Origin of the sequence: Polynucleobacter sp. TSB-Sco08W16, from assembly GCF_018687455.1 — a bacterium.
Classification (GTDB): Bacteria; Pseudomonadota; Gammaproteobacteria; order Burkholderiales; family Burkholderiaceae; genus Polynucleobacter.
This window is the reverse complement of record NZ_CP061291.1, coordinates 400,389-457,813: the sequence shown is the minus strand read 5'-3', so window position 1 is coordinate 457,813 and position 57,425 is coordinate 400,389. Positions and strand designations below refer to the sequence as shown.

The following is a 57,425-nucleotide window of genomic DNA, read 5'->3' as shown; positions in this document are numbered from 1 at the left end:
TCCTACAAAAAGGGAAATAAGCCGAAATGGGCTTCATATCGCTTGATATCTTATGGCATGAGCCCATTTTTGTAAAACAAGCTGAATGCATAAGCTAATTACTAATAACACTATTGATATCGCCTATATAGACACTCTTCAGAATTAGAATCAATTACGTTAAAACTTCTAACAACCCTACGCTGAATGCTTACTTCTCGCCGCAGACTTCTCAAGTCCCTCCTATCTTTAGCTGCAATTTCAGCGAGCCCGCTGATTGCGAGAGCAAGCACGCAGTGGCCCAATAAACCCATCAGATTAATTGTTCCGGCCGCTCCCGGTGGCAGCTTGGATATTCTTTCACGGACAGTTGCAAAAGAATTAACAGCCAGACTCAATCAAGCGGTGATTGTTGAAAATATGCCTGGTGGTGGTAGCAATATTGCATTTGGATATGTTGCCAAAGCTGCGCCTGACGGGTACACATTGCTGGTAGGTTGGGATAGCCTTGCTATCAATCCCGCGCTCTACCCTAACCTGCCTTATAAGTTAGATCAATTTGCTCCAATATCATTGGCGATTACCGCACCACAAGTATTGGTTGTGGGCCCAAAACTGCCAGTGAAAAATCTCAAAACGTTTATCGAGGTTGCCAGAAGAGATCCAAATGGACTGAGCATGGCTAACGCAGGCAATGGCAGCCCAGGACATCTCGCAGCCGCACTTCTTGAGACAAAAGCAGAAATCAAGTTCAATAACATTCCTTACAAGGGTGGAGCTCCCGCAGTAGCTGATTTGCTTGCGGGGCACGTTGATGCCTTAATGGTTACGCTAGCTGCAGCCCTGCCGCATATTGAGTCAGGTAGGCTTACCGCCTTAGGCGTCAGTTCTATAAAGCGCTCTACTGGCGCACCAAACATACCCACCATTGCAGAGGCAGGGCTTGCTGGTTATGAATTAAATTCATGGCAAGGATTTTTAGCGCCTGCTGGTACGCCAAATGACATCATTCGCTTGCTGAATAAAGAAATTGTTGCGAGCCTAAATGATCCTGAGATCAAAAAGAAATTAATTGCCGATGGTTTTGAAGTGGTTGCTAGTTCACCCAAAGTACTTAGTGACTATCTTGCTAGCTCTACACCGAAGTGGGCAAAATTGGTAAAAGATTCTGGTGCAAAAGTAGATTAGCCCTAATCGAGGCCGGTGATTTTGCTATCTCGGTTTTCTGAAGAAGCTGAGCAATAAGACCAGCAAGAGCACCCCAAACCAAAGTAGAGACCATTCGGGCACTTGCAAGCCCAGAATTGCCGGGAGCTTTGCCGAACACAAACCGTCTGCTTTAAAAAGCCAGGGTATTGCACTTGCAAGTTGAAATTGATTGATCCACAGCTCCAGGGGATCGATTCCGCAGGACTCACCTGGGTGAGATAGCAGCCAGACATGATGCCCAGCAACTGCAACCCCATATCCTGCCGCCACAATAGCCAAGCCATGAAATAGCTTTTTCAGAGGAGCAATGCCAGCAGCTAAAAGGCAAGAAATAGCGATTCCGAGATAGCCGACCCGTTGCAAAATACATAAGGGGCATGGCAAGAAACTCACCCCCTGGAAGCCCGTCTGCTGCAGGATCACTGCAAAAATGACTAGGCTCAAGCTAAGACAGGAGAGAAACAAGTACTGGATTCTTTTCATATAGAGATGATAGCCAAAGGACTGGTAACCCTAGATAAACCCGTGCTTTATTACTAAAAGTGCGACCTATATCACTACTGAGTCCTATTTTTCCTGGGATTAGCCCTGAATTAAAGCCTCAAGAATGGGATAATTATCGTTTTGCTATCTTCTTACAATACGCATTTATGGCCGCATACAACACCGAAACTGTTCTCACCGTTCACCATTGGAACGACACTCTTTTTAGCTTCACTACTACTCGCAATAAAGGCCTACGCTTTCGTAGTGGCCACTTCTTAATGATTGGTCTCGAGGTAGAAGGCAAACCTTTGGTTCGCGCTTATAGCGTTGCCAGCCCTAATTACGAAGAGCATTTGGAGTTCTTGAGCATTAAGGTTCAAGATGGCCCACTGACATCACGTCTTCAGAAAATTCAAGTTGGCGATCCCATCTTGGTGAGCGAAAAGTCTGTTGGTACATTAGTGCTTGACGATTTAAATCCAGGCAAACATCTCTACTTGTTCAGTACCGGCACTGGCTTGGCGCCATTTATGAGCATCATTCGCGATCCAGAGACGTACGAAAAGTTTGAGAAAGTAGTTTTGATTCATGGTGTACGTTTAGTAAGTGAACTAGCTTATGCTGACTACATCAGAGACGAACTCACGCAAGACGAATACCTTGGTGAACTGATTCGTGAAAAGTTGATTTATTACCCAACCGTTACTCGCGAAGCCTTCAAACACACTGGTCGACTCACTACCGCGATTGAATCAGGCCAACTCTTTAAAGATATTGGTTTGCCACCACTCGATCCAGCAGTAGACCGCGCCATGATTTGCGGTAGCCCTTCCATGCTCAAAGAAACTTCGGAGATGCTTGATGCTAAAGGCTTCAAAGTCTCCCCAAGTCTTGGCCAAATGGGTGATTATGTTTTCGAACGCGCATTCGTAGAAAAGTGATCAAACCAGCTTTATATATCTAAAAGTAATTTAGATATCGCTACATATTTCTTGTAGATATATAGAACCCTTGGTAAATTCTATTTAACGATCTATTTACCAAGGAATCGCAATGTCACCAGTTAGAGAACACTTCAACCCAGTTATTACTAACTTACTGCGTCAGCATGACCGCTTGCCTCACGATCAAGTTGAGGAGCGTAAAAGCTTTCAACGTCAAATTCTGTTTCTCATGAATGCAATCAAGCTCGAAGAATTCGAGCAATCATTTGCTTAAGCAAGGGAAACGATCCAGATGATCCAATTTTTTATAGACTCCTCGCAATTTATTATTTCCGGTGCACTAGTTGGCCTGCTGGTTGGCATGACTGGTGTTGGCGGTGGGTCATTAATGACCCCCTTGCTCACTATCATCTTCGGTGTAGCACCAACAACCGCAGTTGGAACAGACTTAGCTTTTGCTGCCATTACCAAGGGCTTCGGAACAGTTGCCCATAGACTGCATGGAAATGTTCGCTGGGATATCGTTCGTTTACTTTGTGCTGGTAGCCTCACCACCGCCATCCTGTCTATTCTTGCCCTCAAATTTGTAGGGCCCGTCTCAAAGAATTTCAATCACCTCATTAGCATTTCAATTGGCATCTCTGTATTACTAACAGCTGCCTCCCTTTTATTCAGAGCAAAGATATTGAAATGGGTTCAAGACAACCCTAACTTTTTACCCAGCGGTACCAACTTAAAGATTGCTACAGTTTCTGTTGGTGCTGTAATTGGTGTATTGGTAACTATCTCTTCTATTGGGGCTGGTGCAATTGGTGCCACACTCATTTTAGTTCTTTACCCATATCTGAAGCCTGCACAAGTTGCTGGGACTGACATTGCTTACGCGGTACCTTTAACGGCACTAGCTGGAATTGGTCATTGGTGGCTTGGTAATGTACATTTTGATTTGCTATTTGGGCTCTTGCTAGGTTCTGTACCTGCCATTTGGTTGGGCGCAAAACTCTCGAGCACTTTGTCTGAGCGCATTACAAGAACCACACTTGCCGTAACCTTATTTTTAGTTGGCATTAAATTAGTCTGTTCATGATTACCCCAGAATTTTGGTCGATACCACCAGGTAGCCTTACCCCAGCCCAATTAGCTGATAAAACAGCTGTTCTTCATGGCCGACTGTTGGATATCTCAAAACGTTTTGCTGACGTGCGCTTTGCCACTAGCTTAGCTGCAGAAGACATGGTGATGACTGATACTATTAGCAAGGCAAATGCCAAGATTAAGCTATTTACCTTAGCTACCGGACGTCTTCATCAGGAAACAGTGGATATGGTTAAAACTACGGAAGATCATTACGGCGTAGCCATTGAAAAAGTCTATCCAAAAGAAAGTGATGTTCAAGCCTTTATTAATCAATATGGCATGAATGGCTTTTACGATGGTGAAGAGCCAAAGAAAGCATGCTGTGGCGCTCGCAAGATCAAGCCACTGAATGCAGCATTGCTTGGTGCTGATGCCTGGATTACCGGACAACGTCGCGAGCAATCGACTACACGTACTGAACTTAATTTTGAAGAATTAGATGACTCCAGAGGCATCGCTAAATTCAATCCTTTGTTTGATTGGAGTGAAGCCGATATCTGGGCTTACATCAAACAAGAGAATGTCCCGATTCATCCGCTACACCTTAAGGGCTACCCCAGCATTGGCTGCGAGCCTTGTACCCGTCAGGTGAAGAAGGGTGAGGATATCCGTGCTGGCCGCTGGTGGTGGCTCCAAAGCGATAGCAAAGAATGTGGCTTACACGTTAATCAATAAATTCATCATTAAAACTTAGTAGAAATAATTTACAGAATGTCAGAACAAAAATTACTCGATGATCACTTAGATTGGCTAGAAGCTGAATCGATCTACATCATCCGAGAAGTGGTAGCCCAGTGCTCTAACCCAGCGATGCTCTTCTCAGGCGGCAAGGACTCCATTGTGATGTTCCACTTGGCTCGCAAGGCTTTTCAGTTTGGTGATCGTCCTGTCAAGTTACCTTTTCCAATTCTGCATATCGATACCGGTCATAACTACCCTGAAGTGATTCAATACCGTGATGACGTCGTTAAAAATACTGGTGTAAAACTTATTATTGGTCATGTAGAAGATTCCATCAAAAAAGGCACTGTACGCCTGCGCAAAGAAACTGACTCACGCAATGCGGCACAAGCTGTAACTCTGCTTGAAACTATTGCTGAATACGAATTCGATGCATTAATGGGTGGTGCGCGTCGTGATGAAGAAAAGGCTCGCGCTAAAGAGCGTATCTTCTCCTTCCGCGATGAGTTTGGCCAATGGGATCCAAAGGCCCAGCGCCCTGAACTCTGGAATCTCTATAACGCCCGTATCGCTAAAGGCGAGAATATGCGTGTGTTCCCCATCTCCAACTGGACTGAGCTCGATATCTGGCAATACATTGCCCGTGAAAAGTTAGCCTTACCCAGCATCTACTACACACACCAACGTGAGGTGGTGAAGAAGAATAATCTTTTGGTACCGGTCACCGATGTCACACCAAAAGCTGCTGGCGATGTTAGCGAAATCTTAAGCGTACGTTTTCGTACCGTTGGTGACATTAGCTGCACTTGCCCGGTATTGAGTACTGCAGCTAACCCGCTAGAGATTATTGCTGAGACAGCAATTACCGAAATCACTGAACGTGGTGCCACTCGCATGGACGATCAAACCAATGAGGCCTCGATGGAGCGCCGCAAGAAAGAAGGTTACTTCTGATGACTCAATCAGCAAATCAAAATGTAGTGCGCTTCATTACCGCTGGTAGCGTAGATGATGGTAAGAGCACACTGATTGGCCGACTCCTCTATGACACCAAGTCTATTTTGGTGGATCAATTAGAGTCTCTTTCTAAAACCAAACATGCTCGCGTCACCTCATCTGATGCTGGCGTTGATTTAGCCCTCCTGACTGATGGTCTAGAGGCAGAGCGTGAGCAAGGGATCACCATTGACGTGGCTTACCGCTACTTCTCAACTCCTAAGCGCAAGTTCATTGTGGCTGATGCCCCAGGCCATGAGCAATACACGCGTAACTTAGTGACTGGCGCATCACAATCTGATGTAGCGGTGATCCTAGTTGACGCAACTCGTGTAGATCTCAAGACGAGTCCAGCTACTTTATTGGCACAAACCAAACGCCATGCTGCGATTGTGCATTTATTGGGATTGCGTCATGTGGTATTTGCAATTAACAAAATGGACTTGTTTGGGTTTGATGAGAAGGTCTACAACACCATTAAGACCTCTATTGAAGATTTGACTCAAAAGATTGGCTTACCTCAACCAACCTTAATTCCGATTTCTGCTTTGCTTGGCGCCAATGTGGTTACTGCTAGTAAAAATACCCTTTGGTACAAAGGTCCTACTCTACTTGAGTGGTTAGAGAGTCTTGATACCAGCCCAGAGTCAGAAAAACTGGCCTTGCGCTTCCCAGTACAGTATGTAGCTCGTCAGGACGGCAGCGCTTCTGATGACTTCCGTGGCTACCTTGGTGAGATTGAATCTGGCAGCATTCGTAAAGGCCAGAAGATCAAAGTATTGCCAGGCGGATCTGAAGCAACTGTTGCAGAAATCTATCTTGGCAATCGCTCCAGCAGCAAGCAAACCAATGGCAGTAATGCAGTTGATTCTGCAGAAACTGGACAGGCAGTTGCTATTCAACTATCTGAAGATATTGATATCTCACGCGGATCTTTGTTTATTAGCGCTGAAGATAGCAAGCCACCAGTTCTTAGCAAACAGATCTCGGCTGACTTGTGCTGGCTAGATAGCGAACCACTTTCCCTTAGTCGTAAATATGCTCTACGTCACACGACTAATACGGTGGGGGCTAAAGTAAAAAATATCCAGCAAGTATTGGATGTTCAAACACTCACTAATGCAAGTGATACTCATGCACTATCGACTAATGAAATTGGCCGCGTGGATTTCATCTTACAAAAGCCGATTGTTGCGGACTTATTTGATCAATCTCAACGCACTGGTGCATTCATCTTGATCGATGAAGCTACAAACCATACGGTTGCCGCAGGAATGATTCGTGAGGCTGTGGCGCAATAAAGATTAGCTCCTTTAGATATTGAAAAGCCTCGCATTGCGGGGCTTTTTATTTGCACCAAAGAAAAAGCCACCCCGAAGGATGGCTTAAAAGAAATCTATGGAGGTACTACATAAAACAAACTACAGAATGAACACCCTCATATTAGAGTGTGGCAGCCTTGGCTTTTAGGGCCGGTGCATTGTTTTGAGCCTCATGCACCAACTTAGCGCTCGTATTGAACCTGCTTAGTGATTCTCTTTGGCGTGATTGATTGAGTATTTAGGTATTTCAATCACGATATCTTCTCTAGCCACAATCGCTTGGCAAGATAAGCGGGATTGGGGGTTTAGACCCCAAGCGCGATCCAGCATATCCTCTTCGTTTTCATCGGGAGGATTAAGGCTATTGAACCCCTCTTTCACGATGACGTGGCATGTCGTACAAGCACAGACCATATCGCAGGCATGTTCAATCGGAATGTCGTTCTCGAGCAGTGCCTCGCAAATCGAAGTTCCAGGCGCAACGTCAACCACTGCACCTTCTGGACAGTACTCACTATGGGGAAGAACGACGATTTGGGTCATGGTACTTTTCTATTTATTTAGTATTAGTTTTTTACTTTTATCTTCTGCTTTAGATTTCGGCAACATTCTTGCCAGATAAAGCTTTTTGAATGCTAGCATTCATACGCATTTGAGCAAACTCATCAGTCGCTTTGGCAGCATGATCGACTGCCTTACGCACAACCGCACTATCAGTCTCTTCATTCAAAATCTTTTGTAGTGCCGCCATCTCATGATCAATAGCCTTCTGCTCTTCGGCATTAAGAAGGTTGCGATCACTCGCTAACGCAGTTTGCACAGCATCTAGTAAGCGCTGTGCGTTAACCTGCTCTTCACGCAAAGATCTGGAAAGCAGATCTTCTTTTGCAGACGCAAATCCATCTTGCAACATACGAGTAATTTCAGCATCTGTTAAGCCATAGGACGGCTTAATATCAATCGAAGCCTGCACCCCTGAGCCTTGCTCAGTAGCACTTACAGACAACAAACCGTCTGCATCCACTTGGAAAGTTACTCGAATACGTGCAGCGCCTGCAGCCATTGCCGGAATACCGCGCAATTCAAAACGGCCTAGCGAGCGACAGTCTTGCGCCAACTCACGCTCACCCTGCACCACCTGAATCGCTAATGCTGTTTGACCATCTTTAAAGGTCGTGAAATCTTGTGCTCTTGCCACTGGAATCGGTGTATTGCGTGGAATGATCTTTTCTACCAAACCACCCATGGTTTCCAGACCAAGAGAAAGGGGAATGACATCCAATAAGAGCCACTCATCATCCTTGCTTTGGTTACCTGCTAGCAAATCCGCCTGCATTGCAGCACCAAGCGCTACAACTTGATCGGGATTTAAATTATTTAAGGGCTGTGTACCAAATAACTCACCGACAGCGCGTTGTACATTTGGCATACGAGTGGACCCGCCCACCATGACAACGCCTTTAATGTCTTCAGCCTTCAAGCCTGCATCGCGTAAAGCTTTCTTACAGGACGTCAGCGTCTTGGCTACTAGATTCTGAGTAATCTCAAAGAACTGGGCCTGGGTGACGCCTACATTAACGACTGTGCCATCTGCGAGAGTCTCATGCACACGCGCTAGAGGGTTATGACTAAGCTGCTCCTTGGCATGTTTACAGGCCTGGAGTAAGGTACGGTGATCATGAATTGATAAAGGCGGCAGTTTGGCTTGTTCGATCACCCAGCAATACAAGCGGTGATCAAAGTCATCTCCACCTAAGGCTGAATCACCGCCCGTAGAAAGCACCTCAAATACGCCTCTACTCATCCGTAGAATGGAGATATCAAAGGTGCCGCCACCCAAGTCATAAACAGCGTAGACACCTTCTGAAGCATTGTCCAGACCATAAGCAATTGCAGCAGCTGTTGGCTCATTAAGCAATCGAAGCACTTCAATGCCAGCCAACTTAGCAGCATCTTTGGTTGCTTGACGCTGTGCATCATCAAAATACGCAGGCACCGTAATCACTGCACCAACAATGTCATCATTCACTGAGTCTTCAGCCAATTGACGCAAGCGTGCGAGGATTTCTGCAGAAACTTCAATTGGGCTTTTGTCGCCAGCAACTGTTCTCAGCTTAAGCATGCCAGGCTGATCAACAAAATCATATGGGGCACTCTCAATATGCTCAACATCAGTCAAGCCGCGACCCATAAAACGCTTCACCGAAACAATCGTGTTTTTCGGATCCATCACTAGACTTTCAAGCGCCTCAAACCCTGCCTGTGTGCGCCCATTGGGCAGGTAACGTACTACTGAAGGCAGAAGCTCGCGACCTTGTTCATCAGGCAATACCTGAGGTAAAGCATCTTTAACGATGGCCACCAAGGAGTTAGTAGTACCTAAATCAATGCCGACAGCAATACGACGCTGATGAGGTGCAAGCGATTTGCCAGGTTCAGAGATTTGTAATAAGGCCATAGAAGAAAGAGTTTAGCTGGTACGAGCTAGATTAAGGCTGCAATAGTGTCATCGAGCTCAATAGCAAACTTGTCGATAAAGAGTAAACCGCGCAGCAACTCTGCGGCGCGTACATAATTTTTTGCTCCATCGATGGCTTGCGTGATTTCAGCAAGGATATCTGCCTTTGATTGCTCTACCTCAATCATCATTGCTTCAAGCGCTGGCAAATCTTCAGCTTGCTCATCTAGGTTTTCACGCCATTCCATCTGCTTCATCAAGAAAGCGGCAGGCATTGCTGTATTGGTTTCTAGTTTGGCATCCACACCATGCAGTTGGCAAAGGTATAGCCCACGTTGAATTGGATTTTTGAGGATCTGAAATGCAGTATTGGCCAGAGTAGCCATTTGCATGGCAAGGCGTTGCTCAGTCTCACTTCCGCGAGCATGGCGATCAGGGTGAACTTCTTTCTGAATTGCCAAATAAGCCTGATCTAATGCAGGCAAATCGAGTTTGAATTGCTGATTTAGACCAAAGAAGCGAAAATAATCGTCAGACGCGGAAAGATTCGCCACAACCACACTCATCTTTTACGTTAGGATTTTGAAACTTAAAGCCTTCATTCAAACCCTCGCGCACGAAATCCAGTTCCGTTCCATCCAAATACGCCAAACTCTTTGGATCAATAAATACCTTCACACCGTTCGATTCAAATACTTGATCCTCAGGTGCTGGCTCATCTACATACTCCAACTGATACGCCAATCCAGAACAACCGGTAGTGCGAACACCCAAGCGCAAGCCGCAACCTTTGCCACGCTTCTCTAGATTGCGGTTAACGTGCTTTGCAGCTTTGTCAGTTAAGGTGATTGCCATTATTTTCTCAGTTCAATTATTTCGCTGGATGCTTTTCTTTGTAGTCAGCAACGGCAGCTTTAATCGCATCTTCAGCCAAGATGGAACAGTGAATTTTCACTGGCGGCAAAGCTAATTCTTCAGCAATCAATGAGTTCTTAATCTCAAGCGCTTGATCCAAAGTCTTACCCTTAACCCACTCAGTAACCAATGAAGAAGAAGCAATGGCAGAACCACAGCCATAAGTCTTGAACTTAGCATCTTCAATTACGCCTTGATCGTTCACGCGAATCTGCAACTTCATCACATCGCCGCAGGCAGGCGCCCCAACCATGCCGGTACCTACGCTCTCGTCACCTTTTTCAAAGGAGCCAACGTTGCGGGGATTTTCATAATGGTCGATGACCTTGTCGCTATATGCCATGGCATTTCCTCTTTAACTTTTCTATATTTCTATTAGTGTGCAGCCCATTGAATCGTGCTCAAGTCGATTCCGTCTTTGTACATTTCCCATAGTGGGGAGAGCTCACGCAACTTCGCAATTTTTTCTTTCACTAACTTAATCGTGAAATCAACTTCTTCCTCGGTCGTAAAACGGCCTAAGGTAAAACGGATAGAACTATGTGCCAACTCATCGTTACGGCCTAGAGCACGCAATACATAAGAAGGCTCTAAAGATGCAGAAGTACAAGCAGATCCTGATGAGATCGCTAAATCTTTCAAGGCCATCAACATGGACTCACCTTCAACATAGTTAAAGCTGATGTTCAGGTTATGCGGCACACGGTCATCCATATCGCCGTTTACATAAACTTCTTCAATATCTTTTAAACCAGCCAACAAGCGATCACGCAAGCCACGGATACGCTTGTTTTCTTCAATCATTTCGACGCGAGCGATCCGGAATGCCTCGCCCATGCCAACGATTTGATGAACCGCCAAGGTGCCAGAGCGCATGCCGCGCTCATGACCGCCACCATGAATCTGAGCTTCAATACGAATACGGGGCTTACGACGCACAAACAAGGCGCCAATACCCTTAGGACCATAAGTCTTGTGAGCAGAAAAACTCATCAAGTCCACTTTGATCTTTTCTAAATCGATATCAACCTTACCAGTTGCTTGTGCTGCATCCACATGAAAAATCACACCGCGTGCACGGCACAACTCGCCAATCGCAGGAATATCCTGAACCACACCGATTTCATTGTTGACATACATCACTGAAGCCAAAATCGTACCTGGCTTCATTGCAAGCTCAAGTTGCGCAAAGTCAATCAAGCCATTTGGCAATACATCTAAGTAAGTTACTTCAAAACCTTCGCGCTCGAGTTCACGGCAAGTATCTAAGGTTGCTTTGTGCTCAGTCTTCACGGTGATGATGTGATTACCGCGCTCTTTGTAGAAATGCGCAGCACCCTTAAGCGCCAAGTTAATACTTTCAGTGGCACCACTCGTAAATACGATTTCTCTTGGATCAGCATGAACTAATTGAGCAACTTCTGAACGCGCCCACTCAACTGCCTCTTCAGCAGCCCAGCCATACGCATGACTACGGGAAGCGGCGTTACCAAACTGCTCGCGCAAGTAAGGCAACATCTTATCGACCACGCGAGGATCAATCGGCGTTGTTGCTGAATAGTCCATATACACTGGGAAGTGCTTAGGACTAAACATTGGAACCGGTTGCAGAGGAAGGTCTTGTGGTGCGTTCATTTTTAATTTCTAGGTTTAGTACTACTCATTAAATCAATTAACTTTGCCGCGCCAAATTAAATACAGAATTAACTAGTGGCGCTTTAGGGGCAACTTCTTTTTTCGCTGCAAGTGCTGGCGCTGGTTTATCAGCTTTAGCACTTTCAACTTTCAACTTCTTCTGGCGCATATCTTGAATCACAATGCCGCGCCCTTCTTGCTGCTGAACTAAATCTTTTAGACTCACTGAGCTAAGGTACTCAACCATTTTGGAATTGAGATTGCTCCACAGGTCATGAGTCATGCAACGGCCCTGACCTTCATCTTCAGTGTGGCAGTTCCCTTTTCCGCCGCATTGAGTAGCGTCTAGCGGCTCATCTACAGCTACGATGATGTCAGCGACGCTCACCTCAGTAGATGGGCGAGCTAAGGTGTAACCACCTCCAGGACCACGAGTACTTTCCACGATGTTGAAACGGCGCAATTTGCCGAACAACTGCTCGAGATAGGAAAGGGAAATCTTTTGTCTTTGGCTAATTCCGGCTAAAGTTACGGGGCCATGCGTTTCACGCAGGGCTAAATCAATCATTGCGGTTACTGCAAAACGACCTTTGGTTGTAAGTCTCATATGTCACCTTGGTAATGGATTGTTATGGACAGCTAACGATCAGGCGGGTAATACCCGACCATTCCACTCAACTTTACCATAAGACCCAGCAAACTGCTCGGGAATTATCCCAAAAATCCCCTCTCAAAGCCAGGAATTAGCTACCCAATCCTCAGACTGAGTCTCTAGACCTCGCTCCAAAGGCCATTTCTTTCACCTTAGTGAGTCGGTCACGGGTGCTGGCGGCCTTCTCAAACTCCAAATTCTTGGCTTCGGCATTCATTTGCTTCTCTAAACGCTTGATTTCAGATGCCAGGTCCTTCTCACCCATATCTTCATAGCGAGCACGCTCCTGCTCCACCTGCATCTCCTGACGCTTCTCTTTGACGTCATAGACGCCATCAATAATGTCCTTAATGCGCTTTTTGACCCCTTTAGGCTCAATTCCATGGAGCTTATTAAAGGTAATTTGCTTGGTACGGCGTCTTTCAGTCTCACCCATGGCTAGGCGCATCGAATTGGTGATCTTATCGGCATACAAAATCGCCTTACCCCGAACATTTCGAGCTGCACGCCCAATCGTCTGAATCAAAGAGCGTTCGGAACGTAAGAAACCTTCTTTGTCGGCGTCCAAAATAGCCACCAAAGACACCTCCGGAATATCCAAACCTTCGCGCAATAAGTTGATGCCCACGAGCACATCAAATACACCTAGGCGCAGATCACGCAAAATTTCAACGCGCTCAACAGTATCAATATCAGAGTGCACGTAACGCACCTTTACGCCATTGTCTGAGAGATAGTCGGTTAATTGCTCTGCCATCCGCTTTGTCAATACAGTTACCAGAACACGCTCATGCACTTTGACGCGTTCGTGAATTTGATCCAACAGGTCATCTACTTGCGTACTTGCTGGCAATACTTCAATTTCTGGATCGACTAAACCAGTTGGTCTAGCCACTTGCTCGACCACCTGTCCTTGATGCTCTTTTTCATAATCAGCTGGAGTCGCAGAAACAAAAATGGTTTGGCGCATTTTGGTTTCGAACTCAGTAAATTTAAGCGGGCGATTGTCCATTGCAGAAGGCAAACGGAAACCAAACTCCACCAAAGTATGTTTACGTGACTTATCCCCGTTGTACATCGCGTTAAGCTGCCCGATAAGGACATGGCTCTCATCTAAGAACATCAATGCATCATTGGGGAGATAGTCCACCAGCGTAGGCGGCGCCTCGCCTGGAGCAGCCCCCGAGAGGTGACGTGAGTAGTTCTCAATACCCTTGCAGAAGCCTAATTCATTGAGCATCTCTAAATCAAAGCGAGTACGCTGCTCTAAACGCTGGGCCTCTACTAACTTGCCATCTTTTACAAATTCATCAAGTCGTGTGCGCAACTCGGTCTTAATAGTTTCAATTGCTTTGAGAACCGTTTCGCGTGGAGTGACATAGTGTGAACTTGGATAGACAGTAAAGCGCGGAATCTTTTGCCTAATTTTTCCAGTCAGCGGATCGAAGAACTGCAAGCTCTCAATCACATCGTCGAATAGTTCTACGCGTACTGCCAATTCATTATGTTCGGCAGGGAAGATGTCAATCGTATCGCCGCGCACGCGAAACACGCCGCGCTTGAAGTCCATTTCATTGCGATCGTATTGCATAGCAATGAGTCGCATCAAAATATCGCGTTGACTCATCTTGTCACCAGGGCGTAATGTCATCACCATGCTGTGATAGTCCCCGGGATTGCCAATACCGTAAATCGCAGAGACGGTAGCAACAATGATGACGTCGCGTCTTTCCAGCAAACTCTTAGTTGCCGATAAACGCATCTGCTCAATGTGTTCGTTGATGGAAGAGTCTTTTTCGATAAAAAGGTCACGTTGAGGCACATAGGCCTCTGGCTGGTAGTAGTCGTAGTAGCTAACGAAATACTCCACCGCATTTCTGGGGAAAAACTCCCTAAATTCACTATAGAGCTGGGCTGCTAAGGTCTTATTTGGGGCAAAAATAATAGCTGGGCGCCCTGTTCTAGCGATGACATTGGCCATCGTGAAGGTCTTGCCTGAGCCGGTAACTCCCAAAAGGGTCTGAAAGGTCAGACCATCCTCAACCCCCTCAACTAGGGCATCAATTGCGCCTGGCTGGTCTCCCGCCGGGGGAAATGGCTGATAAAGCTGGTATGGGGAATCCGGGAAGGTGACAAATTTAGCTGGATCGAGATCGTGGCCAGCCTCACCCAATGGATCAACCACGGGGGTTTTCTGTACTTCTTTTACTTCGGCTTTTGAAGCGATTTTGGGTGACTTAGGGGGCATCTCGGCTATCATTTCATCTGTGAGAGTTCTTCACAGCGAATTTTGTACAAACAATGATTTTGCCGTTTTTATTAAGAAATAGTTGGCTCTGACCTCAAAACCAGACAATTAAGATCAATTTAACGTCAATCTTTAGCAAAAACACCTCTAAAACACCCTAATCACCACTTTCGACCTCAAATGACCCTGTTTGCCTCAGTTCAATTAGCCCCTAAAGATCCTATTTTTGGCCTCACAGAAGCCTACGTCGCAGATCAGCGTTCTGACAAAGTCAACCTCGGTGTTGGCGTGTATTACACAGATGAAGGCAAAGTGCCCCTCTTGAAAGCGGTGATCAAAGCTGAAGAGGCCATTGTGGCAAAACACTCACCGCGTAGCTACATTCCAATTGAGGGCCCAAACCCTTACAACAGTGCGGTGCAAAATTTATTGTTTGGTGCAGACTCATCCCTAATTAAAGATGGTCGCGTGGTTACTGCAGAATGTTTAGGTGGTACTGGTGCATTGCGCGTTGGCGCCGACTTTATTAAACGCCTTAACTTAAATGCGCCATGCGCGATCAGTAACCCAACCTGGGAAAATCACCGCGGTATTTTTGAATCTGCTGGCTTTGAAGTGGTTGAGTACACCTACTTTGACGGCAAGACCCGTGGTGTGGATTTTGATGGCATGGTGAAATCTTTGGAATCATTCCCAAAGAACACTACTGTGCTTTTGCACGCTTGCTGCCACAACCCAACTGGTGCAGACATCACTGAAGCACAATGGCGTCAGGTGATCGATATCTGCAAGAACAAAGGCTTGATCCCTTTCTTGGATATGGCCTACCAAGGCTTTGCGGCTGGGATTGAGCAAGATGGTATTGCAGTGCGCCTCTTTGCTGAATCTGGCATGTCCTTCTTTGTATCAAGCTCTTTCTCTAAGTCATTCTCACTCTATGGTGAGCGTGTAGGCGCCTTGTCTATCGTGACTCAAAGTAAAGATGAATCGACTCGTGTGCTTTCTCAATTAAAGCGCGTGATTCGCACAAACTATTCCAACCCTCCAACTCATGGCGCAGCAATTGCTGCTGCAGTTTTGAATTCTCCTGAGTTGCGTCAACTCTGGGAAGACGAGTTAGCAGAAATGCGTGATCGTATTAAAGCGATGCGTCATGGTTTAGTTGAAAAATTAGCGGCTGCTGGCGTAAAGCAAGATTTTGCTTTTATCGAAAAGCAGCGTGGCATGTTTTCTTACTCAGGCTTAACGGCTGAGCAAGTGGATCGCTTACAGAAAGAAGATGGCATTTATGCTCTCTCTACTGGACGCATTTGTGTGGCGGCGCTCAATACCAAAAATATTGATAAAGTAGCCAAAGCAATCGCCCGCGTATTGGCTTAAAAAGCGTAATAAGCGGCTATACAGAATTACAGGAGGTACCATGCTTTATCAGTTACACGAGTTCCAAAAAGCCTTACTTCAACCCATGAGCTCATGGGCGCGCGCTGCTTCTGAGGCTTTTATTAACGCTTCTAATCCAGCCTCAAAGGTTCCGGGATCAGAGCGTTTAGCTGCCAGCTATGAACTCCTGTACCGCCTGGGCAAGAACTATAAAAAGCCAGAATTTGGTATTCGTTCAGTAATGGCATACGGCAGTGAAGTTGCAATCCATGAAAGAACTGCTATTGCAAAACCTTTTTGTAACTTAGTTCGGTTCAAACGTTTTTCTGATGATGTTGAAGTTATCAAAAAGCTCAAAGAAGATCCAACAGTATTGGTGGTAGCCCCACTATCAGGGCATCACTCAACCTTGTTGCGCGATACAGTGCGCACGCTCTTGCAAGATCACAAGGTTTACATTACCGACTGGATTGATGCCCGTCTTGTTCCGCTTGAAGATGGTGAGTTTGGTTTAGATGACTACGTTCACTATATTCAAGAATTTATTCGCTCTATCGGCGCAGAAAATTTGCACGTCATCTCCGTTTGCCAGCCAACCGTTCCGACTCTGGGCGCAATCTCATTGATGGCTTCAGCCGGTGAAAAAACTCCAGCCTCAATGATCATGATGGGTGGCCCAATTGATGCCCGCAAGTCTCCTACCGCAGTTAATAACTTGGCCGAACAAAAATCGCACGAGTGGTTTGAGAGTCATGTGATTTATAGCGTACCGCCTAATTACCCTGCTGCAGGACGTCGCGTGTATCCAGGCTTCTTGCAACATACTGGCTTTATTGCCATGAACCCACAAAACCACCTGCAATCACATTGGGATTACTTCCAAAATTTAGTTAGAGGTGATGAGCAGGATGCGGAATCCCATATTCGTTTCTATGATGAGTACAACGCAGTACTAGATTTAGATGCGAAGTTCTACTTAGACACAATTAAAACTGTATTCCAAGACTACTCATTGCCAAACGGCACCTGGGAAGTTGCAGGCGAACTAGTCAAGCCACAAGACATTAAGAAAACCGCTCTTCTTACGATTGAAGGTGAGTTGGATGATATTTCTGGAAGCGGTCAAACCCGTTCAGCTCATGGCTTGTGCGCTGGTATTCCTAAAGAGCATAAAGACCACTATGAAGTTGCTGGTGCAGGTCACTACGGCATCTTTGCTGGCCGTCGTTGGCGCGAAAAGGTTTATCCAAAAATTAAATCCTTTATTCGGGATCATCAGCCCGCGCAACGAAAGACCAAAGCGCGTTTACCCAAACTAGACGCAAAGTAAACCCATAAAATGAGAGACCACAGCGTCTCTCATTTACTTAGGAACTCGTCATTTCATGAACATTAACCAGGTGAACGAACTCGCTGATCGCCTGGAGGATCTTCTTCCTCAAACGCAATGCACTAAATGCGGCTTTCCCGACTGCAGGGGGTACGCTGAGGCATTAGCCAGTGGTGAGACACTACCCAATCGCTGTCCACCAGGTGGCATCGAAGGTATTGAGCGCCTCAGCCAGATCCTAGCCCCAATCTATCCGCAAGATGCTTTTAACCTTCACCCCACTATCGATCCTGACTGTGGCGTAGAGCGTCCAAGACCTGTCGCCTTCATTGATCCGCAAAAATGTATTGGCTGTACGCTGTGTATTCAGGCCTGTCCAGTCGATGCTATCGTGGGCGCCTCTAAACAAATGCATGTGGTACTCACCGAGTGGTGCACAGGCTGTGATCTCTGCATACCCCCATGCCCAGTTGATTGCATCAGTATGATTGATGTGACTGCTGATAAGACAGGTTGGGATGCGTGGTCGCCAGTATCGGCAGACATCTCACGCAAACGCTATCACGATCGCGAGGTACGCCTCGATCGTGAACAAAAAGATAACGATGAGCGTTTGGCTAAAAAGGCAGCAGCTAAGTTAGTAGCTGTCAATGCAGAGGAGGCCACTTCCGCAGAAGAAGAAAAAGAGAAAGAGCGCAAACGCGTCATCATTGCCGCTGCAATTGCTAGGGCACAGCAAAAGATATGATGAATCCAGAAAAGCGTCGCGCATTTTTTGAGCAACTCAAAGCGAACAACCCTAAGCCCACCACCGAACTAGAGTACAACTCCCCCTTCGAATTACTAATTGCCGTTCTCTTATCCGCCCAAGCGACCGATGTCTCAGTGAACAAGGGAACCCAGAAACTTTTTAAAGTAGCCAATACGCCGCAAGCCTTGCTAGACCTTGGCGAAGAGGGTGTTAAGCCTTATATCCAGCATATCGGATTATTTAATTCCAAAGGCAGGCATATTCAAGAGACTTGTCGCCTATTGTTAGAAAAGCATGCTGGCCAAGTTCCCCAAACTAGAGAAGAGTTAGAGGCGCTCCCAGGCGTTGGAAGAAAAACAGCCAATGTCATTCTGAATACGGCTTTTGGTCAACCAACAATTGCAGTCGATACTCACATCTTTAGGGTTTCTAATCGCACGGGCCTTGCTCCCGGCAAGGATGTTGTCAAGGTCGAAGAGCAGCTGCTTAAACGTGTGCCCAAGGAATATCTACTAGATGCCCACCATTGGCTTATTCTGCATGGCAGATACACTTGCAAAGCACGCAGCCCTGATTGCGCACAATGCATCGTAGAACCTTTGTGCGGCTTTAAACAAAAAACTGGTAAAGGAAAAGTGCGTGGCGATATTTAATCCAACTCGTGAAGAAGTACGACGCTTTTTCTGTGATACCTGGAAAAAGAAAATGGAGAACCATATTCTTGATCCCATGGAGACGCTTGCTGGTGACTGGATGGAAGAACATCCGGAATACCATACCTTACTGAGCGATCCTGAAGGTGCATTAGGACAAGACTACACACCAGAACGTGGCGAAACTAATCCCTTCTTGCACCTGTCCATGCATTTATCGATTAGCGAGCAGATCTCCATTGATCAACCTCCCGGCATTAAAGATATTGCTGAAAAACTCACTAAGAAATTAGGCTCTAAACATGAAGCTCAGCACCTCATGATGGAATGCCTAGGCCAGGTGATGTGGGAGGCGCAGCGTGAAGCTAAGCCTCTAAACCCCGAGAACTATCTCGAAGCTTTAAAGAGGCTCGTATAAGCATCTCTTCGTTTAAATGGGTACAAAAAGATGGGTTTTTTGCCCATCCTGCGTTTCTTGAAACACCACCTTCACTTTTTGCCCAACCCGAATAGCATCAAAATCACAATTCGTGAGATGTGTAAGCATCGAAATGCCTTCCTGTAAGCGCACATAGGCCATCGCAAAAGGCACTTCTACGCCACGTCTCATCACCGTATAGGAATAAATTTCCCCTAAGCCGTCAGACTTCACCCAAGTCGTATCGTCACTGCCGCAATGCGGACAAATAGTACGAGGATAGTAGTGCACTTCTTTACAAGCATTGCAATACTTCATCACCAATTGGTTATTTTGCGCAGCCTCTAAGAATGTCTTGTTTTCAGGATTGCTTACGGGGCTTGGTAAGCGATGTTCTTTATTGGCTGAATTTTTTTCATTAATCTGACTCATTACAGTCTCCCTAAAATTAATACGGCTGCGCCATGACGAGTGCCAAGTGCACCACCAATACCTGAGGCAAGTGCAAACTCTAGATTGGGCACCTGCACTGCAGGATGTGCCTCGCCTCGCAACTGCCTTACCGCCTCAATGACTTTGGTCATACCACCACGATTGGCGGGATGGTTGTTACATAAGCCGCCGCCGTCAGTATTAAATGCAAGCTTGCCCTTACCTGAAATTAATTGGCCACCTTCGACAAACTTACCGCCCTCACCTTTCTTGCAGAATCCTAGATCCTCCAGCTGAATCAGGACTGTAATAGTGAAGCTGTCATAAATCGAGGCATAACGAATTTGTTCGGGCGTTAATTTCGCCTCCTTGAATGCCAGTGGCGCAGCCCAAGCTAAACCAGAATAAGTGAGATCTACTTTGCCGCCCATTTGGCCTTTAGTAGTCTCACCTGCGCCCATCATTGTCACAACGGGCTTTTTCAAAGTCTTTGCAATATCTGGATGAACCACTACCAGTGCACCGCCACTATCAGTCACCACACAGCAATCAGCGCGATGCAAAGGATCGGCAATCATTGGAGAACTGAGAACATCCTCGACGGTGAGAACATCTTTTAAAGCGGCATTTGGATTGTGCTGCGCATGATGTGAAGCCGCCACCTTAATCCATGCGAGTTGTTCGCTGGTTGTCCCAAACTCATACATATGGCGCATGGCGCACATTGCATAAGTATTAAGGGGTGCTGGTGAATACGGCTTCTCAAAAGCAAAGTCTGGAGCACTAGCCCATTGACTGCGTACTTGTGTGCCACTAGAGCCTTCAGACTTGGGGCGCCCTGCCAAAGTAATCAAGGCTACCTTACATTGCCCTGCGGCAATAGCGCGGGCCGCATGATTGACATGGGTCAAATAGGAGGAGCCACCGGTGTCGGTTGAGTCTAAATACTTGAGCTTCTTCAGACCAAGGTAATCCGCCATCGATACAGGCCCCATTCCCGGTGCATCACCCGCACAGAAATAGCCATCAACGTCGTCTAGAGTTAAACCAGCATCAAGTAATGCACCGCGTGCCACTTCAGCATGCAGCTGAGCAACGGTGTGATCTGGTGCCACCCTTAATGGGTGCTCATATATTCCAGCAATGCAGGCATTGGATGCAAATGACATGAATCTTCCTTTAGTAAATTCTGATGTTCAATAACTCGTAAATCTAATCCACCGTAATCTGTGACTGCGCGATCAGCTTGCGCCACTTTTCTGTTTCACTTTTAATTAAGACAGAAAATTGTTCCGGCGTTCCTGGCATAGGATCAGCACCTTGCGCAATGAGCTTATCCTTAAATTTGGGATCAGCCAAAATAGTTTGCAGTTCTTTGTTTAAGCGATTGCGAATATCGATCGGTAAGTTTGCTGGTGCAACTACACCGTACCAAGTAGCCATGTCATAGCCTGGCAAGCCAGACTCAGCAATGGTTGGAACACTTGGGGCGGCAGCTGAGCGCTTTGCGGTTGTGACACCCAAAGCTCTTAAATTACCAGCCTTCACTTGGGGCCAGCCACTAGGTAGGTTTGGAAAGCTCATATCTACTTGACCAGAGATCACATCCGGCATTGCACTACCAGTGCCTTTGTATGGCACATGAATCATGTCGATCTTAGCCATTTTTTCAAATAGCACTGCTGAGAGATGCACAGATGTTCCGCTACCACTCGATGCAAACGTGAGCTTACCTGGATTGGCTTTTGCAGCAGCAATAACTTCAGCGACAGATTTGTAAGGTGAATTGACGGGAACGACCATGATATTAGGCGCTGAAAATACACCACCAACTGCAGTGAAATCTTTAATTGGGTCGTATGGGAGATTTTTATAGAGCGATGCATTGACTGCATGACCAATGGATGGGAAATACAAGGTATATCCATCCGGGGCAGAGCGTGCAACAAGCTCTGCCGCAATATTACCGTTAGCGCCCGCTTTGTTCTCAACAATAACGGGCTGCCTCAACCGACTAGAAAGCCCCTCCGCCAAGGCGCGCCCTACTGAATCTGCAGAACCGCCCGGTGAAAAACCCACAATCAAATGAATTGGCTTACTTGGGTATGCGCTTTTTGTATCAGCAAAGCTAGATCCAATACCAATAGAGCACAGCAGGGCTAACAGGAAAATTCTTGAGCGCAAATTTAATTACCAAGCTTGCGCATTGGCACACCACTTAATTCTTGTAGCTCTTCAAAACTGATTCCATCCACCCAATCAACTGCAACCAAACCTTCTGGGGTTACTGCAATGGTTGCTAAGTCGGTATAGATGCAATCGACAGCTGCTAGCGCAGTTAAAGGATAGGTGCACTCATTCACCAACTTAGACTGCCCTGACTTAGTGAGATGCTCCATCATCACAAATAATTTCTTGGCGCCCAGTGCAAGATCCATTGCACCACCAACCGCCGGAATCGCTTTGGGGTCGCCAGTACGCCAGTTAGCAATATCGCCCTTAACGGAAACCTGAAAAGCACCTAAGACGCAAATATCAATATGTCCGCCACGAATCATCACAAAAGAATCCGCATGATGGCAAAGAGAAGCACCAGGCAACATGGTGACGGGCTGCTTACCAGCATTAACCAACTCTTCGTCAATCTCATGCTCTTTGGCTAATGGACCCATCCCAAGCAAGCCGTTTTCAGAGTGCATCAAAATTTCTTTATCTGCAGGCAAATGATTGCAGATCAACATCGGCTGACCAATCCCCAAGTTTACGTGCGCACCATCTGGGATGTCCTGAACAATACGCTTAGCAATATCGGCTGTAGTACGTTTTTGCACTTTAGACAGATCGATCATGATTTACCTCCAACAAGCACAACCCGTTTCACAAAAATACCAGGGGTCACAATATTTTCTGGATCCAATGCGCCAAGCTCTACAACCTGATTGACTTGCGCAATAGTGCAACGAGCAGCAGTGGCCATAATGGGCCCAAAGTTACGGCCTGTGCGGTGATAGGTCAGGTTGCCCCAACGATCGCCTTTGTCCGCTTTAATCAGGGCATAGTCCGCTTTGATGGCGGTTTCAAAAATATGATTTACGCCATCAATTACACGTGTATCTTTACCATTCGCCAGCTCAGTACCAAAACCCGTCGGCGTATAGAAACCACCAATGCCGGCACCACCAGCGCGAATGCGCTCAGCAAGAGTACCCTGGGGAACTAGCTCTAGTTCGATCTTACCTTCACGATAGAGATCATCAAATGCACCAGACTCCGGTTGGCGTGGAAATGAACACACTACTTTTCTAACTTGGCCTCTGCCAATCAATTTAGCAATTCCAACCCCAGAATTTCCAGCATTGTTACTGATGATCGTCAGATTCTTAGCGCCTTGTTCAGCAAGAGCGTCCAACAAGTAAATTGGCGATCCAGCACCACCGAATCCAGAAACTAATATGGTCGAGCCATCATGAATATCCTGCACAGCCTGAGCTACGCTAGGAATGATTTTGTCTATCACTACCTGTCTCCATCTATTTTTTTATTATGTTTACTACTGTTCAGCTTTTTGCTGAATTTCTACTAATTTAATGCATTTGAGAAATAGCAGAGCGAATTGCTGACGGTAACTCTTTGGCAAGGGCTCTTCTGGCCTCCAAAGAAGATTTCGGGGTCTCTTGTGTACGAGCTGACCATGCCGATCCTGGAAAAAAGGCATCATCCTGAAACCTGGGGATGACGTGCCAGTGAATATGGGGAACCATATTGCCCAAGGCTGCCAAATTCAACTTATCCGGATTCATTACCTCACGCACAATCTCCTCAACAGCAAAGACCAAGGACATGATGTGATCACGCTCACCATAAGTGAGATCTGACATCTCGGCAATATGCGCATTCCAGATCACCCTACAAAAACCAGGCAAGTCTGGATCGTTAACCAAGATGACGCGGCAATAATCCCCGCGCCATATCAATTCACCCTCTTCGGGCTTGTGATTTTCAGAACAGAGTGTGCAATTAGCCATGGAAACAATATATAAGAAAAAGGCACCTAAGTCACCCTTATGGGGTAATTTAGGTGCCGCGGCAGTATTGGTGCTACTGCTACTACTAACTACTTAGGGATTCTTAATGGAACTGCTCTTCTTCAGTAGAACCAGTCAATGCAGTAACAGAAGACTTACCACCTTGAATTACAGTTGTTACATCATCGAAGTAGCCTGTACCAACTTCTTGCTGATGTGAGACGAAGGTGTAACCACGATCACGCGCAGCAAATTCTGGCTCTTGTACTTTCTCGATGTATGCAGTCATACCGCGCTGCATATAGTCTTGTGCCAAGTCGAACATGTTGTACCACATAGAGTGGATACCAGCCAATGTGATGAATTGATATTTGTAACCCATCGCACCTAACTCGCGTTGGAACTTCGCAATGGTTGCGTCATCCAAGTTTTTCTTCCAGTTGAAAGATGGTGAGCAGTTGTAAGCCAACATTTTTCCTGGGAACTTCGCACGAATTGCTTCAGCAAATTGACGAGCAAAATCAAGGTCAGGTGTACCCGTTTCACACCAAACCATATCAGCGTAAGCAGCGTATGCCAAACCACGAGAAATCGCTTGATCCAAGCCTTTACGTGTTTTGTAGAAGCCTTCTGGCGTGCGCTCGCCTGTCAAGAATGGCTTGTCGTTCGCATCGTAATCTGATGTCAACAAGTCAGCAGCTTCAGCATCAGTACGAGCCAAGATGATGGTAGAAACACCCATCACGTCAGCAGCCAAACGTGCAGAGATCAACTTCTGAACTGATTCAGCAGTAGGCAATAGTACTTTTCCACCTAAGTGACCACACTTCTTAACAGAAGATAATTGATCCTCAAAGTGAACGCCTGCAGCACCTTGCTTGATTAATGCTTTACTTAATTCGAATGCATTTAACACGCCACCGAAACCAGCTTCAGCATCTGCCACGATAGGGGCAAAATACTCGATATAACCTGGATCACCTTTATTAATACCTTTGGCAGTTTGGATTTCATCAGCACGTTGGAATGAGTTATTAATACGCTCAACCATCTTTGGAACGGAATCGACTGGATACAAAGATTGATCTGGATACATTGCTGCATAAGAATTACCATCAGCCGCTACTTGCCAGCCTGAAAGGTAAATTGCTTGTACGCCAGCTTTTACCTGCTGCATTGCTTGACCACCAGTCAAAGCGCCTAAACAATTTACGTAAGCTTCGTTGTTTACTAACTCCCAAAGACGCTCAGCACCATGCTTAGCTAAAGTGTGCTCAATCTTTAATGAGCCACGGAGACGGACAACGTCCTCAGCCGTGTAGCCACGAGTAATGCCTTTCCAGCGTGGGTTGGTATCCCAATCCTTTTGTAGTGCTGCAATTTCTGCTTTGCGATCTGCCATGTTTTTCTCCCTAAGTTAAACAAGTACTTCAAAATTTGAGACCTCTTAAGACTACTTCAAGTCTTATGTCTTATATAAGAGTTTAGAGCGTTAATAAAAGCTAGCAAGGGGAATTACAAAGTTTTTATAAATTATTTAACTGTTTATATTCAGTTACTTAGAAAAGTATTTTCGTAATACGAAATCACCCACCATCCAACGGAATGAACACGCCCCGCTCATATTGCACCGCATTTTACGCAGTGTAATGACGTTTCATATTATGAAAAATATAAGCGTTGTGGATTGGCGCAAAGAATTTGCTTACGTACCGCCTCATCGGGTGCGTATAAAGCTAGACTTTCCAGCATTTGCGCAACTCTAGGCATGATTCCCCAGTTCGCTACATGTGGCCAATCAGAACCCCAAATACATCGGTCTGGAGCTGCTGCTATTAATGCCTGCGCATAAGGCACTACGTCCACATACGGTGGCGCTTGATCTGTTAATCGATAAGCACCAGATACTTTGACCCAGGCTCTATTCTTTACAAGCTCATGCAGAGCCTGAAAACCAGCAGATTGCAGCCCAACTGAAGTGCGCAGATAACCCATGTGATCGATCACCAAAGTCGACTGTAACTTTTGCATGCGCGGCATGAGTATCGGTAAATCATTTGCATCGAGTAGAAATTGGATATGCCAACCCCAGTCCTTAGCTAAAGCATCACACTCCTCTAGCTTTGAGATATCTAAACCACCACCCGAAAACATCAAGTTCATGCGAATACCAACAACGCCAGCGTCTTTCATTCTTTGATAGTAGGCATCAGCTTGATTAAGCAAGGGAACTGCAACTCCACGCAAGCGTTGGGGATGGTGCTCCAGCACCTTGAGCATAGGTTCATTGTCTTGACCGTTGACGCTGACTTGAATGAGGACACCATACGTCATACCGACTTCATCCAGCATCCGAATGTATTGTTCTTCAGTAGCCTCCGGAGAGGTGTAAGAACGATCAGGAACAAAGCTGGCAGCGCTAATCACATGCGCATGCGTATCTACAGCACCTATAGGCATCTGAAAAGGAAAAGGACCGCTCTGATGTTCGGGCGGTCCTGGGCAAAACGGAATATCTACTGCTGACACAGACAATCCATTAGTTGGCTTGCAATTCTCGTCCTCGGGTCTCCGGCAGAATGACTGCAGCAATAAAAAAGACGCCATAAGCAATCACTGCAAAGATAGCAATGGCCATTGCTAAGCCATATTGAGCAGAGAAGTAACCAACCAAAGCTGGGAACAAAGCGCCGATACCGCGACCAAAGTTATAGCAAAAACCTTGGCCAGATCCACGCAAGCGCGTTGGGAATAATTCAGTCAAGAATGCGCCCATGCCAGAGAAATAACCGCTGGCAAAGAATCCTAATGGGAAACCAAGCCACATCATCATTTCATTGGTAATTTCCAACTGCGTGTAAGCGAGCACTAGAACAATTGCACCAAGCGAGAAAGTCATAAACAACTTACGACGACCAAAACGATCAGCCATCCAAGCACCAAACAAGTAACCAACAAAGCTACCAACGATTAAGAACGCTAGATAACCTGTTGAACCCACTACGGTTAACTTACGCTCTGCCTTGAGGAAAGTTGGCACCCAAGTCGTAATTGCATAGTAGCCACCTTGTGCACCCATCGTTAAAAGAGAAGCCAAGATAGTGGTTTTCAAAATACCAGGCTTGAAGATTTCCAACATGGATGGAGAGTCACCTGCTGCTGCCACTTTCTCACGAGCGACTTTAGCGATTTCTGGCTCCTCTACATTGCGACGAATATAGAGCAAGAGCAAAGCGGGGAAGAAGCCTACAACAAACATCGCACGCCACGCCATATCGGCCGGTAATAAGCTAAACATGATGGCTTGTAAGAGCACTGCAGCACCCCAACCTACCGCCCACGCAGATTGCACAGACCCAACTGCACGGCCACGATATTCAGCACGAATGGTTTCACCCATCAACACTGCACCAGCCGCCCACTCACCGCCAAAACCAAATCCTAAGAGTGCGCGAGCAATCATGAGTTGATTAAAGTCTTGCGTGAATGCACAAATCAAACTAAAGCTAGAGAACCAGAGAATCGTGAACTGCAATGTGCGTACACGACCAATACGGTCTGCTAAGTAACCAGCGAACCAGCCACCAAATGCAGAAGCCAAAAGAGTACCGGTAACAGCAAGACCGGCCATGCCGCGATCAACCTGCCATACTGCAATAATGGTGCCAATGACCAATGGGTAAATCATGAAGTCCATGCCGTCTAAAGCCCAACCTAAGAAGCAACCCCAAAAGGTTTTCTTCTCTTTAGGGTTCATGACCTTATAGAAACCGGTCAGACTAGTATCTGTTTGTTGACTCACTTTGTCTCCTTTATTTTTTAGGCTTTAAATTAATGAATGAGTAATGTCTTTATAACCGAATTATTCCGCCCACAGGGCAAACTAGAGAAAACCCTTAATACCTTTTCATGATGCATTGCACACTAATTGGCGATCACAGTGTTTTGATTGATTTCTCGAAATCAAAAAATGCTCTGAAAGAAATTCATGAGCTCAGCAGGCTTTTATTTGCCAGCAAGCCTGAATGGGCCGCTGAAATCGTCCCTGGATTAGATTCTCTAGTGATTCAATTGCAATACCCTTCTGCTGACACCATGCAAACTCGTGAGCAAGCGTTTGCAGATGTAGAAAAATTAGGCAATCAACTAGAAAAGTTGAGTAGCAGTAAAACTTATCCGGCTAAGATTCATCGCATTCAGGTTTGCTACCACCCAGACCTTGGCTTGGATTTATTAGATATCGCTAAAGCCTGCAAGCTATCGCTTGAGGAAACAATCAATCTCCACAAGAGCCGCTTGTATACGGTGGACATTTTGGGCTTCATGCCCGGCTTTGCTTATTTCAGCGGGCTTGATCCAAAGTTATCTCTGCCGCGTCTACCCTCACCTCGACCCTCAGTACCAAAGGGAAGCGTAGCAATCGCAGAACTACAGACGGCCATCTATCCACGCGCCACTCCTGGAGGCTGGAACATCATTGGCAGATCACCGAATTCTTTATTTGATATTGAGCAAAATCCTCCGGGCCTATTTATGGCGGGAGATCAAATGCAAATCGAAGAAATTTCACTTGATGCATTTCAGAAGCTGGATGAGAAAAATAGATCGAAAGAAATTATTCGCCCATTAGATGAAGATCAAACCAAAGGGTCAATAGAAGTTCTGCAAGCAGGTACTTTTTCTAGCATTCAAGATAATCCTCGCTCAGGACTATCTCATTGGGCTGTTGGCCCTGGTGGAGCATGCGATTTGTCATCACTACATCTTGCCAATGCTTTAGTGGGCAATCCATTAGATGCGGCCGCAATTGAAATGACTTCTACAGGACCAAGCCTTCTCTTTCACGAAACTACTTGCGTAGCATGGGTGGGCGCACATTGCGATGGCATAGTAAATGGTCAACGCATTCCTGGCAACCGACCGGTATGGCTCAACAAAGGAACTATCCTTAAATTTAGCTCAATCAATCCGGGCTTTCGTGCGGTATTGGCGATTGGAGGAGGTCTCAGCCTGCCCAATATCTTAGGCAGAGTAGGTTCTCACATCAGCGCAGATATTGGACCAAAGCGCCTGGAAAAAGGCGATCTCCTTCTTCTGAAGAATCCTAAGGCAGCCCTTAATTCGCCTTTCTTAAAGTCCCTCTATAAAGAAGATGCATTACCGTGTTTTCCTAAGTGGCATATTCGCTCGCCCTTTATACCCACAAGCGAAATTACCAAAGTACATTGTTTAGCAGGGCCACATCTATCCCTCTTGCCAGCGAAAGAAAGAGAATTATTTTGGTCCACCCTTTGGACGGTAAGCAATCAAAGCAATCGTATGGGCGTGCGACTGCAAAGCGACTTCAAACTCAAAAAGGATTTACCTGGCATCCCTTCTCAAGCCATAACATTTGGGACGGTACAGTTTCCGCCATCTCAAGAACCTATCGTTATGCTCGCAGAGCACCAAACTACGGGTGGCTATCCGCGTTTAGCAGAAGTGATTCGATCTGACCTTACTAAATTAGTACAAGTTAAACCGGGCAATAAAGTGCAGTTGGTTGCGATTGATCTTGAGGAAGCAGATCGATTAAATGCGGCAGCATTAAAGTTACAAGAATCAACAATCAATTCAATTGAAACAATCATTCAAAGTGGTGGAAATTCATGATGGATATTAATAGCGATATGGGTGAAGGCTTTGGTGCCTGGGAAATGGGTAACGATGCTCTATTGCTCGACTACATTAGTTCTACCAATATTGCCTGTGGTTGGCATGCAGGTGATCCAGCCCGCATGAAAAAACTGGTTGAGATGGCTACTCAAAAGAAAGTGCATATTGGTGCACACCCTGGACTGCCAGACTTAGCTGGTTTTGGGAGACGTGAGATGGCAATCTCAGAACAAGATGCCTATAACTATGTGCTTTATCAAGCAGGTGCGCTGCAAGCGTTTGTCCATGCAGCGGGTAATCGACTTCACCATGTCAAACCGCATGGCGCCTTATATAACCAAGCAGCTAAGGATATCAAGCTGGCTAGAGGCATTGTCAGAGCAGTTAAGGATCTAGGTAATGACGTGATTTTGTATGGCTTAGCAGGAAGCTGTTTAGTTGATGCTGCAAAAGAGTTGAATGTTCCAGTCTGGGAAGAGGTATTTGCTGACCGCAGATATACCAAAGAAGGATTTCTAGTTCCTCGTACTCAAGCTCGTGCCGTGATTGAAGATGATTCTGAAGCGCTCAAGCAAGTAATGGGTATGTCCAACAATGGAAAAGTAGTAGCTATCGATGGAAGTGAAATCACTATTCAGGCAGACACCCTCTGCATTCATGGCGACAACCCACATGCAGTCGAGTTTGCAAAAAAGATTAAAGCGGCCTTAGCCTAGGCGGCATGCGGAGTATTGGAAGATACTTTAAAGACCGTCGGAATAATCATCAATTGAAATAGGACAATGCCAAGGAATAAGGCCTTAGGCAATCCAGCATCCATGAAGAAACCGAAGATGAATGGGCCTACTGCAGCGCCCAGATCGATACCAGAATACACAATCCCATAAACCCGTCCAGCCACCCCTTTGGGAGTTGCTTGTTTGACTAGCAAGTCTCGCGATGGTGCCACGACGCCATATCCAAAACCCAATACACAGAAAATAACAGGGATCAGGTCAATTGAAATCAATCCTGTAGCCAACAAGAGACACATCGCTATTGTTAGAGATAGACAAGCGGAAACAATTTTCTCAGGCGCTTGTAACTTTGCCGCCAAATAACCGCCCAATAAAACACCTACAGCGCTGCCTAGAGCTAACAGCGTTAAGAAATAATTGCCGACGTTAACAGGAAGCGCATAGATTTTAAATAGGGCGCTGGGTGAAAACGATTGCAAGCTTGATGTAGATGCCATGCTAAAGAAAAAGAAAATCCAGCACAACCAAACGGCAGGCAACCTCAAGAAAGCAAATGCGCTCTCTGGATTGCCACCGGGATTGTCGGCTTGAGCGCTAGCCTGGGTATTCTCATGGCGCTCTTTGACGTTATCTATCAACTGACTCCTATTGAGCCAGAGAATCAGCAAAATAAATGCTTCCAGTGCTGCCGCGGAGAGAAAAGCGATGCGCCAATCCGAGAGCTGTGCAATACCGACCATAAATGCTGGTGCAGCGGCCCAACCCAAATAACCTGTGACACCGTGCATCGAGTAGGCATAGGGCAAATTGGCAGGAGATACTTTGTGATTAATCAGTGTGTAGTCGACTGGATGAAAGATGCCATTTCCACAACCAGCAATCACAGCGCCTACCATCAGCATGAGATAGCCGTTGCTTTGGGAATAAATCAAAGCTGCAAAAGCAAGTAAGCCAACGCCAGCAAACAGCACCGGTCTAGCGCCAATACGATCTACCAAAAATCCTGAGCTTGCTTGCACCATGCAAGACACTACAAAAAAGATAGACATGAGCAAACCCAGCTCGGCATAGCTCAACGCGAAGGCATCCTTCAACCATGGGAACATGGGAGGAAGAATTAAATGAAAGAAGTGAGAGCTGCCGTGCGCTAGGCTAATGAGACCAATAACCCGGACATCACTGGCACGCCTACTAAGCGTAACAGTCATGTACCGAGTTTACTGGTGCAGGCAAATTCCTGCAAAAATACCATTTACAGATTAGTGAACCTGACGGGTAAAGCTAAAGTCGCCTTTTTTATCCACATCCACGGGCACGACATCCTTAGGGCCGAACTTGCCCTCCAAAATCATCTTGGAGACTGGGTTCTCAATATGCTGCTGGATCGCTCGCTTGAGTGGTCTGGCACCAAAGACGGGATCAAACCCAACTTCGGCAATCTTGCTTAAGGCGGCATCGCTCACCTCGAGTTGCATATCCACCTTAGCCAAACGATCTGACAAGTTTTTGAGCAAGATCTTTGCAATGTTCGCAATATTGCCCTTATCCAAACCATGGAACACCACAATCTCATCGATCCGGTTCAAGAACTCTGGACGGAAATGGTTCTTCAGCTCCTCAAAGACAGCCTCTTTAATTTCCGATTGTTTCTTATCGGTCATCGACTGAATTAAATGCGAACCAATATTACTGGTCATCACAATTACTGTGTTCTTAAAGTCTACCGTGCGACCTTGACCATCAGTTAAGCGGCCATCATCGAGCACCTGCAAGAGTACGTTGAACACATCAGGATGTGCTTTTTCAATTTCATCAAACAAGATAACGCTATAGGGGTGACGACGCACTTGCTCTGTTAGGTAACCACCCTCTTCATAGCCAACATAACCTGGAGGCGCACCAATTAAGCGGGCAACGCTATGCTTCTCCATAAATTCACTCATGTCGATACGAATTAAATGGTCTTCACTATCAAATAAGAAGCCGGCTAAAGCCTTGCAAAGCTCTGTCTTACCAACACCCGTTGGCCCCAAGAATAAGAAAGATCCATAAGGACGATTCTCTTCGGCCAAGCCAGCTCGAGAGCGACGAATTGCATCGGACACAGCACGAATGGCCTCTTCTTGACCAACCACACGCTTATGCAACAACTCTTCCATCTTGAGCAGTTTGTCGCGCTCACCCTGCATCATCTTTGATACCGGAATACCAGTAGCACGAGACACTACCTCAGCGATCTCTTCCGCGCCGACCTGTGTGCGCAATAGCTTGTTCTTTACAACACCATCTTTATTACCCTTCGCTTCGGCAGCAGCAGCAGACTTGAGCTTGGCCTCGAGCTCAGGCAGCTTGCCATATTGCAATTCGGCCACTTGCTCTAATTTGCCTTCGCGCTGCAACTTAGCAATATCAGCACGCACTTTTTCAATCTCTTCTTTCAGATTAGCCGCGCCCAATACAGCACCCTTCTCTGCTTTCCAGATTTCTTCTAAGTCAGCATATTCAGCGCCAAGACGCTTGATCTCATCCTCAATCAGGCCAAGACGCTTCTGAGAAGCCTCATCTTTTTCCTTCTTGACCGCCTCACGCTCGATCTTGAGTTGAATCAAGCGACGCTCAAGCTTGTCCATCACTTCTGGCTTGGAATCAATTTCCATCCGAATGCGTGAGCCAGCTTCGTCAATCAGGTCAATCGCCTTATCCGGCAAGAAACGGTCGGTGATATAGCGATGCGATAGCTCTGCTGCAGCCACAATCGCTGGATCAGTAATCTCAATCCCATGGTGCAACTCATAGCGCTCTTGTAAACCGCGCAAGATTGCAATCGTTGCTTCAACACTAGGCTCTTCAACCATTACTTTTTGGAAGCGACGCTCGAGCGCAGGATCTTTTTCAATGTACTTACGGTATTCATCCAAGGTAGTTGCACCAATGCAATGCAATTCGCCACGCGCCAAAGCAGGCTTGAGCATATTGCCGGCATCCATAGCGCCGTCACCTTTTCCAGCACCCACCATCGTATGAATTTCATCAATAAAGATGATAGTTTGGCCCTCGTCTTTTGCTACGTCACTCAGCACTGCCTTCAAGCGCTCCTCAAACTCGCCGCGATACTTAGCGCCTGCCAATAGAAGTGCCATATCTAGAACCAAGACTCGTTTGTTCTTTAAAGTCTCAGGAACTTCACCATTGACGATACGTTGGGCTAAGCCCTCGACAATGGCAGTCTTACCCACACCCGGCTCACCAATCAGCACAGGATTATTTTTACCTCGGCGTTGCAAGATCTGAATTGTGCGACGAATCTCATCATCACGACCAATCACAGGATCGAGCTTGCCCATGCGAGCACGCTCAGTTAAGTCGACGGTGTATTTCTTAAGGGCCTCACGCTGACCTTCGGCATCTGCACTATTCACTGACTCTCCTCCGCGTACTAAATCAATAGCCGCTTCTAACGATTTACGATTTAAACCATTCTCACGGGCAACCTTACCTAATTCACCCTTGTCATCAGCAACTACCAGCAAGAACAACTCGCCGGCAATAAATTGATCATTGCGTTTATTGGCTTCTTTTTCACAAAGATTAAGCCAGTTACTGAGGTCACGACCCACTTGAACCTCACCACTAGTACCCTGGACTTCTGGTAGATTGCTAATGATTTTCTCTACGCCCTTTTCTAGGCCCGGGACGTTAACACCAGCACGGGTTAATAAACTCTTGGCAGCGCCATCAGAATCACGCAACATAGCTAACAATAGGTGAGCTGGCTCGATATACTGATTGTCTTTGGCCAAAGCAATGCTCTGAGCCTCACTTAAAGCCTCTTGAAACTTGGTTGTTAATTTATCTATTCTCATTTTTATGCCTCATGTATTCCATGGATATCTATCTATAGAATATAAGGGCAATAATGCTAATTTCAAGGCTTTCTGAGCCCCTTTTAACCCTAATTTGAGCTATTTTGACTTGGCTTGTTTACCTTCTTGAGTGCTCTGATGGCAGCTATTACGCTGGCATCACCAACCGTCTAGAACATCGGCTAGAAGCCCATAATTCGGGGCAAGGTGCGCGCTATACGAGATCTCGCAGACCGGTTGTCCTATTGGCCACCCAAGACCACCCAGACAGATCTGAAGCCTCCAAAGCTGAAGCGAAATTAAAGAGTTTGCCCAAGAACCAAAAGCTGGGGTTCTTTAAAAAATAAAAAAGCCACCCCGAAGGGTGGCTGCATTTTTTCAGCTGAGATTTTTAAAAATTAATCGTGGCTGAAAGCTGTGGGCCAGCATTAGTCCAATTAGAGGAACCAGAAGTATCTTTCAAATGGAAACCCATAGCACGATAGACCAAAGCTACCTCACCCCACGAAAACGCATCGCCAACACCCAAGGACGCCTGCCAAGTTCCATTATTTGAACCAGGGCCTTTACCAGCATCAGCATAAAAAGGAACAAACCATGAGCTATCCATAATGCGAGCGCGACCTTTAAAGCCAAGTATTGGATCAGTCGTGTAATTTACGCGAGATGGATTGCCAGCATGTGCAACGAGCACGTTGCCGTTGCGGTCTAATTGCCGCGCATCAGAAAGGGCCATGGTGGATGAAATATATCTTGCACCTAATAAGCCATCCAAATAAATAGATGGGGCATTAAGAGCAGTATAGGTAGCAGCGCCAGTAAACATGGTTTGGGTTAAGGAACCACTATATCCAGCATAAAAACTAGTATCAGCACCCCGTATATACCTTGTATCACTAGAGCTACCATTAAATTTAGATTGCCAGTAAACCAAATCTCCCATGACACCCCAATTACCTTTGTGTGCCTCAAGCGTAAACATAGCCATCGGTCCAGCAGCATTTATATTTTGATCGATTGAATTGCTAGATGAGAATGAACGATCCGCCTTTGAATCGGTTGTTTGACTGGCAGGCGCCCAAGCATTAATAGATGCAGAAAAACGCCAGTTGTCATTCACTGTTGGCATCGGATTTACAGTACTTTGTGCGTATGCGGCATTTGCAATCATTGCAAACCCAGCAAGAGCAAATAATTTATAGAGTTTGGTCATCTCATGGCCTGTTAAGTGGTGGTTTTGTAAATTATATTAATGGCTGGTTTCAAAAAGCATCTTTTAAGCGCTCAAGCGCAAAAATCTCTCTCAGATGGAGCATCTGGTAATCAACGCGCTCCTTGAGTAGGTCCGTAATAGTCTCTTTATCGTAAGAGAAACTTCTCATGACATCTGACTTAAGGCTATACATTGGCCAATTTGCTTGACCGCTCACGTTTGGGTTTCCAGTCTTTGCAAAAGCAGCCCAGCTTGCAGACATTTTTTCAGACGTCGCAATATCTTGTGGATCATTTTTATCTGTAATTGGGTACCAGTACTTTGCCCACACCCCTTTTTGTTTTAGATCAGCAGTTGCTTTTTCTATTCGGGCGCAATGGTCATTGGCAGACTCCACTTTTTTTGGCGCCTGTGGCATGAGCCCATAACTACCAAAAACATAACTGATCTCAAATGTATGAGGTACACCTGGGTAAGCGGGACGAATATTTTTAGTCAGGTAATCATAGTAATAGGCATAGCCAGGAGCAATACCATTCATGCTATCTGCAAGAAGTTTGGTACTACCGCGATACAACATATCACCCATAGCATCCGAAGAGGCTATGCATTGATCCTTAACATCTCCGTAGAGCATAGAAATAATTTTCGGATCTTCGCGAAACATTTTGGAGAGTGCCGACAGAGATGGCTGCCCTGGAACTAAAAAACTGGAGTCCCAGCTGTTTGTTCCAATCATGAATGGGACTTTAGCCTGCTTGCCTGCGGCAAATAATGGAACGGGATCGCCCTTCAAGATCTGGCCATCAACAAAAGGGCCACCGAATTCACCTTGCTCAAAATTCGCAGCAGTCAGCACTAATTTCTTCACTGGAAGAGCTCTCATCTCTTTCAGTGATTTGGCGCCTACAGCCGCCATATATTTGGCATCAATCTCGGTCTCGGGTGCCATACCTAGATGCTTGTGAGTCATACCACGCAAAGGGCTTTGCTGGGCACTCTCTGCAATTGCTCTATGGAATAAGCCTCTTGCTGCATCCGAAACCATGAGCCACGTCACACTTCTACCGCCCGCCGACTCACCAAAGATGGTGACGTTGTTAGGGTCGCCGCCAAATGCAGCAATATTATTTTTGACCCATTTGAGAACGGCAATTTGATCCATGGTGCCGTAATTGCCAACGGGCTCACCATTTGCTTTTGCCTCTTCGATTAACTCCTTTGGAGCAAAGAAGCCAAAAGTACCCAATCGATAATCAAAGGTCACCACAATAACGCCATTCTTCACCAAATTGATTGGGGTAAATTGCGCATCTCTACTGCCATCAACCAGCAAGCCACCACCATGAATCCAGACCATTACTGGCAAATTTTGACTAGACTTGGTTGGAGTGAATACATTTAACTTCAGGCAATCCTCGCTGCCAGGCAAAGCTAAGCCTGTGCTTAAATTCTTGACGTAAGGTTGAGGGCAAGCATCACCAAACCGACTAGCGTCCCTAGTGCCACTCCATGCGATAGCAGGCTGTGGTGGCCTCCAACGAAGATCACCCATTGGTGGGGCTGCATAAGGAATGTTCTTAAAGGCATTCATGTTGTACTCAACAACACCTTGAAGGCGACCATCCTGAATTTGAACAGTTGGCCTATCGCTTGCAGCATAAGCAGGCATTATGAAGCTAGCAAATAATAAGAAGGTAGTTATTTTCTTCATGGAATATCTTTCTAAGCAGCAATACACGTTCTAAAGCAAAAAACAGTTCCGTTTTATTTCTGTTGCCAACGAGCCATTGCAGCCTCATCAGTTATACGCGCATCTACCCAGCGAGCGCCATCAGGCGTATCTTCTTTTTTCCAAAAAGGGGCAGCAGTCTTAAGGTAATCCATGATGAACTCACAGGCGGCAAATGCTTCACCTCGATGAGCACTGCTTACTGCTACCAAGACGATTTGATCTTCTGGGAGAAGTGGCCCTACACGATGAATTACCAGCGTGTTAAAGATATTCCAACGGGCTTTTGCTTGGACAATGATTTCTTCTAAGGCTTTTTCAGTCATGCCAGGGTAGTGTTCGAGTGTCATACCCTTCACTTGACTGCCATCATTCAGGTCGCGCACGGTACCCAAAAAGCTGACTACCGCCCCTACCCTAGGATCGTCTTTGCGCAGCGCTGCCAATTCAGCGCTGATATCAAAATCTTGTTCCTGAATTCGGATTGGCATACTAACCCCCAGTAACTGGTGGAAAGAATGCGACCTCAGCACCATCTTGCAAAGGAGTATTGGGATCAACCATGTGCTGGTTAAGTGCGCAGCGTAAGGCTTTTCCCTCAGCCAAAGCAAGAGCCCAAGCGCCACCTCTATTTACTAGATGGATTCTCAGCTCTGCAATAGTTTTTACTGAATCAGGGGTCTCAACACTTTCCTGTGAGATGCCTAAGGCCTCACGTAAAGAAGCAAAGAATCGTAATTCGAGTTTCATTAGAGAATCGTAAACCGATTATTTAAGAAGTGCATCAAAAGGGATGTACTTCACTAAATCACCTTTTTTGATCGGCTGTCCTGGTGGGCAATCTACGAGACCATCGCCCCATGAGGCGCTAGTCAGAACACCTGAACTTTGATTGGGAAATAAATCCAGACCACCTTGCGTATTGAGCTTGACTCGCAAGAACTCGTTGCGGCGATCCGCTTTAAGCCAATCAAAATCAGCGCGCATTACATAAGATTGATGTGGCTTTTCTTCACGACCCTGTAGTTTCAAGATAAAGGGGCGCACAAATAATAAGAAAGTCACAAAGCTAGAGACTGGATTACCAGGTAAACCAATAAACCAAGCCTCACCATCTTTTGGCTCGTCCGATTTGCGAACCGCACCAAATGCCAAGGGCTTGCCGGGCTTAATTGCGATCTGCCAGAGATCGAGCCTCCCTTCAGCGCTCACTGCCGGCTTAATGTGATCCTCTTCGCCAACAGATACACCACCCGAGGTAATGATTAAGTCATGATCTTTGCTCGCTTTACGTAGCGCAGCTTTAGTCGCATCTAGGCGATCCGGAACAATACCTAAATCCGTAGCATCACAACCTAAGGATTTAAGGCAAGCCAGTAAAGTATCGCGATTGGAGTTGTAGATGCCACCTGGCTTCAATGGCTCACCAGGAAGCGCCAACTCGTCGCCAGTAAAGAACGCAGCAACTTTAACGCGACGCTTTACCTTTAAGTGAGTTAAGCCCGCAGAGGCAGCAACGCCTAATTCTTGGGGGCGTAAAAATGTTCCCGCAGTAAGCGCGGTTTTACCAGCAGTTAAATCTTCGCCTCGACGGCGTATCCACTGACCGACGGCTGGAGTAATGTTGACCTGAACTTGATCTACAGAACCTTCAGGCATTGCGCAATCTTCTTGCATGACGACCGCATCAGCCCCGGGAGGCACAGGAGCACCAGTAAATATACGGGCAACAGTACCAGGCTCAAGCTGAGTGCCTACTGAACCCGCTGGAATACGTTGTGCAATTGTGAGAATACTTCCTGAAGATTGGATATCAGCAGTTCTGACGGCATAACCATCCATTGAGGTGTTATCGAGCGGAGGTACATCTACCAAACTATTAACATTTTCAGCAAGAACACGGCCAAGTGCAGCCTGCATTGGAATGCTCTCACTGTCACTAACTGGGTTTGCATGAGAGAGCAAATGATCTAAGGCCTGCTGTGCAGTCAACATGGGTGGCTTAGTCATAACAATAGGAATTGTTGCTTTAAATGATCTAGTTATAAATCTAATTGAGATGCGTCGTAATGAAATCTTTGACCTGATTTACATCGGCATCAATATTCTCGACGCGCTGTGGTTTTGATTTAATGTCTTTAAACGAAGGTGGACACTCTGCGGGCCGGCCAAGAGCCTCTTGAATCGTCTCTTCAAACTTAATCGGCAATGCGGTCTCAAGCACCAGCATAGGAATACCGGCTTGTAAATGCTCTCGAGCTACCTTCACGCCATCAGCAGTGTGTGTATCAATCATGACGCCGTACTGCTCATCAACATTACGGATAGTTTCTAAGCGATTGGTGTGGTTGCTGCGTCCAGATTGGAAGCCATATTTACCAAGATTCTTAAAGACAGCATCTTGAGAGATATCAAAGCCGCCAGTCGTGTCGACCTGCTTAAACATGGCAGCAGTTGCATTGCCATCTTGGCCCATGAAATCAAATACAAAGCGCTCAAAATTACTCGCCTTAGAGATATCCATGGATGGACTAGAAGTGTGCAGAGTCTCGGCTGACTTGCGGGCACGATAGACGCCGGTGCGGAAGAACTCATCGAGTACGTCATTCTCGTTCGTTGCTACAACGAGATGCGCAATCGGCAAGCCCATCATACGAGCGATATGACCAGCACATACATTACCGAAATTTCCAGATGGCACAGTGAAAGATACCTTCTCTGCGCTTGACTTGGTTGCTAATAAATAACCTTGGAAGTAATACACCACTTGAGCCACTACTCGACCCCAGTTAATGGAGTTCACGGTACCAATTTGGTTCTTTGCTTTAAAGGCATGGTCATTACTTACTGCCTTAACAATATCTTGGCAGTCATCAAAGACACCCGCTACTGCTAAGTTAAAAATATTAGGATCTTGCAAGGAATACATCTGAGCGGATTGGAAGGAGCTCATCTTGCCGCGCGGTGAAAGCATGAAGACCTTGACGCCTTCTTTGCCGCGCATGGCGTATTCAGCTGCACTACCAGTGTCGCCAGAGGTGGCACCTAAAATATTCAGATGTTGACCAGCGCGTTTTAGAGCGTATTCAAAGAGATTGCCAAGCAACTGCATCGCCATATCTTTAAAGGCCAAAGTTGGGCCATTAGATAAACTCAATAAGCCAACGCGTGTACCGCTCTCTTCGCCCAACCAATGTATAGGCGTAATATCTTTGGCATTGTCTTGAGGCCTACCATTACAGTAGACCTGCTCGGTATAAGTTTTACGCAAGAGTGCGCGCAAGTCTGCTTCTGGAATATCGTCACAATACAAACTTAAGACTTCATAGGCTAGATCGGCATAAGACAAACCACGCCAAGAATCTAGCTGGGCAGGTGTGACCTGTGGATATTGCATTGGCAAATATAAGCCGCCATCCGGCGCCAATCCACCTAGCAAAATTTCTAAGAAGGATTGTTGTGGGCTATTGCCACGAGTAGATTGGTAACGCATGGATTTAATTAAGACAGATTTTCTAAACGAATCTTCACCACTTCGCCAGCAACCGTTTTGAGATTCTGAATCTCTTGAATTGCGGCAAGCATGTTCTTCTCTTTGGTTTCATGAGTCAACGCAACTAAGTCGGTTTGACTTTCACCTTCATCAGCCTCTTTTTGCAAGAGTGCATCAATGGATACGCCATGCGAAGCCAAGATCTTGGTGATATCAGCCAATACGCCAGCCTGATCGGCTACACGCATACGCAGGTAGTAACTGGTAGTGATCTCACCAATCGGCAGGACCGGTGTGTCTTGCACTGCATCTGGCTGGAAGGCCAAGTAAGGAACACGATGCTCAGCATCAGCGCTCAATAAGCGAGTGATATCGACTAAGTCAGCAATTACTGCAGAGGCTGTTGGCTCAGAACCAGCCCCTTTACCGTAGTAAAGCGTTGTACCAACAGCATCGCCAAACACTTGCACTGCATTCATAGCGCCCTCAACGTTCGCAATTAAACGCTTCGAAGGAATTAATGTTGGATGTACGCGCAACTCAACACCAGTGCTTGTTTTCTTGGCAATGCCCAATAACTTGATGCGATAGCCCAATTGTTCTGCGTAACGAATATCAATTGCTGCTAATTTAGTGATGCCTTCAACGTGCGCTTTTTCAAACTGCATTGGAATACCAAATGCAATGGCACTCATGATGGTTGCCTTATGAGCAGCATCGACACCTTCAATGTCGAAAGTAGGATCTGCTTCTGCGTAACCTAGGCGTTGCGCTTCTTTGAGAACGGTTGCAAAGTCTAAGCCCTTGTCACGCATTTCTGAAAGAATGAAATTGGTTGTGCCATTGATGATGCCGGCAATCCATTCAATACGGTTGGCAGTTAAGCCTTCACGCAAGGCTTTAATAATTGGAATACCACCAGCAACTGCTGCCTCAAAAGCCACCATCACACCTTTAGCGTGGGCCGCCTTGAAAATCTCATTGCCATGAACGGCAATTAAAGCCTTATTAGCTGTAACCACGTGCTTACCAGCGGCAATTGCCTCTAAAACCAAGTCCTTAGCAATGCCGTAACCGCCAATCAACTCGACAACGATATCAATTTCTGGGTTGTTAATCACCGCACGGGCGTCATTGACCACCTGCGCACGGTCTTTAACGAGCTCCTTGGCGCGCTCTACATTTAAATCAGCGACAGTATTAATGCGAATGCCACGACCAGCACGACGCGTAATTTCATCCTGGTTACGCTCGAGAACAGTGAATACGCCACCACCAACGGTGCCAATACCTAGTAGACCTACTTGAATCGGTTTCATGATGCCTTTGCTGCAGTTGAAGAAGCCTTGCGGCCATGCTTATTACGATAACGCTCAAGAAAACGTGCCAGGCGACCAATCGCCTCTTTCAGAACATCCTCATGAGGCAAGAACACTACGCGGAAGTGATCAGGTTTGCCCCAGTTAAAACCAGAGCCCTGCACTAACAATACTTTCTCTTCTTTCAAGAGATCAGCAACAAACTGTTGATCGTCTTCAATTGGGTAAACCTCGGGATCTAACTTTGGAAATAAATACAAAGCCGATTTTGGCTTTACACAAGACACACCAGGAATTTCCGTGATGAGTTTCCAAGCAAGATCGCGTTGTTTTGCCAAACGACCACCATCGCTGACTAAGTCGTTAATGCTTTGATATCCACCTAAAGCAGTCTGAATTGCGTACTGACCAGGAACGTTTGCACACAAGCGCATGGAGGCCAACATATTGAGGCCCTCAATATAATCGCGCACCATCTCTTTATCACCTGAAACCACCATCCAGCCTGCGCGGTAGCCGCATGAGCGGTAGTTCTTTGACAAGCCATTAAAGGTGATGATGACGACATCGTTCGACAAAGATGCGAGAGAAATATGCTTCTCGCCGTCATACAACATTTTGTCGTAGATCTCATCGGCGAACAAAATTAAACCATGTTCGCGAGCAATTTGAGTGAGCTCAAGCAATACTTCTTTAGAGTAAATCGCGCCCGTTGGATTGTTTGGGTTAATCACCACAATCGCTTTAGTACGAGGCGTAATTTTTTTGCGCAGATCGTTTAAGTCTGGCGCCCATTCTTTAGACTCATCGCAAAGATAATGCACTGGTGTACCACTGGATAAACTAACAGCAGCAGTCCAGAGCGGATAGTCAGGGGTAGGCACCAATACTTCATCGCCATCATTTAAGAGAGCGTTCATAGAAAGCACGATGAGTTCGGACACACCATTGCCGGTGTAAACATCATCCAAGGTCACACCCTGAATGCCTTTTTCTTGGCAGTACTGCATGATCGCTTTGCGAGCTGCGAAAATACCTTTAGAGTCAGAATAAGCAGAGGCGTTACTCAAATTCCGAATCATGTCCAACTGAATCTCTTCAGGAGGATCGAAGCCGAAAACCCCTACGTTTCCGATGTTTAATTTGATGATTTTGTGACCTTCTTCCTCCATGCGCTGAGCTAACTCGAGCACGGGCCCACGAATGTCATAACAGACGTGATTGAGTTTTTGGGACTTTAGGATGGGTTTCACAATAAATTAAAGGGTAAGTTCTTGAAATCTTGGAAAAAACAGCTGGCTATAATCCACATAATTATGACAGAGAGTCCACTTGAAGCTTCAATCTGACCCGCATTCTGGAGCCAATGCAATCACTGGCTATGGCGATGGCTACGTGGAGATCAACCACGTCCCATATGCCCATGCGGTTCTACTTAGTTCTAATGGGGCTATTTCTGAGTGGCCAATAAAGTCTTTTGGAGATCTAGAAGAAGGCCATTTTGCTCAAATGGTCGATCTCAGGCCTGAATTAATCCTCATTGGCACAGGCAGTCGTCAGCGCTTCCCCAAGCCCGAGCTCCTGAAAGCCCTCATCCAAGCCAAGATCGGCTTTGAAATCATGGATTCCCAAGCGGCCTGCCGCACTTACAACATTCTGGTGGGTGAAGGACGTCAAGTCCTGCTAGCGCTGATTGTGGAGCCTGCTTAATGCAGTTTGGCCAAATTCGGCAGTCTTCAGCACTTCATCCCGGCAAGATTTTGCTCTTGCTCCTCATTTATGCCTTGCTCTGGTTCGGGACCCTGAACTACCGCCATCTCATTCCTTCTGACGAAGGTCGCTATGCAGAAATGGCCAGAGAGATGCTAGTTACGGGTGATTGGGTTACCCCTCGCTATAACGGCTACAAGTATTTTGAGAAGCCACCACTACAAGTATGGGTGACAGCCGTCACATTTCAGGTATTTGGAATAGGAGATTGGCAAGCGAGACTTTGGTCTGCACTCACTGGCTTTCTGACAATCCTAGCAATTGGTTTTACTGGTACGCGCATCTATAACGCACGAGCGGGATGGTTGGCTGCTGTGGTTTTAGCATCCAGTCCGATGTGGGTAATTAGCGGCCACTTTAATTCTTTAGACATGGGTCTATCTGCTTTTTTAGTTGCCGCCCTTTGCAGCCTCTTGTTTGCACAAACTACTCATAACAAATCAAGCAGTCGTAATTGGATGTGGATTTGCTGGGTCTTCATGGCACTCGCAACACTATCAAAGGGCGTCATTGGTGCAGCTATTCCTGCGATGGTTTTAATTGCTTACTCCATCAGCACTTGGGACTGGAAAATCTGGACACGCTTGCGTTTATTGAGTGGATTAATTTTGTTCCTCCTTATCACTGCACCCTGGTTTGTATTGGTGGCGCAACGCAACCCAGAGTTCTTGGAGTTTTTCTTTATTCATGAGCACCTTCAACGCTTTACCCAAGACGCACATAGCCGAACAGGGCCTATCTATTACTTCGTGCCCCTGCTCTTAATTGGTATATTGCCATGGGCATTACAAATTCCTGGCTCGATCGCACAAGCTTGGCAAGAGCGCAGAAGAGAGTTCTCTAGTGGCTGGTTATTGGTGTGCTGGTCTGTGATGATCTTTGGGTTCTTTAGCGTGTCGCACTCCAAATTGCCTGGATACATCATCCCCATCTTTCCAGCGCTAGCCTTATTGATCGGTAATCGTTTGGATCATCTATTGGGACACACCAACTCCATGGCCACGTCATGGAAACTGCAAACACTCGGATTTGCGCTGTTAGCTTGTATTGGCTTTTTCTTCTTAGCGGAAATTGGTAAGCAAGCAAGGCCCGATGAAATTGAATCCTATGCGCAATACACATATTGGGTAATTGCCGCATTGGTAGCGCTAATGAGTTTTAGCGCGTTTGCAGCACTGCAATCAAAGCGCAATGGCTTACAAAGCATTGTGAGTTTTGCAGTCGGCTTTTTCTTGTGCGCCATCATCGCTGGCACTGGTCACGAAACATTGGGGCGCGCTGTATCAGGCATTGATCTGGCTTATAGAGTAAAAAATTCTATTCCTGCGAATGTGAATATCTATTCCGTGCGCTTACTCGATCACACGATGCCGTTTTATTTAGGCAGGACCATGGTCATGGTTGAAGATCCAGATGAGCTTCAGTTCGGCGTTAACCAACAGCCAGAATTGTGGCTCCCGACCCTAGATGCTTTCATCGTCCGCTGGAAAGATGACCAAACCGCCTATGCCATCATGGTTCCCGAGCAGTATGTGGCCCTCCAAGGCTTGAACCTGCCAATGCAGGAGGTCGATCGCGACTCTCGTAGAGTGATTGTGAAACATCCCGACATGGCCAACATGGCGCAGTAATATAGAGCTCATGTCAAACACCCCTGCATTCATCCCCTTCACACGCCCCAGCTTTAATCAAGAAACCATTGATGCTGTAGCTGAAGTGTTGCGCTCTGGTTGGGTAACCTCAGGACCAAAGCTGGCAGAGTTTGAAGCAACGCTAAGCGAATACTTTGGCGGTCGTCCTGTGCGTTGTTTTGCTAATGGCACTGCAACCATGAAGATTGCATTGCAAGTGGCTGGTATTGGCGAGGGTGACGAAGTCATCACCACACCAATCTCCTGGGTAGCTACATCGAATGTTATTTTTGGCGTTGGCGCCAAACCCGTTTTTGTGGATATTGATCCAGTTACACGCAACCTTGACCTGAATAAAGTGGCGGCAGCAATTACTCCAAAAACCCGTGCCATCATGCCCGTGTATTTAGCTGGATTGCCGGTTGACATGGATCAACTCTATGGTTTAGCCAAACAATACAAGCTGCGTGTGATTGAAGATGCTGCTCAAGCTTTTGGTTCGCAATGGAAAGACAAGAAGATCGGCAGCTTTGGTGATCTGGTCAGCTTTAGTTTTCAAGCCAATAAGAATCTCTCTACCGTCGAGGGCGGCTGCCTTGTTTTAAACAACGATGCCGAAGCTAAACTTGCTGAAAAGTTCCGCCTCCAAGGCTTAACCCGCCAAGGCATGGATGGAATGGATGTCGATGTGTTGGGCGGCAAAGATAACTTGACGGATGTCAACGCGGTCATTGGCTTGCATCAACTCAAACAATTGCCCTCCTATCAAGCACGACGTACTGCATTAGCGCGCCAATACTTTGATGTGATCCGTGCTGAATTGAAATTAGCTGGATTAGAAAATCTCAAATTAGAGCTACCCGTTGAAAACTTTAGCGATAGCAACTGGCATATGTTTCAAGTAGTGCTCCCGCTTGAGCAGCTCGATTGTGATCGCGCTCAAATCATGACCGAATTAAAAGACCTTGGTATTGGTACTGGCGTGCACTACCCTGCCATCACTGGTTTCACCCTCTACAAAGAGCGGGGCTATAAAACAAGTGATACTCCAATAGCAGAACGGATTGGTCGCTCTATTCTGACCCTGCCTTTATTTCCAGGCATGGCAGACGAAGATATTGGCCGCATCTCCAGCGGATTTGTCGGAATCCTTAAGAAACACCGCAAAAACTAGCCTTATTGGGTTAAATCCTCAGAATCAGGCAAAATTGCAGCATGACTGCCAATTTAGTTGCCAACCCGAAGCTCAGCATTGTTATTCCCGTTTACAACGAGGAAGATGGTCTCCAAGCATTATTCGACCGCCTCTACCCAGCGCTCGATGCGCTTGCTGCCAAGCGCAATATTGCTTACGAAGTCGTTTTTGTAAATGATGGCAGTAAAGATCGTTCAGCCGGCATTCTGGCAAAACAAGTTGAATTACGCCCTGACGTTACGCGCGCGGTTTTATTCCACAGCAACTTTGGTCAACACATGGCGATCATGGCTGGCTTTGAATATGCCAAGGGTGAATACATCATCACCTTGGATGCAGACTTACAGAATCCCCCCGAAGAAATTGATGCATTGACTGAGCAGCTACTCAAAGGCCATGATTATGTAGGCACCATTCGCGCAGATCGTCGTGATAGCTTCTTCAGAAAATTTGCTTCACGTGCCATGAATCATTTACGTGAAAACATTACTCGCATCACCATGACTGATCAAGGATGCATGTTGCGCGGTTATAGCCGTCGCATTGTTGACTTAGTGCGTCAATGTGATGAGAACAATACTTTCATACCAGCCTTGGCTTATACCTTTTCTGCAAACCCAATTGAAATTACCGTTAAACACGAAGAGCGTTTTGCTGGAGAGTCAAAGTACAGCCTCTACCAACTCATTCGCTTGAACTTTGATTTGGTAACCGGCTTTTCTATCATGCCCTTGCAGATCTTCTCGATACTCGGGATGCTCTTATCCCTCGCTGCAGGCAGCCTATTCGTCTACCTATTAGTACGCCGCTTCCTTCTGGGTGCTGAGGTAGAGGGCGTATTCACCCTCTTCGCACTAACCTTCTTCCTCATAGGCGTAATGCTTTTTGGGCTTGGCTTATTGGGTGAATATATCGGCCGCATTTATCAGCAGATCCGCAATCGCCCGCGTTATGTTGTGCAAACTGTTCTAGAGAAAAAATAATTGCACGCAGTCGTATTCGCATATCACGATGTTGGTGTCCATTGCCTCAGGGCATTACTCAAGGCTGGCATTGAGGTTGATCTCGTAGTAACGCATCAAGATGATCCTAATGAGAATGTTTGGTTTGGTAGCGTTGCCAAACTCTGCCAAGAGAAAAGCATTCCTTACATCACACCAAGCGCTAGTGAGTTAAGTAATTTAATCCCGAAGTTTGAGGCACTATCACCGGATTACATTTTCTCTTTCTACTATCGCCATATGATTCCGGCACAGATTTTGGCTTGCGCCAAAATTGCTGCATTGAATATGCATGGCTCATTGCTTCCAAAGTACCGCGGACGCGCGCCAGTCAATTGGGCCATCTTGCATGGCGAGACTGAAACTGGCGCCACCTTACATGTGATGGAAGCAAAACCTGACGCAGGGGATATTGTTGGTCAAGCATCGGCAAGTATTGGTCCTGATGAAACCGCTACAGATGTCTTTGGGAAAGTTAGCGGAGCAGCTCTTGAGGTCATCAATCAAGTTCTGCCAGATCTGATTCAAGGAAAAGTCCCACGCAAGCCCAATGAACTCGCAAAAGGCAGCTATTTTGGCGGCAGAAAGCCCGCAGATGGGCAAATTCACTGGAATCAAACCGCCCAACAGGTCCACAACCTTGTCAGGGCTGTTGCACCCCCTTATCCAGGCGCTTTTACTGAACACCATAGCAAGACCATGATTGTGGCCAAAACCAGCCTAAAAGGACCTTTTCCTGCCAATCTAGATCTTGGGGCTACAGGCATCCAAGTGGTTGATAATCGGGTATTCGGCATTTGCGGCGACCGCCAAGCAGTTGAAATCTTGGAATGGTTTCCAGCAAGCAAATAAGCAGCACTACAAATTAGATTAAAACGAGGCAGTAAAGATGAAAAAAGTACTCATTCTTGGCGTTAACGGTTTTATTGGCCACCACCTTTCCAAGCGCATCCTGGAGACAACTGATTGGGATGTCTACGGTATGGATATGCAGAATGATCGCTTGGGTGATTTGATCAATCATCCGAGAATGCACTTCTTTGAAGGTGATATCACCATCAATAAAGAATGGGTTGAATATCACATCCGTAAATGCGATGTCATCTTGCCTTTGGTTGCGATCGCTACACCAGCAACTTATGTACAGCAGCCACTCAAAGTATTTGAGCTCGACTTCGAAGCCAATCTCCCCATCGTGCGTTCCGCTGTTAAATACAAAAAGCACCTTGTGTTTCCATCAACCTCTGAGGTTTATGGCATGTGCGAGGACAGCGAGTTTGATCCAGCTAAATCGAATATGGTTTACGGCCCAATTAATAAGCCACGCTGGATCTACGCCTGCTCCAAGCAGTTAATGGATCGTGTGATCTGGGGTTATGGCATGGAAGGTTTGCGCTTTACCCTCTTCCGCCCATTTAACTGGATTGGTCCTGGACTTGATAGCATCTACACACCCAAAGAAGGCTCCTCCCGCGTAGTGACTCAATTCTTAGGCCACATCGTTCGTGGCGAACCGATTAACTTGGTTGATGGAGGTGCACAGAAACGCGCCTTCACTTATATAGATGACGGCATCGATGCACTGATGCGCATCATAGACAATAAAGACGGCATTGCAAACGGCAAGATCTATAACATCGGCAACCCAAAGAACAATCACTCTGTTCGCGAATTAGCCAATCAGATGTTAGACATCGCACGCAGTATTCCTGAGTACGCTAAAACAGCAAATGATGTGAAGATTGTGGAAACTACTTCTGGCGCATATTACGGTGAAGGCTATCAAGACGTTCAAAACCGTGTTCCAGCTATCGACAACACGATGAGTGAATTGGCTTGGAAACCGACAACGACGATGGCAGATGCACTCAAGAATATTTTTGAAGCGTATCGCCAAGATGTTGAAAAAGCCCGTTCTTTAGTTGATAAAGAATAAGTAGAAATAGACTCAAGGATTCATGGCTAAGATTGCTCTCAAAGTTGATGTCGATACCTTACGTGGTACTAAAGAGGGCGTTCCCAATCTAGCGCGTACCCTTGAGCGCTTTGGCTTAAAAGCCACCTTCCTATTTAGCCTTGGGCCCGACCATACTGGCTGGGCTTTAAAGAGAGTCTTTCGTCCCGGTTTTCTAAAAAAAGTGAGTCGCACTTCGGTTGTAGAGCACTACGGCATCAAAACCCTACTCTATGGCGTTTTACTTCCCGGTCCTGATATCGGGAAAAAAGCAGTTGCAGAAATGCGCGCAATAGATGAAGCCGGCCATGAAACAGGAATTCATACTTGGGACCATGTTGCTTGGCAAGATGCCGTTCGTAATCAAGACTCAGCATGGACCAAGGCAATGATGCAAAGAAGTTGGGATCGCTTTGTGGAAATCTTTGGGCATGCACCAGCGACTTATGGGGCAGCTGGCTGGCAAATGAATGAAGCCGCATTTGAACAACTCGACCAGTGGGGAATTACCTATTCCTCCGATGGAAGGGCTGAGCCCAACTTGATACCTTATCGACTTGCGCTTGCCTCAGGCAAAGCAAAGCATGTGCAATACCCGACCACCCTTCCTACTTTTGATGAACTGATTGGTATTGATGGTGCTGATGAATTTTGGGCAGTTAAAAAGCTCCTCGAGATTACTCAGAGCAACCCCAATGATCAAGTCTTTACTCTGCATGCTGAATTAGAGGGTCAGAAGCTGTTGCCTGCCTTTGAACAGCTATTGGCTGGATGGCTAAACCAGGGTCATGACCTCGTCACCATGGGCGAGCTTCATCAATCCTGGAAGGCTACCAATCAACTGGATAAAATAGCGGTACTACCACTGACTTGGGGTGAAATACCCAACCGAAGTGGTGAATTGATTATTCAAAATAGCTGAACTAGTAATACCAATAGATAAATTACAAACGAAAGATCATCATGACAGTCACTATCGGCCAACCTATTCCAGCATGTTCTATTCCTGCGACATCGGGCCTGACTTTTTCTCCAGCATCCGCGACTGGGAAAAAATTAGTTCTCTACTTTTACCCAAAAGATATGACCCCAGGTTGCACTGCTGAGTCCGGTGAGTTTCGTGACAACATCGAAGCCTTTACTAAAGCCAATACTCTGATCGTTGGTGTATCCCGCGATAGCCTGAAGTCTCATGACAATTTCCGTAGCAAATTAGAACTCCCGTTTGAACTGGTTTCTGACGCCGAAGAAAAGCTCTGCCAACTCTTTGGCGTCATCAAGATGAAGAATATGTACGGCAAACAGGTCCGCGGTATTGAGCGCAGCACCTTCCTATTTGACTCCTCTGGCAAGCTCGTTCAAGAGTGGCGCGGCCTTAAAGTTCCAGGGCATGTGACAGAGGTATTACAGGCCGCTCAAGCTGCCAAATAATTTTTACAATAATTTGATCTGAGGTGCTTGCAAACCCCAAATTTTGGGGTAAAGTGATTCATATGCACCGTAAACGACGGGAAAGTCTGACAATCCGTTTGAATCAGAAACCTGAGCAACTCAAAGCAGGTTCGGGGAGTAACCCCCTCCGTTTTTTAGAAGTTCTTGCAACCAGTTTCGTAATAAACCGTCAACGCACTCCGCTTGGCGGTTTTTTCTTTTAGGAGAGTCTGCATGCCATTGCCACCCATCCCAACTCAAATTGCTGATCAAGTGAAGCTTAGTCGGAAAGATACTCCCGACCTCAAGAAACGCCCAGCTCCAGCAAAACCAGTGGTGGTAGAAAGTTCCGATTGGACTAATGATGCAGAAGAAGATTTATCTGCAGCAGAAGTGGCTCTAGAAAAGATCAAAGCAGATCGCAGTCCAGCTCGCAACGATAGCAAGTCAACAGCTCCAGCAAAACCCAAGCGCGTCATTCGTACTGGACCCCCTTCTTTGTTTGTGCTCGACACCAACGTCTTGATGCATGATCCAAGCTCTTTATTCCGCTTCTCAGAGCATGACCTTTTCTTGCCGATGACCACGCTTGAAGAGTTGGACAATCACAAGAAGGGTATGACCGAGGTAGCCCGCAATGCTCGTACTGTTAGCCGCTCCCTAGATCAATTGGTTGCTGGCACCAGCGGCACATTGGATGAAGGCATCCCCCTGAATAAGCTTGGCAACCAAGATGTTTCAGGTCGACTCTATTTCCAAACCAAGTTGTCCACCCAAGCATTGCCAGAGGGCCTGCCAGAGGGTAAGGGCGACAATATGATTTTGGCGGTGGTTAGCGAGTTACAAAAAACCCGTAAGGGGCAGGAAGTGGTGTTGGTATCCAAAGATATCAACATGCGTATTAAAGCGCGTGCCCTTGGTTTACCTGCCGAAGATTATTTCAATGACCAAGTTTTAGAAGATCGTGACTTAATGTATTCGGGAGTCATGGCCTTATCAGCCGACTTCTGGCCAAAACATGGCAAGGATATGGAAAGCTGGGCAGACTCTAAATCTGGCACCATGTTCTACAGAGTGACTGGTCCTGCTGTACCTAGTATGTTGGTCAATCAATTTGTCTATCAAGAGAATCCAGATGGCTCAACACCTTTTTACGCACACGTTAGAGAAATCAATGGCAAGACTGCCCTCTTGCAAACTCTCAGAGACTTCTCTCACCAGAAAAATAATGTCTGGGGCGTAACTGCCCGTAATCGTGAGCAGAACTTTGCTATGAATCTGCTCATGAACCCAGACGTAGATTTTGTAACCCTCTTGGGACAAGCCGGCACTGGTAAAACCTTATTAGCCTTGGCTGCAGGACTAGAGCAAGTTTTAGATAGCAAACGCTACAACGAGATCATCATCACTCGCGCCACTGTACCTGTGGGAGAAGATATTGGCTTCCTTCCAGGAACGGAAGAAGAAAAAATGCAGCCTTGGATGGGTGCATTTGATGACAACCTTGAAGTTTTGCAGCGCAATGATGACGCTGGTGAATGGGGTCGTGCCGCAACTCAAGAACTGATTCGCTCGCGCATCAAAGTCAAGAGTATGAACTTCATGCGTGGCAGAACCTTTGTGAGTAAGTTTGTGATCATCGATGAGGCGCAAAACTTAACGCCCAAGCAAATGAAAACTCTCGTAACCCGTGCAGGCCCTGGAACGAAGATTATTTGCTTAGGCAATATTGCTCAGATTGATACGCCGTACTTAACCGAAGGCTCATCTGGCCTTACCTATGTGGTTGACCGCTTCAAAGGCTGGCGCCATGGTGGCCATGTCACCTTGGCACGTGGTGAGCGTTCACGTCTTGCGGATCATGCTGCCGACGCACTCTAAGCAAATCCTCTCATGCCGCACTCTTATGGGGTGCGGCATTTTTATTTGTACGATTCTCGTGTTATCGGGGTGCAGTGTTTTTAGAGGCAGCTCAGGGCCGGCAAAAGTTGCACAATTTAAACAAGATACGAGTGTTGGGACTGAAGATATTTCGATAGCCGCAGTTGGGTTAGTCGATGTTCCCTATCGCTATGGTGGCAATACTCCCAAAGGTGGGTTTGATTGCAGCGGATTGATTGTCTATGTGTATAACAAAGCTGCAGGCATTAAATTACCTCGCACAATTGCCCAAATGAGCAATCAAGGTAGAAGTGTTGATAACCAGCCACCAGCCCCGGGTGATTTGGTGTTTTTCAATACCACTGGTGAAAAGTACTCCCACGCTGGTATTTATGTTGGGCAAGGAAGATTTGTACATGCGCCAAGTGCTGGGGGCACGGTACGGCTGGACTACATCACCTCACCCTACTGGGCGGCCAAATTTACTGAGGCACGCCGGATAGCACCCTAGCGACCCCGTCTTTAGGGTGAATAGAATTTGCCCTATATTCCCTAAAGCCTCATTTTTGATTACAGTGATTGAAGTAGTTGATTAATGAAATCATCCACCACAGGAGTCACCATGAAGAAAATCATCATTGCCTTAAGTATTGCACTGAGTTTTGCACTGCCTACCTACGCATTTGCAGATCAAGCAGCATGCGAAGCCAAAGCTGTTAGCAAAGAAGGTAAGCCGCTCTATGGGGCTGCTAAAGATGCCTCCATTAAAAAATGTATGGGCGGAGCTCAAGCAAATGACTGCGAAGCTAAAGCTGTAAGCAAAGATGGTAAGCCGCTCTATGGCGCAGCTAAAGCTGCTTCAATCAAGAAATGTGAAGGCGGCAAATAAGATTAGTTATTTAATCTGTTTTGATCCGATAAATTTTCTGCATTAAAAAAGCCTCACGCTGTGAGGCTTTTTCTTTATCTGTTTATGTTTCAGTTAATTTTTAATTCTTCTTTACTTAGAACGGCTCGTAGCCGCCAGATGAATAAGCAACTGATCCCATCGCTAAGTTATCAAACTTGGTATATGGACCTTGCCAACTGAGGCGTACGGTACCAATTGGACCGTTACGCTGCTTACCGATGATGATCTCTGCCACACCTTTATCGGTAGTGGTATCAGGGTGGTACACCTCATCACGGTAGATGAACATAATTAAGTCGGCATCTTGCTCAATCGCGCCTGACTCACGCAAGTCAGACATGATTGGGCGTTTGTTCGGACGTTGCTCAAGGCCACGATTTAACTGTGAAAGAGCAACGACTGGGCACTGCAATTCTTTTGCAAGTGATTTAAGTGAGCGTGAGATCTCTGAAATCTCAGTTGCACGGTTTTCAGAACCAGAACCACTCATGAGCTGCAAGTAATCAATAACTACCAAACCTAAGGTGCCACCAAAGTTTCTGGCAATACGACGTGCGCGTGCGCGTAACTCTAAGCTTGATAAAGAACCGGTCTCATCAATCAAGATTTGGGTATTACTTAAACGAGCAATTGCATCAGTAACACGTGGCCACTCATCATCTTGCAACTTACCGGTACGCATGCGACTTTGGTCGACGCGCCCAACCGATCCCAGTAAACGGGCAGCCAATTGCTCGCCCGACATCTCCATCGAGAACACCACAACTGGCAATCCCTCAGCCAATGCGACGTTTTCAGCAATATTGAGCGCGAAAGCCGTTTTCCCCATCGAGGGTCGACCCGCAACAATCACCAAGTCACCCTTTTGCAGACCGCTGGTTTGTTTATCTAAATCCAGAAAGCCAGTAGCAATACCAGTAATATCGCTGCCGCCTTGGCGGTTATAAAGCTCATCAATACGGGCAACGACTGCCTTAAGGAGGGGTTCAATTTCGAGATAATCGGCTTTGCGACTACCCTCTTCTCCAATTTGTAAGATGCGAGACTCTGCTTCATCCAGCAAAGTTCTGACGGTGCGCCCCTCAGGGACAAACGCAGAATTGACAATGCTGTCTGAAACTTCAATTAGGCGACGCAAGATACTGCGATCACGAACGATGTCGGCATAGCCTTTAATATTCGCTGCACTTGGCGTGTTTTGCGCTAATGAATTGAGGTAATCAATACTAACGAGGTCACCACCTTGTTCTGACTTAATTGCATCATGAACAGTAATGACGTCAGCAGGATGATTGTCGCCAACCAAACGCGCAATGACCTTGTAGATCAGAGCATGCTCAGGGCGATAGAAATCCTTATCGTTTAGGACTCCACCCAGGTTATCCCAAGAAGAGTTATCGATCAGTAGACCGCCGAGCAGCGATTGCTCGGCTTCTACAGAATGCGGCGGAACTTTTAAAGCCTGCACGACTGCATCCCCAGAACCCATCATGCCAGGATTCAGTGTCACGGAACGTGAACGGGATTCAGCCATGAGGCTAGTGTACAGATCTTAAAACTTAAGCTTGCTCGCCAACTACACGAATCGTGATGTCAGCCACTACATCGGTATGCACAGCAACCGCTACAGGGTGATCACCAACCATCTTCAATGGGCCAGTAGGCATGCGAACTGAGGACTTCTCAATCGCAAAGCCCTTAGCTTTTAATGCATCCGCGATGTCATGGTTGGTTACAGAACCAAACAAACGACCGTCAACGCCAGCTTTTTGACCGATTTCGAGAACCAAGTCTTTGAGCTTCACGCCAACTGCTTCAGCAGCAGCCAATTTCTCAGCAGCCAATTTTTCCAACTCAGCACGACGAACTGCAAAGTCAGCAATTGCCGCTTCAGTTGCACGACGCGCTTTGCGCTGTGGGATTAGGAAGTTACGAGCGAAACCATCTTTAACGCGAACTACGTCACCGAGGTTGCCCAAGTTTGTTACTTTTTCTAAAAGAATAATTTGCATTGAGGGCTCCCAATTATTTTCTATGTTGATCGGAGAATGGCAACAAGGCCAAGAAACGAGCACGCTTGATAGCAGTGTCTAACTGACGCTGATATTTTGCTTTTGTGCCTGTCAAACGAGCAGGAGTGATCTTGGCGTTTTCGCCAATGAAGTCCTTCAATGTGTCTACATCTTTGTAGTCGATCTGTTCTACGCCAGCAACAGTGAAACGGCAATAACGCTTACGCTTGAACAATGGGTTCTGAGCTGGTTTCTTTTTGAAATCGGGTTTCTTTCCAAACGCCATGATGATTTCCTCTTTAATTTTTCAATTGAATATGGGTAATATGGAAAACAAGTCTTTGATTACGTAGAGTCTTGGGTGCTAAGAATCCTTCGAACACTGCCTCAGCTGCTAAATCCATTTGCTCAAGATCCTTTTGTATCGGACCAATTGCTATGGCTTCAACGCTCATCTGAATTTTCCTAGCCACTCCTACCTCGTTTGCTTGGCCGCTGTGTTCTAGCTGGCAATGCATCACCGGTATTCCTGCTGGTGTAAATCGAATCGCGTCTTTAGCTACCAAGATTGCAGTGAGGGTGAAATGATTCAACGCCGCTCCGCTTCTCTGATACGTTTTCTAGTCTGTGTATTCCTCTTCAAATTTCTAACTTAAGCCGCTGCTACTGGAGCGTCGGATTGAGCTGATTTGCGCGCTTCTTCACGTTGCACTTCTTTCATCATGATGGAAGGCTCTGTTTCAGCTTTCTTAGTCTTGATGATGAGGTGACGCAAAACAGCATCGTTGAATTTGAACGCATGCTCGAGCTCTTCCAGAGTTTTCTGGTCGCACTCAATGTTCATGCAAACGTAGTGGGCTTTAGCAAGCTTGTCGATCATGTAAGCCATCTGACGACGACCCCAATCTTCAATACGATGAATTTTGCCGCCCGCAGCTGCTAATGTAGCTTTGTAACGATCGATCATCGCTGGTACTTGCTCGCTTTGGTCCGGATGGACGATAAAGACGATTTCATAATGACGCATCAAACACTCCTTAAGGATAGAGTCACCTGGGCGTCTTGCTAATTTCTGATGGTTATGAAATTAGCGCCAGTGTGACAAGGTAGTAACAAATTGTAGGTACTGCTCACAACACTTTTTAAATCCTTACCTAATTTCAGGCAAGACCGCTATTCTAGCAAAAAAATCCTGCCAAGTCAGGGATTTACCGACTAATTTGGCCTGTTTTTCAGCATAGATCGCTAACTGCAGTGCAATTCTGGCCCTAGGGGCTGAAAGCGTACCTGAAGCCATACATCCGACCAGATCCTTTTCAGGAATATCCTGCCAAGTAGTACCTGCACCAGTTCTGGTTGTCCTTACCAAGGCAATGCCGTGCTTTATAGCCGCAACGAGAGATTCCCTCCAGGCATCATGAAAACCTCCCATGCCAGAACCAGCCAGAACCAAGCCCTTTACCTTAGAGCCCAGCCAGTGGGTAATCGTTTCTGAGCGAGCGCCTGCATGACTAGTCAGGATCTCAACCCACGGCCAATCATCCCCCTTCGGAATAGGCAAATCGGCTGTCCAAGCCTCCTGGACCGCCTTCACCCCGGAGAGCCAAGACGGGTTGATCAAGCCCACGGAGCTACTTGGAGAGGCTTGAATGGGGGCATTTAGAGCTGTGCCGTGGCGTTTGGCCAAATCCATCGCTAAGCACCCCCTGCCATCCATGACGGCGTAGATCCCACCAGGGCAGTTATCCAATGGGGTTGAGGCCCAGCGGATGGCATCCAGTAAATTAGAAGGGCCATCCGCCTTAGGCGCATTGGCCGGCAACATCGCCCCAGTAATAATGACTCTTTTGCCTAAATCTTGAGCAAACTTTCCGCAAGTTAACTGCAAAAAGACACCAGTCTCTTCCATCGTATCGGTGCCGTGAGTGACCACTATGCCTTGCACCCATGTATTAGCAAGGGACTCTCTAACGGACT

At 46.5% G+C, this 57,425-nt stretch carries 60 protein-coding genes (1 of these 60 only partly in view); 26 read left to right on the top strand and 34 right to left on the bottom strand.

Annotation, left to right across the window (positions count from 1 at the left end):
* The first annotated feature begins 186 nt into the window (after window positions 1-186).
* Window positions 187-1,167: a tripartite tricarboxylate transporter substrate binding protein gene (locus tag FD961_RS02450; protein WP_215393955.1), complete on the top strand. Its 981-nt coding sequence runs from the start codon at window positions 187-189 to the stop codon at window positions 1,165-1,167.
* A gap of 24 nt (window positions 1,168-1,191) precedes the next feature.
* Here FD961_RS02450 and FD961_RS02445 read toward each other — a convergent pair whose 3' ends face one another.
* A complete protein-coding gene (locus FD961_RS02445) occupies window positions 1,192-1,671 on the bottom strand; it encodes a disulfide bond formation protein B (RefSeq protein ID WP_215393954.1) in 480 nt (159 codons plus the stop codon).
* A 167-nt stretch (window positions 1,672-1,838) separates the two neighbouring features.
* On the opposite strand from FD961_RS02445, the gene FD961_RS02440 reads away from it, so the two are divergent.
* The 6 genes from FD961_RS02440 (at window position 1,839) to FD961_RS02415 (ending at window position 6,733) form a co-directional block, all read left to right on the top strand.
* Complete coding sequence (locus FD961_RS02440) at window positions 1,839-2,615, top strand: ferredoxin--NADP reductase (protein ID WP_068949677.1); 777 nt, start codon at window positions 1,839-1,841, stop codon at window positions 2,613-2,615.
* A 112-nt stretch (window positions 2,616-2,727) separates the two neighbouring features.
* Window positions 2,728-2,892 (top strand): hypothetical protein, encoded by a 165-nt coding sequence (locus tag FD961_RS02435; protein WP_161485614.1) that lies wholly within the window; start codon window positions 2,728-2,730, stop codon window positions 2,890-2,892.
* Window positions 2,893-2,910: 18 nt separating this feature from the next.
* A complete protein-coding gene (locus FD961_RS02430; protein ID WP_215393953.1) occupies window positions 2,911-3,705 on the top strand; it encodes a sulfite exporter TauE/SafE family protein in 795 nt (264 codons plus the stop codon).
* Window positions 3,702-4,430, top strand: a complete 729-nt coding sequence (locus FD961_RS02425; RefSeq protein WP_215393952.1) for a phosphoadenylyl-sulfate reductase — start codon at window positions 3,702-3,704, stop codon at window positions 4,428-4,430. Before FD961_RS02430 ends, FD961_RS02425 begins: the two co-directional genes overlap by 4 nt.
* Before the next feature lie 36 nt (window positions 4,431-4,466).
* A complete protein-coding gene (gene cysD / locus FD961_RS02420; protein WP_215393951.1) occupies window positions 4,467-5,390 on the top strand; it encodes a sulfate adenylyltransferase subunit CysD in 924 nt (307 codons plus the stop codon).
* Entirely contained in the window at window positions 5,390-6,733 is a 1,344-nt protein-coding gene (locus FD961_RS02415) for a sulfate adenylyltransferase subunit 1 (protein WP_215393950.1), read from the top strand. Before cysD ends, FD961_RS02415 begins: the two co-directional genes overlap by 1 nt.
* A 225-nt stretch (window positions 6,734-6,958) precedes the next feature.
* Here the strand turns inward: FD961_RS02415 and fdx are convergent, their stop codons facing one another.
* The 8 genes from fdx to uvrB form a co-directional block, all read right to left on the bottom strand.
* On the bottom strand, window positions 6,959-7,297 hold the full coding sequence (gene fdx / locus FD961_RS02410) for an ISC system 2Fe-2S type ferredoxin (RefSeq protein ID WP_071464798.1): 339 nt from the start codon (window positions 7,295-7,297) through the stop codon (window positions 6,959-6,961).
* Window positions 7,298-7,346: 49 nt separating this feature from the next.
* The gene (hscA, locus tag FD961_RS02405) at window positions 7,347-9,212 is read right to left on the bottom strand and encodes a Fe-S protein assembly chaperone HscA (protein WP_215393949.1); all 1,866 of its coding nucleotides are present in this window, start codon (window positions 9,210-9,212) and stop codon (window positions 7,347-7,349) included.
* Between the two features lie 26 nt (window positions 9,213-9,238).
* Window positions 9,239-9,766, bottom strand: a complete 528-nt coding sequence (gene hscB, locus FD961_RS02400; RefSeq protein ID WP_251371312.1) for a Fe-S protein assembly co-chaperone HscB — start codon at window positions 9,764-9,766, stop codon at window positions 9,239-9,241.
* Window positions 9,744-10,067 (bottom strand): iron-sulfur cluster assembly protein IscA, encoded by a 324-nt coding sequence (gene iscA / locus FD961_RS02395; protein WP_011903328.1) that lies wholly within the window; start codon window positions 10,065-10,067, stop codon window positions 9,744-9,746. The genes hscB and iscA overlap by 23 nt, the downstream gene beginning before the upstream one ends.
* A gap of 16 nt (window positions 10,068-10,083) precedes the next feature.
* Window positions 10,084-10,470, bottom strand: a complete 387-nt coding sequence (iscU, locus tag FD961_RS02390; protein ID WP_071464795.1) for a Fe-S cluster assembly scaffold IscU — start codon at window positions 10,468-10,470, stop codon at window positions 10,084-10,086.
* 32 nt (window positions 10,471-10,502) lie between these two features.
* Entirely contained in the window at window positions 10,503-11,762 is a 1,260-nt protein-coding gene (locus FD961_RS02385) for an IscS subfamily cysteine desulfurase (RefSeq protein ID WP_371817158.1), read from the bottom strand.
* 37 nt (window positions 11,763-11,799) lie between these two features.
* Window positions 11,800-12,369 (bottom strand): Fe-S cluster assembly transcription factor, encoded by a 570-nt coding sequence (locus FD961_RS02380; RefSeq protein ID WP_071464793.1) that lies wholly within the window; start codon window positions 12,367-12,369, stop codon window positions 11,800-11,802.
* A gap of 151 nt (window positions 12,370-12,520) precedes the next feature.
* On the bottom strand, window positions 12,521-14,674 hold the full coding sequence (gene uvrB / locus FD961_RS02375) for an excinuclease ABC subunit UvrB (protein ID WP_251371311.1): 2,154 nt from the start codon (window positions 14,672-14,674) through the stop codon (window positions 12,521-12,523).
* A gap of 168 nt (window positions 14,675-14,842) precedes the next feature.
* Here uvrB and FD961_RS02370 point away from each other — a divergent pair, with 168 nt between their 5' ends.
* From FD961_RS02370 to FD961_RS02350, 5 genes are read left to right on the top strand one after another with little or no spacing between them, the layout of a single operon-like run.
* A complete protein-coding gene (locus FD961_RS02370) occupies window positions 14,843-16,042 on the top strand; it encodes an amino acid aminotransferase (RefSeq protein ID WP_071464792.1) in 1,200 nt (399 codons plus the stop codon).
* 40 nt (window positions 16,043-16,082) lie between these two features.
* Window positions 16,083-17,372, top strand: coding sequence for a polyhydroxyalkanoate depolymerase (locus FD961_RS02365; RefSeq protein ID WP_215393947.1), 1,290 nt, complete (start codon window positions 16,083-16,085; stop codon window positions 17,370-17,372).
* A 55-nt stretch (window positions 17,373-17,427) separates the two neighbouring features.
* Window positions 17,428-18,120 carry an electron transport complex subunit RsxB gene (rsxB, locus tag FD961_RS02360; RefSeq protein ID WP_215393946.1) on the top strand — a complete coding sequence of 231 codons (693 nt, stop codon included), beginning with the start codon at window positions 17,428-17,430 and terminating at the stop codon, window positions 18,118-18,120.
* A complete protein-coding gene (gene nth / locus FD961_RS02355; protein WP_215394324.1) occupies window positions 18,120-18,776 on the top strand; it encodes an endonuclease III in 657 nt (218 codons plus the stop codon). Before rsxB ends, nth begins: the two co-directional genes overlap by 1 nt.
* Window positions 18,769-19,194, top strand: a complete 426-nt coding sequence (locus FD961_RS02350) for a DUF1841 family protein (protein WP_215394325.1) — start codon at window positions 18,769-18,771, stop codon at window positions 19,192-19,194. The genes nth and FD961_RS02350 overlap by 8 nt, the downstream gene beginning before the upstream one ends.
* A 12-nt stretch (window positions 19,195-19,206) precedes the next feature.
* Here the strand turns inward: FD961_RS02350 and FD961_RS02345 are convergent, their stop codons facing one another.
* The 9 genes from FD961_RS02345 to FD961_RS02305 form a co-directional block, all read right to left on the bottom strand.
* A complete protein-coding gene (locus FD961_RS02345; protein WP_215393945.1) occupies window positions 19,207-19,626 on the bottom strand; it encodes a Zn-ribbon domain-containing OB-fold protein in 420 nt (139 codons plus the stop codon).
* The gene (locus FD961_RS02340; protein WP_215393944.1) at window positions 19,626-20,795 is read right to left on the bottom strand and encodes a thiolase domain-containing protein; all 1,170 of its coding nucleotides are present in this window, start codon (window positions 20,793-20,795) and stop codon (window positions 19,626-19,628) included. The genes FD961_RS02345 and FD961_RS02340 overlap by 1 nt, the downstream gene beginning before the upstream one ends.
* Window positions 20,796-20,838: 43 nt before the next feature.
* Entirely contained in the window at window positions 20,839-21,810 is a 972-nt protein-coding gene (locus FD961_RS02335; protein ID WP_215393943.1) for a tripartite tricarboxylate transporter substrate binding protein, read from the bottom strand.
* 2 nt (window positions 21,811-21,812) lie between these two features.
* Entirely contained in the window at window positions 21,813-22,475 is a 663-nt protein-coding gene (locus FD961_RS02330; protein WP_215393942.1) for a 3-oxoacid CoA-transferase subunit B, read from the bottom strand.
* Window positions 22,472-23,143, bottom strand: coding sequence for a 3-oxoacid CoA-transferase subunit A (locus tag FD961_RS02325; protein ID WP_071464784.1), 672 nt, complete (start codon window positions 23,141-23,143; stop codon window positions 22,472-22,474). Before FD961_RS02325 ends, FD961_RS02330 begins: the two co-directional genes overlap by 4 nt.
* Window positions 23,144-23,210: 67 nt before the next feature.
* Window positions 23,211-23,651, bottom strand: coding sequence for an HIT family protein (locus tag FD961_RS02320; protein WP_215393941.1), 441 nt, complete (start codon window positions 23,649-23,651; stop codon window positions 23,211-23,213).
* A gap of 103 nt (window positions 23,652-23,754) precedes the next feature.
* Entirely contained in the window at window positions 23,755-25,053 is a 1,299-nt protein-coding gene (gene aceA / locus FD961_RS02315; protein ID WP_215393940.1) for an isocitrate lyase, read from the bottom strand.
* Window positions 25,054-25,313: 260 nt separating this feature from the next.
* Window positions 25,314-26,180 carry an amidohydrolase gene (locus tag FD961_RS02310; protein WP_251371310.1) on the bottom strand — a complete coding sequence of 289 codons (867 nt, stop codon included), beginning with the start codon at window positions 26,178-26,180 and terminating at the stop codon, window positions 25,314-25,316.
* A 10-nt stretch (window positions 26,181-26,190) separates the two neighbouring features.
* Window positions 26,191-27,408 carry an MFS transporter gene (locus FD961_RS02305; protein WP_215394322.1) on the bottom strand — a complete coding sequence of 406 codons (1,218 nt, stop codon included), beginning with the start codon at window positions 27,406-27,408 and terminating at the stop codon, window positions 26,191-26,193.
* Window positions 27,409-27,560: 152 nt separating this feature from the next.
* Between FD961_RS02305 and FD961_RS02300 the strand changes: the two genes are divergently transcribed.
* Together FD961_RS02300 and FD961_RS02295 are read left to right on the top strand one after the other, a co-directional pair.
* On the top strand, window positions 27,561-29,303 hold the full coding sequence (locus tag FD961_RS02300) for a 5-oxoprolinase/urea amidolyase family protein (protein ID WP_215393939.1): 1,743 nt from the start codon (window positions 27,561-27,563) through the stop codon (window positions 29,301-29,303).
* On the top strand, window positions 29,300-30,022 hold the full coding sequence (locus FD961_RS02295; RefSeq protein WP_215393938.1) for a 5-oxoprolinase subunit PxpA: 723 nt from the start codon (window positions 29,300-29,302) through the stop codon (window positions 30,020-30,022). Before FD961_RS02300 ends, FD961_RS02295 begins: the two co-directional genes overlap by 4 nt.
* On the opposite strand, the gene FD961_RS02290 is transcribed toward FD961_RS02295, so the two are convergent.
* On the bottom strand, window positions 30,019-31,251 hold the full coding sequence (locus FD961_RS02290) for an MFS transporter (protein ID WP_215393937.1): 1,233 nt from the start codon (window positions 31,249-31,251) through the stop codon (window positions 30,019-30,021). The genes FD961_RS02295 and FD961_RS02290 overlap by 4 nt on opposite strands.
* A 51-nt stretch (window positions 31,252-31,302) precedes the next feature.
* Window positions 31,303-33,906, bottom strand: a complete 2,604-nt coding sequence (gene clpB, locus FD961_RS02285) for an ATP-dependent chaperone ClpB (RefSeq protein WP_071464776.1) — start codon at window positions 33,904-33,906, stop codon at window positions 31,303-31,305.
* Between the two features lie 104 nt (window positions 33,907-34,010).
* On the opposite strand from clpB, the gene FD961_RS02280 reads away from it, so the two are divergent.
* Window positions 34,011-34,253 carry a GIY-YIG nuclease family protein gene (locus FD961_RS02280; protein WP_215393936.1) on the top strand — a complete coding sequence of 81 codons (243 nt, stop codon included), beginning with the start codon at window positions 34,011-34,013 and terminating at the stop codon, window positions 34,251-34,253.
* 44 nt (window positions 34,254-34,297) lie between these two features.
* Here the strand turns inward: FD961_RS02280 and FD961_RS02275 are convergent, their stop codons facing one another.
* From FD961_RS02275 to FD961_RS02240, 8 genes are read right to left on the bottom strand one after another with little or no spacing between them, the layout of a single operon-like run.
* Window positions 34,298-35,119, bottom strand: a complete 822-nt coding sequence (locus tag FD961_RS02275) for a hypothetical protein (RefSeq protein WP_215393935.1) — start codon at window positions 35,117-35,119, stop codon at window positions 34,298-34,300.
* Between the two features lie 49 nt (window positions 35,120-35,168).
* Window positions 35,169-36,833, bottom strand: a complete 1,665-nt coding sequence (locus tag FD961_RS02270; protein ID WP_215393934.1) for a carboxylesterase/lipase family protein — start codon at window positions 36,831-36,833, stop codon at window positions 35,169-35,171.
* Between the two features lie 53 nt (window positions 36,834-36,886).
* Window positions 36,887-37,342 (bottom strand): molybdopterin synthase catalytic subunit MoaE, encoded by a 456-nt coding sequence (gene moaE, locus FD961_RS02265; protein ID WP_215393933.1) that lies wholly within the window; start codon window positions 37,340-37,342, stop codon window positions 36,887-36,889.
* Window position 37,343: 1 nt separating this feature from the next.
* Entirely contained in the window at window positions 37,344-37,601 is a 258-nt protein-coding gene (gene moaD, locus FD961_RS02260; protein ID WP_215393932.1) for a molybdopterin converting factor subunit 1, read from the bottom strand.
* A gap of 18 nt (window positions 37,602-37,619) precedes the next feature.
* Window positions 37,620-38,846 carry a gephyrin-like molybdotransferase Glp gene (gene glp, locus FD961_RS02255; protein WP_215394321.1) on the bottom strand — a complete coding sequence of 409 codons (1,227 nt, stop codon included), beginning with the start codon at window positions 38,844-38,846 and terminating at the stop codon, window positions 37,620-37,622.
* Between the two features lie 55 nt (window positions 38,847-38,901).
* Entirely contained in the window at window positions 38,902-40,344 is a 1,443-nt protein-coding gene (gene thrC / locus FD961_RS02250; RefSeq protein WP_215393931.1) for a threonine synthase, read from the bottom strand.
* An 8-nt stretch (window positions 40,345-40,352) separates the two neighbouring features.
* Entirely contained in the window at window positions 40,353-41,663 is a 1,311-nt protein-coding gene (locus FD961_RS02245) for a homoserine dehydrogenase (RefSeq protein ID WP_215393930.1), read from the bottom strand.
* On the bottom strand, window positions 41,660-42,916 hold the full coding sequence (locus FD961_RS02240) for a pyridoxal phosphate-dependent aminotransferase (protein WP_071464768.1): 1,257 nt from the start codon (window positions 42,914-42,916) through the stop codon (window positions 41,660-41,662). Before FD961_RS02240 ends, FD961_RS02245 begins: the two co-directional genes overlap by 4 nt.
* Before the next feature lie 79 nt (window positions 42,917-42,995).
* On the opposite strand from FD961_RS02240, the gene FD961_RS02235 reads away from it, so the two are divergent.
* From FD961_RS02235 to FD961_RS02185, 11 genes are all read left to right on the top strand, one after another.
* The gene (locus tag FD961_RS02235) at window positions 42,996-43,373 is read left to right on the top strand and encodes an Mth938-like domain-containing protein (RefSeq protein ID WP_215393929.1); all 378 of its coding nucleotides are present in this window, start codon (window positions 42,996-42,998) and stop codon (window positions 43,371-43,373) included.
* A complete protein-coding gene (locus tag FD961_RS02230) occupies window positions 43,373-45,064 on the top strand; it encodes a glycosyltransferase family 39 protein (protein ID WP_215393928.1) in 1,692 nt (563 codons plus the stop codon). The genes FD961_RS02235 and FD961_RS02230 overlap by 1 nt, the downstream gene beginning before the upstream one ends.
* 10 nt (window positions 45,065-45,074) lie before the next feature.
* On the top strand, window positions 45,075-46,238 hold the full coding sequence (locus FD961_RS02225) for a DegT/DnrJ/EryC1/StrS aminotransferase family protein (RefSeq protein ID WP_215393927.1): 1,164 nt from the start codon (window positions 45,075-45,077) through the stop codon (window positions 46,236-46,238).
* A gap of 41 nt (window positions 46,239-46,279) precedes the next feature.
* A complete protein-coding gene (locus FD961_RS02220) occupies window positions 46,280-47,242 on the top strand; it encodes a glycosyltransferase (RefSeq protein ID WP_215393926.1) in 963 nt (320 codons plus the stop codon).
* The gene (locus FD961_RS02215) at window positions 47,243-48,112 is read left to right on the top strand and encodes a formyltransferase (RefSeq protein WP_215393925.1); all 870 of its coding nucleotides are present in this window, start codon (window positions 47,243-47,245) and stop codon (window positions 48,110-48,112) included.
* Between the two features lie 37 nt (window positions 48,113-48,149).
* Complete coding sequence (locus FD961_RS02210) at window positions 48,150-49,196, top strand: bifunctional UDP-4-keto-pentose/UDP-xylose synthase (protein WP_071464762.1); 1,047 nt, start codon at window positions 48,150-48,152, stop codon at window positions 49,194-49,196.
* A gap of 22 nt (window positions 49,197-49,218) precedes the next feature.
* The gene (locus FD961_RS02205) at window positions 49,219-50,136 is read left to right on the top strand and encodes a polysaccharide deacetylase family protein (protein WP_215393924.1); all 918 of its coding nucleotides are present in this window, start codon (window positions 49,219-49,221) and stop codon (window positions 50,134-50,136) included.
* 41 nt (window positions 50,137-50,177) lie between these two features.
* Window positions 50,178-50,645: a peroxiredoxin gene (locus FD961_RS02200; RefSeq protein ID WP_071464760.1), complete on the top strand. Its 468-nt coding sequence runs from the start codon at window positions 50,178-50,180 to the stop codon at window positions 50,643-50,645.
* A gap of 234 nt (window positions 50,646-50,879) precedes the next feature.
* Window positions 50,880-52,526: a PhoH family protein gene (locus FD961_RS02195; RefSeq protein ID WP_071464759.1), complete on the top strand. Its 1,647-nt coding sequence runs from the start codon at window positions 50,880-50,882 to the stop codon at window positions 52,524-52,526.
* The gene (locus FD961_RS02190; RefSeq protein WP_215393923.1) at window positions 52,507-53,037 is read left to right on the top strand and encodes a C40 family peptidase; all 531 of its coding nucleotides are present in this window, start codon (window positions 52,507-52,509) and stop codon (window positions 53,035-53,037) included. Before FD961_RS02195 ends, FD961_RS02190 begins: the two co-directional genes overlap by 20 nt.
* 111 nt (window positions 53,038-53,148) lie before the next feature.
* The gene (locus FD961_RS02185) at window positions 53,149-53,415 is read left to right on the top strand and encodes a hypothetical protein (RefSeq protein ID WP_215394320.1); all 267 of its coding nucleotides are present in this window, start codon (window positions 53,149-53,151) and stop codon (window positions 53,413-53,415) included.
* A gap of 115 nt (window positions 53,416-53,530) precedes the next feature.
* Here FD961_RS02185 and dnaB read toward each other — a convergent pair whose 3' ends face one another.
* The 6 genes from dnaB to FD961_RS02155 form a co-directional block, all read right to left on the bottom strand.
* Window positions 53,531-54,970, bottom strand: coding sequence for a replicative DNA helicase (dnaB, locus tag FD961_RS02180; RefSeq protein ID WP_371817157.1), 1,440 nt, complete (start codon window positions 54,968-54,970; stop codon window positions 53,531-53,533).
* 25 nt (window positions 54,971-54,995) lie between these two features.
* A complete protein-coding gene (gene rplI / locus FD961_RS02175) occupies window positions 54,996-55,448 on the bottom strand; it encodes a 50S ribosomal protein L9 (protein ID WP_071464756.1) in 453 nt (150 codons plus the stop codon).
* A gap of 13 nt (window positions 55,449-55,461) precedes the next feature.
* Window positions 55,462-55,734 (bottom strand): 30S ribosomal protein S18, encoded by a 273-nt coding sequence (gene rpsR, locus FD961_RS02170; RefSeq protein WP_068948002.1) that lies wholly within the window; start codon window positions 55,732-55,734, stop codon window positions 55,462-55,464.
* Between the two features lie 13 nt (window positions 55,735-55,747).
* Entirely contained in the window at window positions 55,748-56,041 is a 294-nt protein-coding gene (gene priB, locus FD961_RS02165; protein ID WP_215393922.1) for a primosomal replication protein N, read from the bottom strand.
* A gap of 59 nt (window positions 56,042-56,100) precedes the next feature.
* Window positions 56,101-56,475: a 30S ribosomal protein S6 gene (gene rpsF, locus FD961_RS02160; protein ID WP_071464754.1), complete on the bottom strand. Its 375-nt coding sequence runs from the start codon at window positions 56,473-56,475 to the stop codon at window positions 56,101-56,103.
* A gap of 123 nt (window positions 56,476-56,598) precedes the next feature.
* Window positions 56,599-57,425 carry the 3' portion of an asparaginase domain-containing protein gene (locus FD961_RS02155; RefSeq protein WP_215393921.1) on the bottom strand. 250 nt of this gene lie beyond the right edge of the window, so only the last 827 of its 1,077 coding nucleotides appear in the window; its start codon lies beyond the right edge, outside the window; its stop codon occupies window positions 56,599-56,601.

What these genes read in the sequence shown, in the direction of transcription:
- moaD (WP_215393932.1), bottom strand. Translation starts at nt 37,601, where the DNA reads ATGAAACTCGAATTACGATTCTTTGCTTCTTTACGTGAGGCCTTAGGC.
- FD961_RS02200 (WP_071464760.1), top strand. Translation starts at nt 50,178, where the DNA reads ATGACAGTCACTATCGGCCAACCTATTCCAGCATGTTCTATTCCTGCG.
- dnaB (WP_371817157.1), bottom strand. Translation starts at nt 54,970, where the DNA reads ATGGCTGAATCCCGTTCACGTTCCGTGACACTGAATCCTGGCATGATG.
- FD961_RS02320 (WP_215393941.1), bottom strand. Translation starts at nt 23,651, where the DNA reads ATGGCTAATTGCACACTCTGTTCTGAAAATCACAAGCCCGAAGAGGGT.
- FD961_RS02305 (WP_215394322.1), bottom strand. Translation starts at nt 27,408, where the DNA reads ATGAACCCTAAAGAGAAGAAAACCTTTTGGGGTTGCTTCTTAGGTTGG.
- fdx (WP_071464798.1), bottom strand. Translation starts at nt 7,297, where the DNA reads ATGACCCAAATCGTCGTTCTTCCCCATAGTGAGTACTGTCCAGAAGGT.
- FD961_RS02385 (WP_371817158.1), bottom strand. Translation starts at nt 11,762, where the DNA reads ATGAACGCACCACAAGACCTTCCTCTGCAACCGGTTCCAATGTTTAGT.
- FD961_RS02370 (WP_071464792.1), top strand. Translation starts at nt 14,843, where the DNA reads ATGACCCTGTTTGCCTCAGTTCAATTAGCCCCTAAAGATCCTATTTTT.
- rpsR (WP_068948002.1), bottom strand. Translation starts at nt 55,734, where the DNA reads ATGGCGTTTGGAAAGAAACCCGATTTCAAAAAGAAACCAGCTCAGAAC.
- rplI (WP_071464756.1), bottom strand. Translation starts at nt 55,448, where the DNA reads ATGCAAATTATTCTTTTAGAAAAAGTAACAAACTTGGGCAACCTCGGT.
- FD961_RS02210 (WP_071464762.1), top strand. Translation starts at nt 48,150, where the DNA reads ATGAAAAAAGTACTCATTCTTGGCGTTAACGGTTTTATTGGCCACCAC.
- FD961_RS02435 (WP_161485614.1), top strand. Translation starts at nt 2,728, where the DNA reads ATGTCACCAGTTAGAGAACACTTCAACCCAGTTATTACTAACTTACTG.
- FD961_RS02445 (WP_215393954.1), bottom strand. Translation starts at nt 1,671, where the DNA reads ATGAAAAGAATCCAGTACTTGTTTCTCTCCTGTCTTAGCTTGAGCCTA.
- FD961_RS02245 (WP_215393930.1), bottom strand. Translation starts at nt 41,663, where the DNA reads ATGAAACCGATTCAAGTAGGTCTACTAGGTATTGGCACCGTTGGTGGT.
- FD961_RS02220 (WP_215393926.1), top strand. Translation starts at nt 46,280, where the DNA reads ATGACTGCCAATTTAGTTGCCAACCCGAAGCTCAGCATTGTTATTCCC.
- aceA (WP_215393940.1), bottom strand. Translation starts at nt 25,053, where the DNA reads ATGGCAGATCGCAAAGCAGAAATTGCAGCACTACAAAAGGATTGGGAT.
- thrC (WP_215393931.1), bottom strand. Translation starts at nt 40,344, where the DNA reads ATGCGTTACCAATCTACTCGTGGCAATAGCCCACAACAATCCTTCTTA.
- iscU (WP_071464795.1), bottom strand. Translation starts at nt 10,470, where the DNA reads ATGGCATATAGCGACAAGGTCATCGACCATTATGAAAATCCCCGCAAC.
- FD961_RS02275 (WP_215393935.1), bottom strand. Translation starts at nt 35,119, where the DNA reads ATGACCAAACTCTATAAATTATTTGCTCTTGCTGGGTTTGCAATGATT.
- FD961_RS02380 (WP_071464793.1), bottom strand. Translation starts at nt 12,369, where the DNA reads ATGAGACTTACAACCAAAGGTCGTTTTGCAGTAACCGCAATGATTGAT.
- hscA (WP_215393949.1), bottom strand. Translation starts at nt 9,212, where the DNA reads ATGGCCTTATTACAAATCTCTGAACCTGGCAAATCGCTTGCACCTCAT.
- nth (WP_215394324.1), top strand. Translation starts at nt 18,120, where the DNA reads ATGAATCCAGAAAAGCGTCGCGCATTTTTTGAGCAACTCAAAGCGAAC.
- rsxB (WP_215393946.1), top strand. Translation starts at nt 17,428, where the DNA reads ATGAACATTAACCAGGTGAACGAACTCGCTGATCGCCTGGAGGATCTT.
- FD961_RS02205 (WP_215393924.1), top strand. Translation starts at nt 49,219, where the DNA reads ATGGCTAAGATTGCTCTCAAAGTTGATGTCGATACCTTACGTGGTACT.
- iscA (WP_011903328.1), bottom strand. Translation starts at nt 10,067, where the DNA reads ATGGCAATCACCTTAACTGACAAAGCTGCAAAGCACGTTAACCGCAAT.
- FD961_RS02295 (WP_215393938.1), top strand. Translation starts at nt 29,300, where the DNA reads ATGATGGATATTAATAGCGATATGGGTGAAGGCTTTGGTGCCTGGGAA.
- FD961_RS02190 (WP_215393923.1), top strand. Translation starts at nt 52,507, where the DNA reads ATGCTGCCGACGCACTCTAAGCAAATCCTCTCATGCCGCACTCTTATG.
- FD961_RS02430 (WP_215393953.1), top strand. Translation starts at nt 2,911, where the DNA reads ATGATCCAATTTTTTATAGACTCCTCGCAATTTATTATTTCCGGTGCA.
- FD961_RS02225 (WP_215393927.1), top strand. Translation starts at nt 45,075, where the DNA reads ATGTCAAACACCCCTGCATTCATCCCCTTCACACGCCCCAGCTTTAAT.
- FD961_RS02195 (WP_071464759.1), top strand. Translation starts at nt 50,880, where the DNA reads ATGCCATTGCCACCCATCCCAACTCAAATTGCTGATCAAGTGAAGCTT.
- FD961_RS02365 (WP_215393947.1), top strand. Translation starts at nt 16,083, where the DNA reads ATGCTTTATCAGTTACACGAGTTCCAAAAAGCCTTACTTCAACCCATG.
- FD961_RS02270 (WP_215393934.1), bottom strand. Translation starts at nt 36,833, where the DNA reads ATGAAGAAAATAACTACCTTCTTATTATTTGCTAGCTTCATAATGCCT.
- FD961_RS02290 (WP_215393937.1), bottom strand. Translation starts at nt 31,251, where the DNA reads ATGACTGTTACGCTTAGTAGGCGTGCCAGTGATGTCCGGGTTATTGGT.
- uvrB (WP_251371311.1), bottom strand. Translation starts at nt 14,674, where the DNA reads ATGATAGCCGAGATGCCCCCTAAGTCACCCAAAATCGCTTCAAAAGCC.
- FD961_RS02330 (WP_215393942.1), bottom strand. Translation starts at nt 22,475, where the DNA reads ATGATCGATCTGTCTAAAGTGCAAAAACGTACTACAGCCGATATTGCT.
- cysD (WP_215393951.1), top strand. Translation starts at nt 4,467, where the DNA reads ATGTCAGAACAAAAATTACTCGATGATCACTTAGATTGGCTAGAAGCT.
- FD961_RS02300 (WP_215393939.1), top strand. Translation starts at nt 27,561, where the DNA reads ATGATGCATTGCACACTAATTGGCGATCACAGTGTTTTGATTGATTTC.
- FD961_RS02415 (WP_215393950.1), top strand. Translation starts at nt 5,390, where the DNA reads ATGACTCAATCAGCAAATCAAAATGTAGTGCGCTTCATTACCGCTGGT.
- glp (WP_215394321.1), bottom strand. Translation starts at nt 38,846, where the DNA reads ATGTTGACTGCACAGCAGGCCTTAGATCATTTGCTCTCTCATGCAAAC.
- FD961_RS02185 (WP_215394320.1), top strand. Translation starts at nt 53,149, where the DNA reads ATGAAGAAAATCATCATTGCCTTAAGTATTGCACTGAGTTTTGCACTG.
- FD961_RS02345 (WP_215393945.1), bottom strand. Translation starts at nt 19,626, where the DNA reads ATGAGTCAGATTAATGAAAAAAATTCAGCCAATAAAGAACATCGCTTA.
- FD961_RS02340 (WP_215393944.1), bottom strand. Translation starts at nt 20,795, where the DNA reads ATGTCATTTGCATCCAATGCCTGCATTGCTGGAATATATGAGCACCCA.
- FD961_RS02450 (WP_215393955.1), top strand. Translation starts at nt 187, where the DNA reads ATGCTTACTTCTCGCCGCAGACTTCTCAAGTCCCTCCTATCTTTAGCT.
- moaE (WP_215393933.1), bottom strand. Translation starts at nt 37,342, where the DNA reads ATGCCAATCCGAATTCAGGAACAAGATTTTGATATCAGCGCTGAATTG.
- FD961_RS02230 (WP_215393928.1), top strand. Translation starts at nt 43,373, where the DNA reads ATGCAGTTTGGCCAAATTCGGCAGTCTTCAGCACTTCATCCCGGCAAG.
- FD961_RS02425 (WP_215393952.1), top strand. Translation starts at nt 3,702, where the DNA reads ATGATTACCCCAGAATTTTGGTCGATACCACCAGGTAGCCTTACCCCA.
- clpB (WP_071464776.1), bottom strand. Translation starts at nt 33,906, where the DNA reads ATGAGAATAGATAAATTAACAACCAAGTTTCAAGAGGCTTTAAGTGAG.
- rpsF (WP_071464754.1), bottom strand. Translation starts at nt 56,475, where the DNA reads ATGCGTCATTATGAAATCGTCTTTATCGTCCATCCGGACCAAAGCGAG.
- FD961_RS02440 (WP_068949677.1), top strand. Translation starts at nt 1,839, where the DNA reads ATGGCCGCATACAACACCGAAACTGTTCTCACCGTTCACCATTGGAAC.